Annotated in this window: 46 protein-coding genes (1 of these 46 running past the window's edge); 13 read left to right on the top strand and 33 right to left on the bottom strand. The window is 70.1% G+C overall.

All coding sequences use genetic code 11. The features are described from left to right. The 16 genes from AB0C75_RS32965 to fabG form a co-directional block, all read right to left on the bottom strand. Window positions 1-9,919 carry the 5' portion of an amino acid adenylation domain-containing protein gene (locus tag AB0C75_RS32965; RefSeq protein WP_362895735.1) on the bottom strand. 1,013 nt of this gene lie to the left of the window's left edge, so only the first 9,919 of its 10,932 coding nucleotides appear in the window; its start codon is at window positions 9,917-9,919; its stop codon lies beyond the left edge, outside the window. A gap of 77 nt (window positions 9,920-9,996) precedes the next feature. After that, entirely contained in the window at window positions 9,997-10,212 is a 216-nt protein-coding gene (locus tag AB0C75_RS32960) for an MbtH family NRPS accessory protein (protein WP_362895734.1), read from the bottom strand. 181 nt (window positions 10,213-10,393) lie between these two features. Next, complete coding sequence (locus AB0C75_RS32955) at window positions 10,394-12,883, bottom strand: ABC transporter permease (RefSeq protein WP_362895732.1); 2,490 nt, start codon at window positions 12,881-12,883, stop codon at window positions 10,394-10,396. Next, window positions 12,880-13,659 carry an ABC transporter ATP-binding protein gene (locus AB0C75_RS32950; protein ID WP_362895730.1) on the bottom strand — a complete coding sequence of 260 codons (780 nt, stop codon included), beginning with the start codon at window positions 13,657-13,659 and terminating at the stop codon, window positions 12,880-12,882. The genes AB0C75_RS32955 and AB0C75_RS32950 overlap by 4 nt, the downstream gene beginning before the upstream one ends. Continuing rightward, complete coding sequence (locus tag AB0C75_RS32945; RefSeq protein WP_362895728.1) at window positions 13,652-15,016, bottom strand: MFS transporter; 1,365 nt, start codon at window positions 15,014-15,016, stop codon at window positions 13,652-13,654. Before AB0C75_RS32945 ends, AB0C75_RS32950 begins: the two co-directional genes overlap by 8 nt. Then, a complete protein-coding gene (locus tag AB0C75_RS32940) occupies window positions 15,013-15,930 on the bottom strand; it encodes an ornithine carbamoyltransferase (RefSeq protein ID WP_362895726.1) in 918 nt (305 codons plus the stop codon). Before AB0C75_RS32940 ends, AB0C75_RS32945 begins: the two co-directional genes overlap by 4 nt. Before the next feature lie 25 nt (window positions 15,931-15,955). Continuing rightward, window positions 15,956-20,833, bottom strand: coding sequence for an amino acid adenylation domain-containing protein (locus AB0C75_RS32935; RefSeq protein WP_362895724.1), 4,878 nt, complete (start codon window positions 20,831-20,833; stop codon window positions 15,956-15,958). 72 nt (window positions 20,834-20,905) lie between these two features. Next, on the bottom strand, window positions 20,906-21,907 hold the full coding sequence (sbnB, locus tag AB0C75_RS32930) for a 2,3-diaminopropionate biosynthesis protein SbnB (RefSeq protein ID WP_362895722.1): 1,002 nt from the start codon (window positions 21,905-21,907) through the stop codon (window positions 20,906-20,908). Then, window positions 21,901-22,914 carry a 2,3-diaminopropionate biosynthesis protein SbnA gene (gene sbnA / locus AB0C75_RS32925; protein WP_362895720.1) on the bottom strand — a complete coding sequence of 338 codons (1,014 nt, stop codon included), beginning with the start codon at window positions 22,912-22,914 and terminating at the stop codon, window positions 21,901-21,903. The genes sbnB and sbnA overlap by 7 nt, the downstream gene beginning before the upstream one ends. Next, window positions 22,911-24,308: a condensation domain-containing protein gene (locus AB0C75_RS32920; protein WP_362895718.1), complete on the bottom strand. Its 1,398-nt coding sequence runs from the start codon at window positions 24,306-24,308 to the stop codon at window positions 22,911-22,913. Before AB0C75_RS32920 ends, sbnA begins: the two co-directional genes overlap by 4 nt. Window positions 24,309-24,311: 3 nt before the next feature. After that, window positions 24,312-24,557: a phosphopantetheine-binding protein gene (locus tag AB0C75_RS32915; RefSeq protein ID WP_362895716.1), complete on the bottom strand. Its 246-nt coding sequence runs from the start codon at window positions 24,555-24,557 to the stop codon at window positions 24,312-24,314. A gap of 101 nt (window positions 24,558-24,658) precedes the next feature. Continuing rightward, the gene (locus AB0C75_RS32910) at window positions 24,659-25,615 is read right to left on the bottom strand and encodes a beta-ketoacyl-ACP synthase III (RefSeq protein ID WP_362895715.1); all 957 of its coding nucleotides are present in this window, start codon (window positions 25,613-25,615) and stop codon (window positions 24,659-24,661) included. A gap of 33 nt (window positions 25,616-25,648) precedes the next feature. Continuing rightward, window positions 25,649-26,563 (bottom strand): TauD/TfdA family dioxygenase, encoded by a 915-nt coding sequence (locus AB0C75_RS32905; RefSeq protein WP_362895755.1) that lies wholly within the window; start codon window positions 26,561-26,563, stop codon window positions 25,649-25,651. Window positions 26,564-26,676: 113 nt separating this feature from the next. Beyond that, window positions 26,677-27,612 (bottom strand): TauD/TfdA family dioxygenase, encoded by a 936-nt coding sequence (locus AB0C75_RS32900; RefSeq protein ID WP_362895713.1) that lies wholly within the window; start codon window positions 27,610-27,612, stop codon window positions 26,677-26,679. Window positions 27,613-27,649: 37 nt separating this feature from the next. After that, on the bottom strand, window positions 27,650-28,417 hold the full coding sequence (locus tag AB0C75_RS32895; RefSeq protein WP_362895711.1) for an alpha/beta fold hydrolase: 768 nt from the start codon (window positions 28,415-28,417) through the stop codon (window positions 27,650-27,652). Next, window positions 28,414-29,160, bottom strand: a complete 747-nt coding sequence (fabG, locus tag AB0C75_RS32890) for a 3-oxoacyl-[acyl-carrier-protein] reductase (RefSeq protein WP_362895709.1) — start codon at window positions 29,158-29,160, stop codon at window positions 28,414-28,416. Before fabG ends, AB0C75_RS32895 begins: the two co-directional genes overlap by 4 nt. Window positions 29,161-29,311: 151 nt before the next feature. Here fabG and AB0C75_RS32885 point away from each other — a divergent pair, with 151 nt between their 5' ends. Continuing rightward, window positions 29,312-30,052 (top strand): 4'-phosphopantetheinyl transferase superfamily protein, encoded by a 741-nt coding sequence (locus AB0C75_RS32885; protein ID WP_362895754.1) that lies wholly within the window; start codon window positions 29,312-29,314, stop codon window positions 30,050-30,052. Here the strand turns inward: AB0C75_RS32885 and AB0C75_RS32880 are convergent. Next, the gene (locus AB0C75_RS32880; RefSeq protein ID WP_362895707.1) at window positions 29,985-31,445 is read right to left on the bottom strand and encodes a helix-turn-helix domain-containing protein; all 1,461 of its coding nucleotides are present in this window, start codon (window positions 31,443-31,445) and stop codon (window positions 29,985-29,987) included. The genes AB0C75_RS32885 and AB0C75_RS32880 overlap by 68 nt on opposite strands. Before the next feature lie 402 nt (window positions 31,446-31,847). Here AB0C75_RS32880 and AB0C75_RS32875 point away from each other — a divergent pair, with 402 nt between their 5' ends. Further along, window positions 31,848-32,582 (top strand): DUF4232 domain-containing protein, encoded by a 735-nt coding sequence (locus AB0C75_RS32875; RefSeq protein WP_362895705.1) that lies wholly within the window; start codon window positions 31,848-31,850, stop codon window positions 32,580-32,582. Window positions 32,583-32,658: 76 nt separating this feature from the next. Here AB0C75_RS32875 and AB0C75_RS32870 read toward each other — a convergent pair whose 3' ends face one another. Beyond that, window positions 32,659-33,918 carry a lipase gene (locus AB0C75_RS32870; protein WP_362895704.1) on the bottom strand — a complete coding sequence of 420 codons (1,260 nt, stop codon included), beginning with the start codon at window positions 33,916-33,918 and terminating at the stop codon, window positions 32,659-32,661. 228 nt (window positions 33,919-34,146) lie between these two features. Here AB0C75_RS32870 and AB0C75_RS32865 point away from each other — a divergent pair, with 228 nt between their 5' ends. Further along, window positions 34,147-34,497 carry a hypothetical protein gene (locus AB0C75_RS32865; protein WP_362895702.1) on the top strand — a complete coding sequence of 117 codons (351 nt, stop codon included), beginning with the start codon at window positions 34,147-34,149 and terminating at the stop codon, window positions 34,495-34,497. 41 nt (window positions 34,498-34,538) lie between these two features. Beyond that, on the top strand, window positions 34,539-34,946 hold the full coding sequence (locus AB0C75_RS32860; RefSeq protein ID WP_362895700.1) for an SRPBCC family protein: 408 nt from the start codon (window positions 34,539-34,541) through the stop codon (window positions 34,944-34,946). Window positions 34,947-35,064: 118 nt separating this feature from the next. Here the strand turns inward: AB0C75_RS32860 and AB0C75_RS32855 are convergent, their stop codons facing one another. Further along, window positions 35,065-35,220 carry a hypothetical protein gene (locus tag AB0C75_RS32855; protein ID WP_362895698.1) on the bottom strand — a complete coding sequence of 52 codons (156 nt, stop codon included), beginning with the start codon at window positions 35,218-35,220 and terminating at the stop codon, window positions 35,065-35,067. 403 nt (window positions 35,221-35,623) lie between these two features. Between AB0C75_RS32855 and AB0C75_RS32850 the strand changes: the two genes are divergently transcribed. The 5 genes from AB0C75_RS32850 (at window position 35,624) to AB0C75_RS32830 (ending at window position 39,516) form a co-directional block, all read left to right on the top strand. Next, a complete protein-coding gene (locus AB0C75_RS32850) occupies window positions 35,624-36,055 on the top strand; it encodes a sigma-70 family RNA polymerase sigma factor (protein WP_362895752.1) in 432 nt (143 codons plus the stop codon). Beyond that, complete coding sequence (locus AB0C75_RS32845; RefSeq protein ID WP_362895696.1) at window positions 36,045-36,638, top strand: hypothetical protein; 594 nt, start codon at window positions 36,045-36,047, stop codon at window positions 36,636-36,638. Before AB0C75_RS32850 ends, AB0C75_RS32845 begins: the two co-directional genes overlap by 11 nt. Before the next feature lie 234 nt (window positions 36,639-36,872). Beyond that, window positions 36,873-37,709 (top strand): type II CAAX endopeptidase family protein, encoded by an 837-nt coding sequence (locus tag AB0C75_RS32840; RefSeq protein ID WP_362895694.1) that lies wholly within the window; start codon window positions 36,873-36,875, stop codon window positions 37,707-37,709. After that, on the top strand, window positions 37,706-38,860 hold the full coding sequence (locus AB0C75_RS32835) for a histidine kinase (RefSeq protein WP_362895692.1): 1,155 nt from the start codon (window positions 37,706-37,708) through the stop codon (window positions 38,858-38,860). The genes AB0C75_RS32840 and AB0C75_RS32835 overlap by 4 nt, the downstream gene beginning before the upstream one ends. Then, entirely contained in the window at window positions 38,857-39,516 is a 660-nt protein-coding gene (locus tag AB0C75_RS32830; RefSeq protein ID WP_362895690.1) for a response regulator transcription factor, read from the top strand. Before AB0C75_RS32835 ends, AB0C75_RS32830 begins: the two co-directional genes overlap by 4 nt. Before the next feature lie 72 nt (window positions 39,517-39,588). Here AB0C75_RS32830 and hemB read toward each other — a convergent pair whose 3' ends face one another. Further along, window positions 39,589-40,584 carry a porphobilinogen synthase gene (hemB, locus tag AB0C75_RS32825; protein WP_362895688.1) on the bottom strand — a complete coding sequence of 332 codons (996 nt, stop codon included), beginning with the start codon at window positions 40,582-40,584 and terminating at the stop codon, window positions 39,589-39,591. A gap of 130 nt (window positions 40,585-40,714) precedes the next feature. Here hemB and AB0C75_RS32820 point away from each other — a divergent pair, with 130 nt between their 5' ends. After that, window positions 40,715-41,452, top strand: coding sequence for a class I SAM-dependent methyltransferase (locus tag AB0C75_RS32820; protein WP_362895687.1), 738 nt, complete (start codon window positions 40,715-40,717; stop codon window positions 41,450-41,452). 86 nt (window positions 41,453-41,538) lie between these two features. Here the strand turns inward: AB0C75_RS32820 and AB0C75_RS32815 are convergent, their stop codons facing one another. From AB0C75_RS32815 to AB0C75_RS32795, 5 genes are all read right to left on the bottom strand, one after another. Then, window positions 41,539-43,206 carry a bifunctional uroporphyrinogen-III C-methyltransferase/uroporphyrinogen-III synthase gene (locus AB0C75_RS32815; RefSeq protein WP_362895685.1) on the bottom strand — a complete coding sequence of 556 codons (1,668 nt, stop codon included), beginning with the start codon at window positions 43,204-43,206 and terminating at the stop codon, window positions 41,539-41,541. Continuing rightward, the gene (hemC, locus tag AB0C75_RS32810) at window positions 43,203-44,189 is read right to left on the bottom strand and encodes a hydroxymethylbilane synthase (RefSeq protein WP_362895683.1); all 987 of its coding nucleotides are present in this window, start codon (window positions 44,187-44,189) and stop codon (window positions 43,203-43,205) included. The genes AB0C75_RS32815 and hemC overlap by 4 nt, the downstream gene beginning before the upstream one ends. Beyond that, a complete protein-coding gene (locus tag AB0C75_RS32805; RefSeq protein ID WP_362895681.1) occupies window positions 44,186-45,679 on the bottom strand; it encodes a glutamyl-tRNA reductase in 1,494 nt (497 codons plus the stop codon). Before AB0C75_RS32805 ends, hemC begins: the two co-directional genes overlap by 4 nt. After that, on the bottom strand, window positions 45,676-46,461 hold the full coding sequence (locus AB0C75_RS32800; protein ID WP_362895679.1) for a redox-sensing transcriptional repressor Rex: 786 nt from the start codon (window positions 46,459-46,461) through the stop codon (window positions 45,676-45,678). The genes AB0C75_RS32805 and AB0C75_RS32800 overlap by 4 nt, the downstream gene beginning before the upstream one ends. A gap of 285 nt (window positions 46,462-46,746) precedes the next feature. Next, entirely contained in the window at window positions 46,747-47,022 is a 276-nt protein-coding gene (locus tag AB0C75_RS32795; RefSeq protein WP_362895677.1) for a glutaredoxin family protein, read from the bottom strand. 145 nt (window positions 47,023-47,167) lie between these two features. Between AB0C75_RS32795 and AB0C75_RS32790 the strand changes: the two genes are divergently transcribed. The 3 genes from AB0C75_RS32790 (at window position 47,168) to AB0C75_RS32780 (ending at window position 50,632) form a co-directional block, all read left to right on the top strand. Continuing rightward, window positions 47,168-48,109, top strand: coding sequence for an HAD-IB family hydrolase (locus AB0C75_RS32790; RefSeq protein WP_362895675.1), 942 nt, complete (start codon window positions 47,168-47,170; stop codon window positions 48,107-48,109). Window positions 48,110-48,449: 340 nt separating this feature from the next. After that, entirely contained in the window at window positions 48,450-49,226 is a 777-nt protein-coding gene (locus AB0C75_RS32785) for an ECF subfamily RNA polymerase sigma factor, BldN family (protein ID WP_362895673.1), read from the top strand. A gap of 209 nt (window positions 49,227-49,435) precedes the next feature. Further along, a complete protein-coding gene (locus AB0C75_RS32780) occupies window positions 49,436-50,632 on the top strand; it encodes a DUF5667 domain-containing protein (protein WP_362895671.1) in 1,197 nt (398 codons plus the stop codon). An 83-nt stretch (window positions 50,633-50,715) separates the two neighbouring features. On the opposite strand, the gene AB0C75_RS32775 is transcribed toward AB0C75_RS32780, so the two are convergent. From AB0C75_RS32775 to AB0C75_RS32740, 8 genes are all read right to left on the bottom strand, one after another. Then, window positions 50,716-51,783, bottom strand: coding sequence for a lysophospholipid acyltransferase family protein (locus tag AB0C75_RS32775; RefSeq protein WP_362895669.1), 1,068 nt, complete (start codon window positions 51,781-51,783; stop codon window positions 50,716-50,718). 16 nt (window positions 51,784-51,799) lie between these two features. Then, window positions 51,800-52,870, bottom strand: coding sequence for an NAD-dependent epimerase/dehydratase family protein (locus AB0C75_RS32770; RefSeq protein ID WP_362895750.1), 1,071 nt, complete (start codon window positions 52,868-52,870; stop codon window positions 51,800-51,802). A gap of 181 nt (window positions 52,871-53,051) precedes the next feature. After that, the gene (locus AB0C75_RS32765) at window positions 53,052-53,150 is read right to left on the bottom strand and encodes an AURKAIP1/COX24 domain-containing protein (protein WP_003948845.1); all 99 of its coding nucleotides are present in this window, start codon (window positions 53,148-53,150) and stop codon (window positions 53,052-53,054) included. Between the two features lie 110 nt (window positions 53,151-53,260). Next, on the bottom strand, window positions 53,261-53,473 hold the full coding sequence (locus AB0C75_RS32760) for a helix-turn-helix domain-containing protein (protein ID WP_014046653.1): 213 nt from the start codon (window positions 53,471-53,473) through the stop codon (window positions 53,261-53,263). 128 nt (window positions 53,474-53,601) lie between these two features. Next, window positions 53,602-54,417 carry a phosphatase gene (locus AB0C75_RS32755; protein ID WP_362895667.1) on the bottom strand — a complete coding sequence of 272 codons (816 nt, stop codon included), beginning with the start codon at window positions 54,415-54,417 and terminating at the stop codon, window positions 53,602-53,604. 100 nt (window positions 54,418-54,517) lie between these two features. Then, window positions 54,518-55,693, bottom strand: a complete 1,176-nt coding sequence (locus AB0C75_RS32750; RefSeq protein ID WP_362895665.1) for an acetoin utilization protein AcuC — start codon at window positions 55,691-55,693, stop codon at window positions 54,518-54,520. Beyond that, on the bottom strand, window positions 55,662-56,867 hold the full coding sequence (locus tag AB0C75_RS32745; protein ID WP_362895663.1) for an MFS transporter: 1,206 nt from the start codon (window positions 56,865-56,867) through the stop codon (window positions 55,662-55,664). The genes AB0C75_RS32750 and AB0C75_RS32745 overlap by 32 nt, the downstream gene beginning before the upstream one ends. 42 nt (window positions 56,868-56,909) lie before the next feature. Beyond that, window positions 56,910-57,557 (bottom strand): HAD family hydrolase, encoded by a 648-nt coding sequence (locus AB0C75_RS32740; RefSeq protein WP_362895661.1) that lies wholly within the window; start codon window positions 57,555-57,557, stop codon window positions 56,910-56,912. Window positions 57,558-57,671: the final 114 nt, after the last annotated feature.

Here is a 57,671-nt window from a genome sequence, read left to right as displayed (position 1 = left end):
GTTCCGCAGCGATGTGCGCCCGGCGGGCTTCCGTGAACTGCTCGGCGTCCAGGCTCCGCAGATCCTGCACGACCACCGGAATGACGGCGTCCGCACGGACCAGCTGGAGGGGGATGTCGAACTCCTCGATGGAGAACGACGTACGCAGCATCTCGTGGCGCTCCACGATCGTCTGCCCCGCACGGCGCAGGGCGTCGGCGTCGAAGGGCCTGCCGTCCTTGATCCGGAACGTGGACGTGTTGTGGTACTTGTTCAGCCCGTCATCGGCGAGCATCTCGACCAGCATGCCGAGCTGCACCTTGGATATCGGGTACGCGTCGACGAGACCGTCCGGCAGCGCCGCGCGGATCTCGTCCGACACCAGGGCGAACGGTGCGACCGCGACATCCTCCTGACCGGGCTCCGTTCCGGCGAGCTCGGTGGCGAGTCCGGCGACCGTACGGTGCTGGAACACGTCCCGTACGCCGGCTTCGAAGCCTTCTGCGCGCAGGGCGCCGACCAGGGCGATGGCCTTGATCGAGTGACCGCCCAGATCGAAGAAGTTGTCCTCGACCCCGACCTTCTCCACGCCCAGGACCCGGCTCCAGACGGCCGCGATGCGTTCCTCGGTGGGGTTGCGGGGCGCGACGTAGGTGTCCTCGGCCGATCCTTCAGGGTCGGGGAGAGCGCGTCGGTCGATCTTGCCGTTGGCCGTCAGCGGAAGCGCGTCGAGTGCGACGAAGACGGACGGGACCATGTACTCGGGCAGCGACGCCCCGAGCTCATCGGCCAGCTCCTCGGTGCCCGTACCGACGACGTAGGCGATCAGCCGCTGGTCCTCCGACACCACCACCGTCGCGTCGGTGACCTGCGGGCGAGCGATCAGCGCGGCACGGATCTCGCCGAGCTCGATCCGGTAACCACGCACCTTGACCTGGTCATCGATACGCCCAAGGAACTCAACCGCACCATCACCACGCCAACGGACCAAGTCACCCGTGCGGTAGAGACGCGCACCGGCCGGCCCGAACGGGTCAGGCACGAAACGCTCAGCCGTCGCACCCGGACGGAACGCGTAACCGCGTGCCACACCCGTACCGCCGACGAACAGCTCACCCACCGCGCCCACCGGCACCGGCTGAAGACCCGCGTCCAGCACCCGCATCACCATGTTCGGCAGCGGACGCCCGATCGGGACCACGCCCTCGAACGCCTCGACCAGCGGGAACACACACGTACCCACCGTCGCCTCGGTCGGCCCGTACTCATTGAGCACCCGACCCTCGCCCAGGAGGACGCGCCAGCGTTCGACGAGACCACCGGGCAGGGCCTCACCGGCCACCACCACACGCGAGGCAAGCTCGCTGATCTGGTCGTCGGACAGCTGACCCGACAACACCTCCAAGTGCCCGGGCGTCAGCTTCATGAACGAGAACGGACCCGCCGCCACCAGGCTTTCACCCAGCTCCGTCAGCTCACCGTCCCACAACCACGCACGCTGACCAGCCGCAAGCGGCGCCCAGACATTCGGCACCACCAGGTCGAAAGCCACCGACGAGAACACCGGCGCACCACCCGAACCCGACGACACCAACTCCCGCACCGCCCAGTCAACATGATTGACCAGACTCCGATGCGAAACCTGCACACCCTTCGGCCGCCCCGTCGAACCCGACGTGAACACCGTGTACGCCACCGAATCCAGATCCAGCACACCCGAAGGCACCGAACCCGGGAAGGACGACACGTCATCCTCGGCGAGCACCGTCTCCACACCCGGGAAACGATCGGCATAGGCACCCGACGTCAGGGCCACACTCACCCGCGCGTCCTCGACCATCCCCGCGATACGGCCCGCCGGCAGCACCGGGTCCATCGGAACGAACCCACCACCCGCACGCCACACCGCCAGCAACGACACCACCAGATCGACCGAACGATCCAACAGCACCGCGACCGTCGACTCAGGACCCACACCCGCCCCACGCAACCTGTGCGCCAACCGGTTCGCCCGCACATCCAACTCAGCGAACGACAACGAACGGTCCCCGGCCTCCACAGCCACCGCATCCGGCGCCGCGACGGCCCACTGACCGACGAGTTCAGGCACCGCGATCTCGGGCACCACCACCGCAGAGTCGTTCCACCCGGTCAGCAGCTGTTCGCGCTCGCCTTCGGGCAGGAACACCTCACGGGCGTCACCCTCGACATCCGCGGCCATCGACTCCAGCACCGACCGGTACATCGCCGCGACCCGCTCTGCACCGGTGGCACCGAGCACCTGAGGGTTGACCGTGAGCAGCAGCCCGCTGCCTCGGGCGGCGACGGCGAGACCGAACTCCGTGGCACCCTCGCCGTCCCCGGATTCGGTGTCGACGACGTCGGTCTCCGCCTGGGCGTCCGCCAGGTCGAGGTAGCTGAAGCGCACATCGAGCAGCCGCGTACCGTCACTCAGCTCGCGCTGCATCACCGGCATCGGGAAGCGCCGGTGCGGCCAGAGCGTGCCCTCCTGGTCGAAGACCTGGCGGATCAGCTCCCGCCAGGTGCGTGCGCCGCGCTCGTAGGCGAACGGCACGGTGTTCAGGTACATGCCGTAGACCTGCTCGGCGCCCACGACCTCGGGCCGGCCGCTGGATACCAGGCCGGTGCAGAAGGAGTCCTCTGCCGTCAGCTGGCTCATCACCTTCAGGTGCGCCGCGTGCAGCACAGCCTTGAGAGAGGTTTCTGTGCCGCTCGCGGCGGCTCGGAGCCCCGGTGTGAGGTCGGTGAGCGGCACGTGCACGGTGTTCGCACGGTGGCCGGGCTCGGCGTCGCCCCAGCCGGCGGGCAGCTCGAACTTGGCGTGCGAGCCGAGAACGTCCCGCCAGTAGTTCCTGTCCTCGTCCGAGGCCAGCGACTCCAGTTCGGCCGCGACGAAGTCCGCGTACCGCACGGCGGGTGCCGCCACCTCGGGCAGGGTTTCGCCGCCACGCACCCGCAGGTAGCCCTCGACGATGTCGCTGAGCAGGGTGCGGTGGCTCCAGCCCTCGGTGATCGGGTGGCAGACACTGACCGACAGCCACCAGGCCTCGTCGGACTCGACGAGCGCGGAGATGCGGATCAGCGGGGCGCGGGACAGGTCGAACGTCTCGGCGCGCTCCGCCGCGGTGTGCTCCCGGCGCGCTGCTGCCTGCTGATCGGCGTCAAGTCCGCGCAGGTCCTGAACGGTCACCGGGATGACGGCGCTCGCGTGGATGAGCTGGAGCGGCACGGCGAAGCCTTCGAGGTCGAAGGACGCGCGGAGCATCTCGTGGCGCTCCACCACGGTCTGCCCGGAACTGCGCAGGGCCTCGACGTCGAACGGACGGCCGTCCTTGATCCGGAACGCAGTCGTGTTGTGGTACTTGTTCAGGCCCTCGTCGGCCAGCATCTCGACCAGCATGCCGAGCTGCACCTGCGCCAGCGGGAAGGCGTCCACGAGGCCCGTGGGCAGCTTCGCCCGGTCCTCGTCCCCGATCAGTGCGAACGGTGCGACGACTGCGGACTCGGTGACCGGTTCCGTACCCGTGAGCTCGGTGGCGAGTCCGGCGACCGTACGGTGCTGGAACACGTCCCGTACGCCCGCTTCGAAGCCTTCTGCGCGCAGGGCGCCGACCAGGGCGATGGCCTTGATCGAGTGACCGCCCAGATCGAAGAAGTTGTCCTCGACCCCGACCCTCTCCACGCCCAGGACCCGGCTCCAGACGGCCGCGATGCGCTCCTCGGTGGGAGTTCGCGGTGCGACGTACGTGTCCTCGGCCGATCCCTCGGGGTCGGGGAGAGCACGCCGGTCGATCTTGCCGTTGGCCGTCAGCGGAAGAGCGTCGAGCCCGACGAAGACGGACGGGACCATGTACTCCGGCAGTGAGCCGGCCAGCCAGGCCGACAGGTCGTCCGTGCTGCCGACGACGTAGGCGATCAGCCGCTGGTCCTCCGACACCACGACGGTCGCGTCGGTGACCTGCGGATGAGCGATCAGCGCGGCACGGATCTCGCCGAGCTCGATGCGGTAACCACGCACCTTGGCCTGATCATCGATACGGCCCAGGAACTCGACCGCACCATCACCACGCCACCGCACCAGGTCGCCTGTGCGATACAGGCGTGCGCCGGCCGGCCCGTACGGGTCGGGCACGAAACGCTCAGCCGTCGCACCCGGACGGAACGCGTAACCCCGTGCCACACCGGCACCGCCGACGAACAGTTCACCAACCGCGCCCACCGGTACCGGCTGAAGACCCGCGTCCAGCACCCGCATCACCATGTTCGGCAGCGGACGCCCGATCGGGACCACGCCCTCGAACGCCTCGACCAGCGGGAACACACACGTACCCACCGTCGCCTCGGTCGGCCCGTACTCATTGAGCACCCGACCCTCACCGAGCAGCACACGCCAACGCTCGACGAGACCACCGGGCAGAGCCTCACCAGCCACCACCACACGCGAGGCAAGCTCGCTGATCTGGTCGTCGGACAGCTGACCCGACAACACCTCCAAGTGCCCGGGCGTCAGCTTCATGAACGAGAACGGACCCGCCGCCACCAGGCTTTCACCCAGCTCCGTCAGCTCACCGTCCCACAACCACGCACGCTGCCCCGCGGCCAACGGCGCCCACACATTCGGCACCACCAGGTCGAAAGCCACCGACGAGAACACCGGCGCACCACCCGAACCCGACGACACCAACTCCCGCACCGCCCAGTCCACATGATTGACCAGACTCCGATGCGAAACCTGCACACCCTTCGGCCGCCCCGTCGACCCCGACGTGAACACCGTGTACGCCACCGAATCCAGATCCAGCACCAACTCCGGAGCCGAGTCCGGGAAGGACGACGGATCATCCTCGTCGACCCGCACCACGGCCACATCGAACCGGTCCGCGTACTCGCTCGACGTCAACGCGACCGTCACCCGCGCGTCGGCCACCATGCCCGCGATACGCCCGGCCGGCAGCACCGGGTCCATCGGAACGAACCCACCACCCGCACGCCACACCGCCAGCAACGACACCACCAGATCGACCGAACGATCCAACAGCACCGCGACCGTCGACTCAGGACCCACACCCGCCGCACGCAGCCTGTGCGCCAACCGGTTCGCCCGAACGTCCAGTTCCTCGAAGGTCAGGGACCGCCCGCCGGCCTCCACAGCCACCGCGCTCGGCGACTCCGCGATCCGACGCGCCACCAGCTCCGGCACCGCGATCTCCGGCACCGCCACCGCCGAGTCGTTCCACCCGGTCAGCACGCGTTCGCGCTCACCGCCGGGCAGGAACACCTCACGGGCGTCACCCTCGACATCCGCGGCCATCGACTCCAGCACCGACCGGTACATCGCCGCGAGGCGGTCCGTGCCCTCCCTGCCGATGAGGTGCCGGTTTGCCGTGATCACCATGAACCCGGCGCGGGTGGAGACACCCAGCGGGAACTCGGTGGGGCTGTCGTCGAGCGTGGCCGGGTAGTCGACGAGGTCCTGGTCGACCTGTCGGAAGTTCTGGTAGCTGAAGCGGACGTTGACCAGTCGGTCGCTCGTGCTGAGCTCACGCTGCATCACGCCCAGCGGGTAACGGCGGTGCGGCCAGACCTCGATCTCCTGGTCGAAGACCTGGCGCACCAGATCGCGCCAGGTCTCGGCGCCACGGGTGAAGGCGAAGGGCAGCGGGTTCAGGTAGACCCCGTACACACGCTCGGCGCCCACGGCCTCCGGCCTGGCGTTGGTCACGAGGCCGGTGAAGAAGGACTCCTCCGGCGTGAGCTGGCTCATCACCTTGAGGTGCGCCGCGTGCAGGACGCTCTTGATCGGCACCTTCGCCTTGCTGGCCAGGGTCCGCAGCCCCGCGTCCAGGTCGTGGTACGGCACCCAGGCGCGGTGCAGCCCGCGCGGAGTCTCCTCGGGGTCGTCGCCCCAGCCGGCGGGCAGCTCGAAGGTGGCGTTGTTCTCCAGGACCGTCCGCCAGTAGTCGCGGTCGTCGTCCCCGGCCAGGGAGACCAGCTCGGCGGCGATGAAGTCCGCGTACCGTACGGCGGCGGGTTCGGGCTCCTCGACCGGCGTACCGTCGCGCAGTGCGCGGTAGGTCGTGGCCAGTTCCATCAGGAGCGAGTGGTGGCTCCAGCCCTCGAGTACGGCGTGGCACTCGGTCAGGGTCAGCCACCAGGAGCCGTCGTCGCAGGTGTGTCCGGTGAAGCGGACGAGCGGGGCCCGGGTCAGGTCGAAGAGCTGGGTGCGCTCCTCCGTCATGAAGGCGCGCAGCGACGCCTCGACGGCTGCGCCGTCGAGCCCGCGCAGGTCCCGTCCGCCGACGGTCGAGGTGACCTCGGACGCGGCGTGGACGAGCTGGAGCGGTACGGAGTAGCCCTCGACCGCGAAGGAGGTACGCAGGATCTCGTGCCGTGCCAGCACCGTGTCCACGGCCTGCTGAAGCCGCTCGCGGTCGAAGAGCTGGTCGTCGAGTATCCGGAAGCTGGTCGAGTTGTGGTAGTGGTTGCGGCCGTCGTCGGCGAGCATCTCGACGACCATGCCGAGCTGTACCTGTGCCAGCGGGTAGGCGTCGACGAGGCCCGTCGGCAGCCGGTCGAGGTCCTCCTGCGCGAGCAGGGCGAAGGGCTCGACGGCCGGGTCGGCCTTGGCGGGAGCGGGGCGTCCGGTGATGAACTGGACGAGCTCGGCGGGGGTCCTGTGCTCGAACACATCGCGGACGGTCACGTCGTACTCGCTGTCGCGCAGTGCGCCGACGAGCGCGACGGCGCGCAGCGAGTCGCCGCCCAGGTCGAAGAAGTTGTCCTCGACGCCGACCTGTTCGACCCCGAGCACCTCGCGCCAGACGGCGCTCATCTCCTCCTCGGCCGCGGTGCGCGGTGCGACGTGGGCGGCCTCGACGCCGAGTGCGCTGCGGTCGGGGGCCGGCAGTGCGGCCTGGTCCAGCTTGCCGTTGACGGTCAGCGGGATCCTCCCGACGACGAGGAAGGCCGTCGGGATCATGTAGTCGGGGAGTGACCTGGCCAGCAGGGTGCGCAGTTCGCTGGGCGCTGCGACGGCCTCGCTGGTGGGTACGACGTACGCGACGAGCCTGCGGTCGCCCGGGGTGTCCTCCCGGGCGACGACGACCGCGTCCCGCACGCGCGGGTGCGCGGTCAACGCGGCCTTGATCTCGCCGAGTTCGATGCGGTGGCCGCGGATCTTCACCTGGTGGTCGATGCGTCCCAGGTAGTCGAGGCTGCCGTCGCTCCGCCTGCTCGCGAGGTCGCCGCTGCGGTACAGCCGGGAGCCGGGCTTTCCGTACGGGTCGGGTACGAAGCGTTCGGCTGTCAGGGCCGGCCGGTTGAGGTACATGCGGGCGACGCCGGGACCGCCGACGTGGATCTCGCCCGGCACGCCGGCGGGGACCAATTCGCCGTGCGGGCCGAGCAGGTGGACCTGGAGGTCACGCAGCGGTACGCCGATCGCGTTCCCGGTGTCGGACTCCAGGTCGGTGTCGGTGAGCCGGTGGTACGTGGTGTGGACGCAGGTCTCGGTGATGCCGTACAGGTTGACCAGCGCGGTCTGTTCAAGGCCGCGGCGGGCGACCCAGGGCTTGAGGCCCGGGATGTCCAGGCGTTCCCCGCCGAACGTCACGGCTCGCAGCGCGAGTTCGTCGAGCAGCCGGTGCCCGTCGGCGGCGAGGGAGACCAGGCTGCGGAAGGCGGACGGGGTCTGGTTGAGGAGGGTGACCTGCTGCTCGGTGAGGAGGCGGAGGAATTCCTCGGGCGCGCGGGCCACGTCCGGTGGTACGACCACGAGCCGGCTGCCGTGGATGAGCGCTCCCCAGATCTCCCAGACCGACATGTCGAAGGCGTAGGAGTGGAAGAGGGCCCACACGTCGTTCTCGTCGAAACCGAGGTGTGCGTCGGTCGCGGTGAACAGGCGGAGGACGTTGGTGTGGCTGAGGCCGACACCCTTGGGGCGCCCGGTGGATCCGGAGGTGTAGATGGTGTAGATCAGGTCGTCGGGCACCGCGCCGGACTCGGGGTTGCTGTCCGGTGCCGCGGCCAGGGCGGCGGTCTCCGCCTCACCGTCCAGCACGACGAGCAGCCCGTCGACGACGTCGGCCAGGTGCGCGGCGTGCGCACCGGCGGTGACGACGATCCGGGCTCCCGCGTCCTTGAGCGTGTAGCCGATGCGGTCGGCCGGGTGTTCCGGGTCCAGGGGCAGGTAGCCGGCTCCCGTCTTGAGCACGGCGAGGAGGGTCGGCACCAGGTCGAGGTTGCGGTCCAGGCTGACACCGACGAGCCCGCCGGGGCGTGCGCCGTGGGCCCGCAGGTGGTGGGCGAGCCGGTTGGCCCGGGCGTTGAGCTCGGCGTAGCTGAGGTGCTGGTTGCCGAAGACGACGGCCGTGGCGTCGGGGGTGGCCGCGGCGCGGTCCTCGACGAGCTCGTGGACGCAGCGGTCGGGCTCTTCGAAGAAGGCAGGCTCGGGCAGCAGGACCGCGAGGTCGGACTCGTCCAGCATGTCGAGGCGGGAGAGCCGCAGGTCGGGTTCGGCGACGGCCGACTCGACCAGCCGCACGAGGTGCCGGGCCATGCGCTCGACGGTGGTCCGGTCGTAGAGGGCGGTGCTGTACTCCAGTGTGCCGCGGACGCCGCCGTCCGCGGCTTCGCTCAGCTGGAGGGTGAGGTCGAAGCGCGAGACACGTGAGGTCGCGTGCAGGGTCTCGGCCTCGACACCGGGCAGCTGGAAGTCGCGGGTGCGCTCCTGGTGCATGGTGAAGGCCACCTGGCACAGGGGGGTGCGGGACAGGTCCCGTACCGGCACGAGTTCGTCCGCGATCCGCGCGAACGGGAACTCCTGGTTGTCGAAGGCGTCGAGCACGGTCTCCCGGGCGCCGACGAGCAGGTCCCTGAACGTCGGGTCGCCCTGCCACTGCCCGCGCAGGACCAGGGTGTTGATGCCGTAGCCGATCAGCTGTTCCAGCTCGGGGCGGCTGCGGCCCGACACCACGGTGCCGACCGCGATGTCGTCGCGGCCCGTGTACCGGGAGAGGAGCGCCTGGTAGCCGGCGAGGAGGGTCTGGAACGGGGTGGCGCCGTGTGCGGATCCGAGCGCACGCAGCTTCTCGGCCAGCGGGGCCGGTATCTCGACGGGCACCGCGTCGCCGTCGTAGCTGCGCGAGGCCGGCCTGCGCCGGTCGGTGGGCACTTCGAGCGGGGTGCTGCCGGCCAGCCGACCGCGCCAGTGGTCGAACTGCTTGGTCAGGTCGTCGCCGGCGAGGCGGGTGTGCTGCCAGGCGGCGTAGTCGGCGTACTGGACGGCCATCGGCGCCAGCGGTGACGGCTTGCCCTCGCCGAACGCCCCGTACACGGCTGAGAGTTCGGACATGAACAGGCCGACGGACCATTCGTCACAGGCGACGTGGTGGAAGACCACGACCAGCAGGTGGTCGTCCTCGGCGATCCGGATGAGCCGGGCCCGCAGCGGCGAGCCGTTCTCCAGGTCGAAGGGGCGGCCGGGCTCGGCCTCGGCCAGGGCGAAGGCGCGCTGTTCCCGCTCGGCGGGGTCGGTCGTGTCGGTGAGGTCGTCGACGGGGAGGCCGAACGGGGCGGGAGGGTCGATCAGCTGGACCGGCTCGGCACCTTCGAGGCGGTACCGGGTGCGGAGGATCTCGTGCCGCGCCACCAGTTCCTCGAAGCTGCGGCGCAGCACCGAGATGTCGAGCGGTCCGCGCAGCCGCAGGGCGACCGGGACGCTGTACTCCCAGCTGTCCGGGTCGAGCCTGCTCAGGAACCACATCTGCTGCTGACCGTGGGAGAGCGCCAGCGGGCCGCCCCGCTCGACCGGCACCACTGCGGCACGCCGGCCGCTGCGGCCTCCGGCGAGTCGGGCGCGCACCAGTTCCTCGCGCCTCTCCTCGGCCTGTCCGCCCGTGCGGACTTCGCCAGTACTCATGCTGAGCGCCCCTCCCGACCTTCGTTCCGTACGTCTCACTGGGTGTGGTGCGTGGTGCTTCTTCCGGCGGTTCCCGCTCAGACGCCGGACGTCTCCATGCGGCGGCGCAGGCTCGCGGGGCGCATGTCCGTCCAGACCTCTTCGATCCGGTCGAGGCAGACCTGCCGGACACCCTCGGTGCCCTCGGCGTGCCAGCCGGCCGGCAGCTCACGGTCCGCGTCCCAGATCGAGTACTGCTCCTCGTCGTTCAGGACGACTCGGTAGACGCGGTTGTCGGTCTGCTCGTCAGCCATGTCGGTTTCCCTTCGGTGGTCGGATTCCCACCCAGCTTCGGACGCGCGCCTATATCGGCCCTCTACTCGACACATCCGTACACACACGGCCACAACGCAGCACGCGGCCCGGTCCCGTCGGGGGAGGCGGGACCGGACCGCGTGGTCTCGGGGTGGTACGGGTGGGGCGTCCTTGAAGGGGTTACTCGCGTGAGCCGAGGAACTGGACGGTCCGTGCGCGCAGTGCGGCGCCGACGGGCAGCACCGTGCCGATCACCGCGAGCAGGGTGGACACGACGGCGACAGCGATCACGATCACGTACGGCACGACGATCGGTGTCGAGCCGAACAGCTGGAGCAGCGCGCTCCACAGACCGCCGAGGTTGACCGCTGTGGCGACCAGGGCCAGCACCACACCGATGGCGGAGACCAGCAGGGCCTCGGCGAGGAAGAACCGGACGACCTGCCTCGGGGTGGCACCCGCCATCCTCAGCACCGCCAGGTCGCGGCGCCGGTCGGCCGTCGCCATGAGGAGCGTGTTGAGGATCGCGATGAAGCAGAAGATCATGATGATCACCGCGGTGGAGCGCTGCCGCACCTCCGTGAGATGACGTGCGTACGCGCTCTCGGAGGCGACCAGCTGGTCCCTCGTCATGAACTCGGCTCCGCCGCCGGCCACCGCCTCGCGGATCTGCGCGGTCACCGCCGCGTGATCGGCGCCGGAGTCCAGGGTGATGTAGGCACGCCGGGCGAGGCCGTCCCGGGCGTAACCGGCGGACTTGGCGAACTTTGGCGTCAGGTAGGCCACGTCCTCGCCCCGCAGCGCCTTGTAGGTCGCCGCGACGCGCAGCTGGACGTGCTCTCCGTCGGCCATCTCCACGTCGAGCTTCTCGCCGACGTCCTTGTGCCACAGATCGGCCACGACCGTGCTGGAGTCGTCGAGATCGTCCAGGGACCCGTCGATGATCTTCAGGTCCGTCGTCTTCTTCAGCGCGACGGGGTCGACGATGAGCCCGTCGTCCTCGTCGTACCGGTTCTCGTCCTTGGTGTAGACGGTGGTGAGGATGGGCGCGGCGATGTGTACGCCGTCGATCTCCGCGACGCGGTCGATCACCTTCGGGCTGATGCCGGGGGTGCCGTCGGGCGCCAGCGCGTACTGCGAACTGACCTGGTTCTGAAGCCCGTTGTCGCGAGCGGCGCCGAGCGAGTCGGTGGCGGCGAGAAGCGAGAAGGTGAGCCCGACGGTGAGCAGGACGGGCGCCGCGGTCGCGGCGGTACGCCGCCGTGAGGTCAGCGCGCTCTCGCGCACCAGCATCGCGGTGGGGCCCGAAGCTCCCCGGAAGGGCAGCATCAGCAGCTTGGTGAGCGGTCCGACGACCAGCGGTGCGAGCACCGCGGCGGCCAGGACCGGCACCGTCAGCGAGATGACGTAGACCGTGGGCGAGAGCACGCTCGTCGGTGAGCCGATGGCGATCCACGCCGTCCACCCGACACCGCCGACCAGGGCGATGACACCGAGCAGCGCCCGGCTGGGCGTCACCTCCGTGTCGTCGACCGACGCCTCACGCAGCGCCTCGACCGGACGGATACCGCCGGCCCTGCGCGCCGCGCTCGCCGCACCGCCGACCGCCACCAGGAGACCGACCAGGAAGGCGGCGGCCAGGGGCGCGAGTACGGTCCAGTGCAGTGAGGGTTCCACCGTGAACCACTCGGGCGAGACGTCCATCGACTTGAGCATGTCGGCGAGCAGCTGCGCGCCGAACAGCCCGAGGACGGCACCCACGGCGGAGGCCAGGGTGCCCACGAGCAGCGCCTCGTTGCGGACCATCTTGCGCACCTGCTTGGGGGTGGCGCCGACGGTACGCAGCAGGGCGACCTCCCGGCGCCGCTGGACCACAGCGAAGGCGAAGGTGGAGGCCACCACGAAGATCGCGGTCACGCCCGCCACACCGGCCATCACCGGGACCAGCGTGACGGTGTTGTCCAGGGTCTCGCGGTCACTGGCCTCGCTGGCGTCCACCTTGTGTCGGTCCTGGCCGGTGAGCACCGAGGCGCTGTCACCGACGGCGGCCCGCACATCGGCCACCGGGCCGAGCGCCACCAGGGACTCGATGCGAGGGGAGAGCCGCGCGGCCTCCTTGTCGGTGAAGAAGACAGCGTCCTCCCAGCCGACCGGGTCGACGGTGCCGCTGACCGTGTACTGCTCGACTCCGGAGGCGGTCAGGACCGTCACCTTGTCGCCGGTGTGCGCCTGGTCGGACGCGACCACGACGTCCTTGGCGTCGGACGGCTCCTTGCCGTCGACGAGCTTGTAGCCGCCGAAGCGTGCCACCGGCCAGGGGTGGCCCACCTGATCCTCGGGGCCGCCCTCCAGCTGGGCGTAGAAGGCACGGTCGACCACGGTGTCGCCGGTGGCGGCGACCTTCTCGCTCAGCTCGGCCGAGATTCCGTGGGCATCAGCGAGCGAGCGGACGCCGAGGTCGTGATGGGCGGGGTTCCACTCCGGGTCGGACGCCTGCACCACGGCGGGCGCGTCGGCGAACCGTTCCACCGGCCGGTCCGGCAGGTCGAGCATGGTCATGAGGAGTACGCCCATGGCCGCGACCTGCGCGACCCCGAGCACCAGCGCCACGATGGTGCCGAGGAACGACACCCACCGTGCCCGCAGGGTCTGGAAAGCAACCCTGATCACCGGGACACCGCCAGGTCCGTCATCCGAGCGGCTACCGCCTCGGCGGTGGGCGAACGCAGCTCGCCGACCAGGCTGCCGTCGGCGAGGAAGAGCACCGTGTCCGCGTACGCCGCCACGTTCGGGTCGTGCGTGACCATCACGATCGTCGTGGTCACCCGCTCCCCGTGGCCCGGCGCGGGCACGACACCGGGATTCTGCAGGGGCGCACCGGCCAACTGACGTAACGTGTCAAGCAGTTCGCGGCCCGTGGTGAGGTCGAGCGCACCGGTGGGTTCGTCGGCGAAGAGCACGGCCGGCCTGGCCACCAGCGCGCGGGCGATGGCCACACGCTGCTGCTGACCGCCGGATAGCTGACTCGGCCTGCTGCCCGCCTTGTTCTCGAGACCCACCTGGGCGAGTGCCTGCTGCACGAGCCGGCGCTTGGGCTTGCGCCCGGCCAGCCGCATCGGCAGCGCGACGTTCTGCTCGGCGGTGAGGGACGGCAGCAGGTTGAAGGCCTGGAAGATGAACCCCGTGGTGTCGCGGCGGAGTTCGGTGAGCTGCGTCTCGTTCAGCCCGACGATGTCCGTGCCGTCGATGAACACCCGGCCCGAAGTAGGTCTGTCGAGTCCGGCGGCACACTGCAGAAGAGTCGACTTACCGGAGCCCGAAGGGCCCATGATCGCGGTGAAGCTACCGCGGGGAAAGGACAGACCGATCTCGCGCAGCGCTGTCACCGCGCTGTCACCGGATCCGTACGTCTTGGTCAGCGACTCGAGCCGCACTGCGTCATCCATCGATTCTCCGCAATTCCAGGGTGGTGAAGGGATCGGCCGTCGACCCGTCCGCGATGACAACCGGCTCGGGCTGTGGGGGCGGTGCGCTGTCCTGTCTGTCCTCGAGTGCCGCCCCCCGTCTGGTGAAGACCACGGCGGCGATCAGAGCGAGCAGCACCATCACGCCCGACACGACCATCAGCGTGTGCCGGCTGCCGACCGCTTCCAGCAGGTACCCGGTACCCAGCGCTCCGAGTGAACTCGCCCCCGACACAATGAGCATGACGACACTGCCGACACGCCCCTGCATGTTGTTGGGGGTGATGCGCACCTGGTAGGACATGCCGGAGACAGTAACAGCGGCTCCTATATGAGACGTTATGAAGAAGAGAACACCTAGTGCTACAGGTTGTCTGAAAAATACCGCTGCGGGCATGACCAGCGCCCAGACCACATGCGCGATGATCATGATCTGGCGCATCGCGAGCCGCTTGTTGAGCCAGCCGCCGACCAACGCCCCGAACAGCCCTCCCGCCCCGCCTGATGCCATGATCAGACCGACGTTTCCGGCGGCGCCGCCGTCCTCCCTGACCACCACGGCCACGGTGAGGATGAGCCCCTGGAAGACCAGATTGCTCCCCGCGATGATCAGCAGTGCCGTCCGGAAATAGGCGCGATCCCATACCCACCGCAGCCCGGCGCCGATGTCCGCCCGCATCTTGCGGCGCTTGTTGCCCGGCCTGGCGGGCGGCTCCTTCTCCCCCCGCAGCCGCACGAGCGTGATCAGGGAGAGCAGATACAGACCGACGCTCGACATGAACGGCATCCACGCCGACAGCCCGAACATGGCGCCGCTCACCGGGTGTCCGACGAAGTTGACCCCACGCGAGCGGGCCTCGTTCGTCGCCATCGCCGCCCCCAGCTGCTTGGGCGGCACCACACCGCGGACCATGGCCCGCTCGGACAGCTGGTAGAAGACCGTCATGCTGCTCTGGATGAACGCCACGATCGCGATGTGCCAGACCCAGACGGTGTCCCCGAGGAGCGTCGCGGCCACCGTCGCGACCGCGATCATGCGCACGATGACGCACGTCATCATCACCCGGCGCCGGTTCAGCCGGTCCACCATCACCCCGGCAGGCAACTGGACCAGCAGCGCGGGCAGCAGCCCCGCGAAGCCGACAAGCCCGGCAGCGCTCTCCGAGCGGGTGTGCCACAGCACGAGCAGGGTGAACGCCATGCCCGAGCACCGCTCCGCCATGACCGACATGGCGGAGCCCGTCCACAGCAACCGGAAATCCCGGTAGCTGCGCAGCGTCGGCAGCGCGTGCTTGCTTCTCTTCTTCCCTACGACTCGGTATTCCCCCTCGTCGCTCATGGACGTTCGGCCCAGCACCATTCCAGGACAGCCATCGCGCTGTGCAGCTTGTGCGTGGCCTGGGTGAAGGCGATGCTCGCCGGCCCGTCCAGCACCTCGGCGGTGACCTCCTGGCCGCGGTGGGCGGGAAGATCGTGCAGGAAGACCGCGTCCGGGCTCTGCTCCCACAGCTCGCCTGTGACCTGGAACGGCGCGAAGACCTCCCGCCAGTCGGCGGTCGGCTTACTGGTTCCGGTGGTCTGCCAGCGTGTGGTGTAGACGGCGTCGAGCCCCGAGGGCCTGGCAGCCATGTCGTGCTGCTCGGACACCTTCGATCCGCTGCGCGCCGCCTGTTCGGTGGCGGCGGCGAGGATCTCCGGCGCCAGCCCGTAACCGGGCGGTGTCCGCAGCTCGAGCTCGGTCCCGGGAAACCGGGTCAGGGCGAGGGCCAGGGCAGCGGCGCTGTTGTTGCCCTCGCCGACGTACATGACCCGCAGGCCGTCGACGCGGCCGAAGTGGTGGTGGAGCGTGGTGAGATCCGTGAGCCCCTGGGTGGGGTGCTCCTCCGCACTCATCGCGTTGACGACGGACATCTGCCCGCCGGCCGCCCAGGTCCGCAGCTCCTCGGTGGCGTCCGCCGTACGGGCCACCAGCAGGTCCAGCATCCCGGAGAGCACCCGGCCGGTGTCCTCGGTGGTCTCCCCCGTGTTCAGTTGCAGATCGTCGGGACCGTACGTCACGGTCCTCGCGCCCAGCCGCAGCGCGCCGCTGGTGAAGGCGGTACGCGTACGGGTGGAGGTCCGCCGGAAGTAGATACCGACGATCGCGTCCTCCAGTGAGGTCGCCCGCGCCCCGGCGGCGAATTCCGCCCCTCGCTCGACGAGGCCCCGCAGGTCGTCGTCGGTCAGGTCGCTGATGGAGATGAGATGTCGCATGGGCAGGCCTTTCGTCTCGACGGGATCAGAGGGACTCGGTGAGTACGGCGTCGATCTCGGCCCTGATCCGGTCCTCGATCTCGACCGCGAGCTGCGCGATCGTCGGACTCTCGAAGGCGACGCGCATCGGCAGGTCCAGGTCGAACTCGTTCTGCAGGCGCGAGACCAGCCGGACGGCCAGGATCGAGTGGCCTCCCAGGTCGAAGAAGCTGTCCTGGGCGCTCGCTTCCTTGCCCAGCAGATCGCGCCAGATGGACGCGATGCGTTCCTCGGTGGGCGTGCGGGGCGCGATGAACGCGTCCGCAGCCGTGGCCTCGGGGTCGGGGAGAGCACGCCGGTCGATCTTGCCGTTGGCCGTCAGCGGGAGAGCGTCGAGTGCGACGAAGACGGACGGGACCATGTACTCGGGCAGCGACGCCCCGAGCTCATCGGCCAGCTCCTCGGTGCCCGTACCGACGACGTAGGCGATCAGCCGCTGGTCCTCCGACACCACGACGGTCGCGTCGGTGACCTGCGGATGAGCGATCAGCGCGGCACGGATCTCGCCGAGCTCGATGCGGTAACCACGCACCTTGACCTGATCATCGATACGGCCCAGGAACTCGACCGCACCATCACCACGCCACCGCACCAGGTCGCCTGTGCGATACAGGCGTGCGCCGGCCGGCCCGTACGGGTCGGGCACGAAACGCTCAGCCGTCGCACCCGGACGGTAGGCGTAACCGCGTGCCACACCGGTACCGCCGACGAACAGTTCGCCGACCGCGCCTACCGGAACCGGCTGGAGACCCGCGTCCAGCACCCGCATGACCATGTTCGGCAGGGGCCGCCCGATGGGCACGACACCCTCGAACGCCTCGACCAGCGGGAACACACACGTACCGACAGTCGCCTCGGTCGGCCCGTACTCATTGAGCACCCGACCCTCGCCCAGGAGGACGCGCCAGCGTTCGACGAGACCACCGGGCAGGGCCTCACCGGCCACCACCACACGCGAGGCAAGCTCGCTGATCTGGTCGTCGGACAGCTGACCCGACAACACCTCCAAGTGCCCGGGCGTCAGCTTCATGAACGAGAACGGGCCCGCCGCCACCAGGCTTTCACCCAGCTCCGTCAGCTCACCGTCCCACAGCCACGCACGCTGCCCCGCGGCCAACGGCGCCCACACATTCGGCACCACCAGGTCGAAAGCCACCGACGAGAACACCGGCGCACCACCCGAACCCGACGACACCAACTCCCGCACCGCCCAGTCCACATGATTGACCAGACTCCGATGCGAAACCTGCACACCCTTCGGCCGCCCCGTCGACCCCGACGTGAACACCGTGTACGCCACCGAATCCAGATCCAGCACCAACTCCGGGGTCCAGTCCGGCAACGAGGACAGATCGTCCTCGGCCAGCACCGTCTCCACACCCGGGAACCGGTCCACGTACTCGCTCGACGTCAACGCGACCGTCACCCGCGCGTCCTCGACCATCCCCGCGATACGCCCGGCCGGCAGCACCGGGTCCATCGGAACGAACCCACCACCCGCACGCCACACCGCCAGCAACGACACCACCAGATCGACCGAACGATCCAACAGCACCGCAACCGTCGACTCAGGACCCACACCCGCCGCACGCAGCAGATGCGCCAACCGGTTCGCCCGAACGTCCAGTTCCTCGAAGGTCAGGGACCGCCCGCCGGCCTCCACAGCCACCGCGCTCGGCGACTCCGCGGCCCGACGCGCCACCAGCTCCGGCACCGCGATCTCCGGCACCGCCACCGCCGAGTCGTTCCAGACCCGCAGGAGCCGGTGCTCGTGGACCGAGGTGATGTCGATGGCCGACAGCGATGACTCCGGCGCCGCGACGACGCCCTCCACCAGCCGTACGAAGTGGTCGGCCAGCCGCTCCACCGTGGTCCGGTCGAACAGCGAGGTCGCGTACTCCAGCGCACCGTTCAGCGAGCCGTCGGCCTGGCGCCACACGAACATCGTCAGGTCGGTCTTGGCCACCCGCCAGGCGCCCTGGAAGGCGTCCATCAGCACGCCGTCGGCGGCCACCGAAGTTGCTCCCTCGTCCTGCAGGTCGAACGCCACCTGGTACAGCGGGGTACGGGACAGGTCGCGGACCGGCTGCAGTTCGTCCACCAGCCGCTCGAACGGCAGCTCCTGGTGCGCGAAGCCGGCCATGGCCGTGTCCTTGGTGCGTCCCAGCAGCTCACCGAAGCTGGGGTCGCCGGTGAGGTCGCAGCGCATGACCAGCGAGTTGAGGAAGAAGCCGACCGTGCCCTCCGTCTCCGGCCTCAGACGCCCGGTGACCGGGCTCCCGATGCCGAAGTCGTCCTGGCCGCTGTGCCGCGAGAGCAGCGCGGCGAAGACGGCCAGCAGGGTCGCATACTGGGTCGCTCCGTGCTTCCGTCCGATGCCGCTGAGCGCGTCGGCGAGACCGGCCGGCACCGAGAAGCGCACGCCCTCGCCCCGGCCGTCGCGCCTGGCGGGGCGTACGCGGTCCGTGTGGAGCTGGAGCTCCGGCATGCCGCGCAGCGCGTTCTTCCAATAGTCGAGTTCGCGGTCGAGGATCGCGTCGTCGGACCGGGTGGCCTGCCAGGCCGCGTAGTCCGCGTACTGCACCGCGGGGTCGGCGAGTTCCGCCGTGCGGCCCTCGGCCGCGGCTGCGCACAGCTCGCGGATCTCGCGGTCCAGCAGGACCGTCGACCAGCCGTCGCCGGCGATGTGGTGGGTCGTGACCAGGAGCACGGGGCCGCCGACGGGGACCCGTACCAGCAGGGCGCGCCACAGCGGCCCGTCGCTCAGGTCGAAGCCGCGGGCGAACTGCTCACCGAAGAGCCCTTCGAGCTCCGCCTCGCTCGCGTCCACCACGCGCAGCTCGACCGGCTGCGGCTCGGCCACCACCTGGCGGGGCTCCTCGCCCTCCAGGACGTAGCGGGTGCGCAGGGACTCGTGGCGGGTCTCCAGCGTGTCCAGTGCGGACTGCACGGTGTCGGCGCCGGTGCCGGACGGAAGGCGCAGGAACATCGGCGCCACCCACTCCGCGCTGCCGGGGTGCATGCGGTCCAGGAACCACAGCCGGTGCTGTCCGAAGGAGAGCGGCAGCGGGGTGTCGCGTCCCACCGGCACCACCTCGGGTACGGCGGGCCGTGCCTCCTCCAGGAGCTTGGCCTGGGCCTCGACCGTGGAGGCCGAGAAGAGACCGCGCAGCTGGATGCTGTCGCCGGAGGCCCTGCCCAGGGCGTCGGCCAGCCGGGTCAGCACGAGGGAGGAGCCGCCGAGTGCGAAGAAGTCGTCGTGCACACCGACCCGTTCGACCTGGAGCAGCTGCTCCCACACCTCGGCCACGAGGCGCTCGGCGACGGTGCGGGGCGCGGTGTACCGGGGGCCCTCCCCCGCGGTCCGCGTGTCCGGCTGCTCGGGGTCGGGCAGGGCCTTGCGGTCGATCTTGCCGTTGCTGGTCAGTGGGAAGGAGTCCACCGGCACGAAGAGGGCGGGGACCATCGGCTCGGGGAGCCGCTTGCGCAGGAAGCTGCGCAGCTCGTCCCGGGGTATGCGGCGGGCGGCCACCAGGTGGGCGACGAGCCGCTTCCCGCCCGCGACGGTGTACGCACCGACCGCGGCACCCCGGACGTCGGGGTGCGCGTTGAGCGCGGCCTCCACCTCGGCGGGCTCGATCCGGACGCCGTTCACCTTGACCTGGTGGTCCACGCGGCCGAGATAGGCGAGTGCGCCGTCGGAACGCCAGCGGGCGAGGTCGCCGGTGCGGTAGATGCGGCTGCCGGCCGGACCGTGCGGGTCGGGGACGAACCGCTCCGCGGTCTGCGCGGCGTTGCCGACGTAGCCGCGTGCCACGCCGATGCCTCCGGCGTACAGCTCGCCGACGACGCCGATCGGCACCGGGTCCAGCTCGTCGTCGAGCACGTACACCCGCATGTTGTCGATCGGCCGGCCGATCGGCACCGCCTCGGTGTGCAGCTCGGGGTCGAACTCCTGGCCCGTGACGTCGATGGAGCACTCGGTGGGGCCGTAGGTGTTCCACACCTTGGCGCCGGTGGGCTCGCCGAGCCTGCGGCACAGCTCGGCGTCGAGCGCCTCGCCCGCGGACAGGACGAGCCGCAGCCCGGTGCACTCGGACCAGGCGGGCTCCTCGGCCAGCAGCCGCAGCACGGAGGGCACACCCTGAAGGACGGTGATCCGCCGGTCGGCGACCGTCCGTACGAGGAGCGCGGGGTTCGATTCGGCGCCCTCGGGTGCCATCACGACGGTGCCGCCCGCGACCAGGGGCGCGAAGAGCTCCAGGGCCGCCGCGTCGAAGGTGAGAACGGTCTTCTGCAACACCCGGTCGTCCGGAGTGAGTTCCTGGCGGGCGACGGACCAGGCCACCCGGTTGGCGATGCCGCCGTGCTCGACGAGCACACCCTTGGGGCGGCCCGTCGAGCCCGAGGTGTAGGTGATGTACGCGGCGTGCTGCGGGCTCGTCACGACGGGGTCGGGGTCGGCGTCGGCCTCGCCGCCTGCGGCGTCCAGCAGCACGACACCGTCGGGTACGACACCGTCCAGCGCCTCGGCCGAAGCGCCGACGGTCAGCACGGTCCGCACACCGCTGTCCTCGACCATCCAGGCGATCCGCTCGGCCGGGTGGCCCGCGTCCAGCGGCACGTAGGCCGCGCCGGCCTTCCAGACGCCCAGGAGCGCCGCGACGAGCTCACGCCCGCGGGGCAGGCAGACGGCCACCCGCGCCTCGGGGAGGACGCCGCGCCCGCGCAGGAGCCGGGCGATGCCGTTCGCGCGGCGGTCCAGCTGCGCGTACGTCATCGACCCTTGTGCGTCGTCGACCGCGATGGCGTGTGGGGTACGGACGGTCTGCTGGGCGATCAGTTCGTGCAGCGGGACAGACATCTCTTCTCCAGAGGTGTTGATCAGTGCAGCGTTCAGTGGCGGCGACCCGGGCGGGACAGCCCGATACAGGCCCTAAAGGGTCGGCGCGGGTACGAAGCCGTCGATACGGGTTCCGATGCCGCTCCTTCGTGCCTGGTCCCGGACGAAGCCGGCCAGCGCCAGGTCCAGGACGCCCAGACCGAACGGCGAGTAGACGAGCGGCTTACCGGCTTCCGGCTCCAGCCGGGCGGTGCCGCGCAGCAGCGCGCCGATCGAGGCGTCGACGAAGTCGCGCCCGCCGGTGTGCTGTTCGGCGAGGTGCAGTGAGGTCTGCTCACGGCACACGTGGTCGGTGTCGTCGACGACGTTGTGCGCCCCGAGTACGGCGGGCACGGTCAGGTCGCGCAGGGAGATGTGGAGGACGACGGTGCCGGGCGGGCAGGCGTCCAGGCCGGTGTGCGGCGAGGCGGCCGTCGTCGCGAAGGACACCAGGTCGTGCGCGGCGAGCGCCTCTTCGAGCGTGGCGCAGTGACGGATCTTCGCGCCGGGCAGCAGCCTGGCGTGGTCCGCGGTGAAGTGCTTGGCGCGCTCCAGGTCCGTGTCGTACACGGCGAGCGAGTCCAGTTCGGGTCGCTCGGCGGCCAGGAAGCGCAGCACCTCACGGTTGATGATCCCGGTACCGATGAGAGTGAGCCCGGACGGCCTGCGGTCGCCGAGCAGCATCCGCGCGCCGAGCGCGGCCGAGGCCGCGGTGCGCCGGGCCGAGATCAGCGAGCCCTCGATGAGCGCCTCGGGGTGTCCGTTGTCCAGGCTGTTCAGCAGGACGGCGGCGCTGGCGCGCTGCAGCCCGGAGGCGACGTTGCCGGGGAAGGAGGAGATCCACTTCATTCCGGCGACTTCGCTCTCGCCCCCGAGGTAGCCGGGAAGACCGATGATCCGGTCCCTGGGACGCTCGGGGAACCGCAGGAATACGGAGTGCGGCAGGACCGTACGGCCCTCGTCGTGACGCCGGTAGGCCTCGGCGACGAGGTCGATGACCTCCTTCTCGCGTCCGGCCAGCAGCCCGGCCACTTCACCGTGCTTGAGGATCAGCATGCGCCCACCGCCAAAGTGTGTTCGGGTTCGTTCCACAGATGTGAGACCTCTCCGAAGTGGGCGCGCACCCAGTCGTCGGAGTAGATGGTGTCGAGATAGCGGTCGCCGCGGTCGGGGAAGATCATCACGCAGTTGCTGCCGGCCGGGATGCGATCGGCCATCTTCCCGAGTGCGGCGGTCACCGCGCCCGACGAGCCGCCCGCGAGGATCGCCTCACGGTGGGTCAGGGTCCGGCAGCCGACCACACAGTCGAGGTCGGAGACGAGCACGACCTCGTCGGCCAGCGTCGCGTCGAACAGCGGCGGCTTGATCGCGGCCCCGTGTCCCGGCAGCAGCCGAGGACCGGAGGGGCCGCCGAACAGCACGCTGCCCAGCGCGTCGACCCCCACCAGCGTGGTGTCGAGCCCGTTCTCGCGGATGTACTGGGCACAGCCGGTCATGGTGCCGCCGGTGCCTGTCGAACAGAACAGGTAGTCCACCCGGTCGTCCAGCGCCTCGGCGATCTCCCGCATGGTCTGCACATGGGCCAGGGGGTTGAGCGGGTTGGCGTACTGGTTGGGCCAGTACGCGCCGGGTATGGAGGCCACCAGTTCGCGTACCCGGGCCAGCCGTGTGGGCAGATAGGCGCGGGTCTCCGGGTCGGTCTCGGTCACCATCTCGACCGTGACCCGGTAGGCGCGCAGGATCGCCAGGTTCTGCTGGGTGGTCTTGGGGTCCACGACGCAGATGAAGTCGATCCCGAAGTACCGGCAGATCTGTGCGATGCCGATCGCCAGGTTCCCGGAGCTCGATTCCACGACCGTGGACCGGCCGGGCACCAGTTCCCCGTTACGGATCCTGCCGAGCAGCATCGACAGCGCCGACCTGTCCTTGACGCTGCCGCCGGGGTTGAACGCCTCCAGTTTCGCGAAGACGCGGGACCCGAAGCGGGGCAGCAGCCCGCCGAGTTCGACGAGGTGCGTGTTGCCCACGCCGTCGAGAATGCCGTGGAGCACGGGTTGCTTCATGATCCGGCGCCGGCGTTGCTGCCCAGGGCCAGCAGCGAACGCTTCTGGGCGGCGTCCGTCAGCGGGACCCGCGAGACCGGGCGCTCGGGGGTGTCCCCGGCGGCGGCCATGAAGCGGATGAGCTGGTCGAACAGCCGGTCCATGGTGGCCCGCTCGAAGAGCGCGGTGTCGTAGCGCAGGGCGATGGTGAGCCCTTGAGCGTCACGGGTGACCTCGAAGCTGATGTCGCACTGGCCCTCGAGGTGCGGGATCTCCAGGTACGTGGTGGTCAGGCCGGCCACATCGAGCGGTACGCCGGCGACCGCGCCGGCCAGCTCGGCGCCGAAGCGATCCGTGGTGACCATGGTCATGGAGACCCGGAACAGCGGTCCGTCCGCGGCCGCGTTCTGCGCGACCAGCGGGAACGGGTAGGTGGCCCGCGCGGTCGCCTGCCTGAGACGGTCGTTGGCGGCGGCCGTCACCTCGCCCAGCGGGGTGTTCCTGTCGAACACGGCCCGCACGAGCACCGGGTTGACGTAGTAGCCGACGACGTCCTTGGCGGCGGAGCGGCGTACCGACGCCGGGCAGGCGATGAGGAAGTCGGTCTGTCCGGTCCAGCGGTTCAGCAGGGCCTGCAGGGAGCCGAGCGCCAGGGCGAACTGCGAGATCTCCTGGGCGGCGGCGGCGCGCTTCAGCCGCTCCGCGAGTTCGTCGGGCAGCCGGCGTACGAGGCTGGCACCGGTGAACGAGGACACGGGCGGCCGTGGCCTGTCGGTCAGCAGCTCGGCGGGCATGGAACCCGCGACCTGTTCCTGCCAGAACTCCGCCTGCCGCACACCGCGTGAGGATTCGAGCAGATCACGCTCGGCCTGGACGAAGTGGCCGTAGTCGACGGCGATGGGCGCCCAGTCGGGCTCCTCGCCCTCGGCGAAGGACGCGTAGGCGGCGAGCAGATCGCGCCACAGCATCCACTGCGAGACGGCGTCCGTGGCGATGTGATGGGTGAGCGCCAGCAGCACGGCGTCCGTGCGGCGGCGCCACAGCACCACTCGGAACGGTCCCTCGTCCGAGAGCCTGAACGGGGCGCCGGCCTCGGCCTTGACGAGCCGGTCGAGCTCCGCGTCGTCGGCGTCGGGCACATCGCGGACGACGAGTTCACCGATCTCGCCCGCCTCCCGCACCACGCGTCGCGGTTCACCGTCGGCCTCGACGTACACCGAACGCAGCATCGGATGCCGTTCGGTGAGCGCCCGGGCCGCCCGCGCCAGGACCTCCGGGTCCGGCGCGGGCTCCATCCGGACACCACCGGCGAGGTTGTAGGTCGCACTGTCGGGGGCCAGTTTGTGGAGCAGCCAGAGCCCCTCCTGGCCCACCGACAGGGGCAGAGCCCCGCTTATGGGGTCCGTGTGGCCCATGGGTCAGACTCCTGCCTTGTTTGCCGTCAGGAAGTCGGCCACGTCGGACACGCGCAGCAGGTCACCGACCTTCTCGTCGGGAACTGTTTGGTCGAAGGCCTTCTCCACCGCGGCCAGCAGGTCGATACGGGTGAGGGAGTCCATGCCGAGCTCGTCGAAGCTGGAGTCGGCGGTGACCTCGCCGTCCAGGTCCGGCGCCGTACGCAGCGTGAGGTTGATGATCTCGACAATCAGTTCGTCTCTGGTCATGGCCTTCGTCTCCATAGGTGTGTCGCGGGGATGTGTGCGGAATGTGCGTGCGGGGGGATCCGTGTGCAAGGGGGGTCTTGGGGGGGGGCGCCGGAGCCCTGTTACGGCATCCGGACGACCTGGCCGGCGTACGTCAGGCCGGCGCCGAAGCCGAGCAGCAGGACGTTGTCACCGGGGGTGGCGCGGCCGCTGTCCTTGAGCCGGCTCAGCGCCAGCGGCACCGAAGCCGCGGAGGTGTTACCGGTGTCGACGACGTCGTTGACGACGCGCTCCGGCGGGAGGTCCAGGTTCGCGGCCAGCGTCCTGATGATCCGGTTGTTGGCCTGGTGCGGCACGAACCAGTCGATGTCCTTCATGGTGACCCCGGCGGCGGCGCACGCCCGGTGGGCGACGTCCGGCATGGTGGCCGTGGACCACTTGTAGACGAGCGGGCCGTTCATCGTGACGTACTCACGGCCGTCGGCCTTCTCGGTGATGCCGAGCACGTCGTGCCGGGCGCCGTCGCTGCCCCAGACAGCGGGACCGATGGCGGGCTGGTCCGAGCGGGACACCACCGCGGCTCCTGCACCGTCGCCGAAGATGACGAAGGTGTCGGGGTCGTTGGGGTCGATCCACTCGCTGGTCCGCTCGGCGCCGACGACCAGGACATTGCGTGCCTCGCCGAGCCGCACGGCGTTGGACGCCATGGCCAGCGAGTAGGTGAAGCCGGCGCACACCGCGTTGAGGTCGTACGCACCCGAGTTGGGCAGGCCGATACGGCTGGCCACCTCGGGGGCGATGCCGGGCATACGCCGGCGACGGGTGGCGCTCGCGACGATCGTGAGGTCGACCTCGCCCGGGTCGATGTCGGCCGAGACGACAGCCTTCTCGCCCGCGGCCGCCGACATCGTGACCAGGTCCTCCTCGTCGGAGGCGTGGTGGCGGGTCTTGATGCCGGTCCTGCCCTCGATCCACTGCGGCGAGACCGTCGTCAGCGGTGCCAGCTCCTCGTTGGACACGAGCCTGGTCGGCCGGTACACGGCCAGCCCGGCGATCCGTGATCCATACGTCTCGAACATGTCTGACTCAACTCCCCATAGTTCCGTCGGCCGTCAGGCGTCGGACGGCTCTGCCATGGCCACGGCGATCCGCCGCGGTCCGGTGAACGGCTCGCGCGCGTGCGCGGCCAGCATGTTGTCGACGACCAGGACGTCGTCGCGCTGCCAGTCGAAACGGACCGAGGCCGACCTGTAGGCCGCGCGCAGGTGGTCCGTCACCTCGTCGGGGATGACCCCGCCGTCGCCGTAGAAGGTGTTCGTCGGCAGCTCGTCATCGGCGAAGATGGCGCGCAGACCGGCACCGACCTCCGGTGCCAGGGTGCTGACGTGGAAGAACGTGGCGTGGTTGAACCACACCTCATCGCCGGTGACCGGATGGCGGTGCACCGCCTGCCGCACGGCGGTGGTGCGCAGACCGCCGTCAGGACGCCACTCCGCCTCGATCCCGCGCTCCTTGCAGTACCCCACGACGGCGTCCTTGTCCGAGGTGTTGAAGGCCTCCTGCCAGGGCACTCCGAACCCGGCGTGGAAGTTGCGCACGACCTGCCAGCCACGTGCCTCGAACTCCGCGCGCACCTGGGGGTCGACGGCCTTGAGCACCTGCCGGATGTCGGCGAGCGGGGTGGCCCCCTGCGTGACGGGCGGCTCGACGCAGAAGAAGTACAGCGTCCGCGGCCAGACCGCCTGGTAGGAGTTCTCGTTGTGGAGGAAGATCTCCTCGTTCTGCGGGTAGTCCGTCGAGGTGTAGACCTGGCCCTTGATGGTGCTGCGGGGCGAGGAACGCTCGGCGTACGCCAGCGGCGGCGTGCCGGAGAACGCCCGGACGGTGCCGTCGAAGCCGTCGACACCGCCGACCTCGAATCCGCGCAGCAGCAGGGCGCCGCGCTGGGTGAGCAGCTCGCGCAGCTCCGCCTTGTTCTCGGTGATGTAGTCGTGGATGCCGGTACCGGGGGCCGCGGGACGTCGCATCCCGGGCACGGTTCCGCTCCCCACCCAGCCGGCGGGTGTCTCTTCCGAGGTGATGGTGGTCATGGTCAAGCTCGCTCCGTGGTCGAAGAGGTCGGGCGGCCCTGGGGGCTGCGTCAGTCGGACATCGCCACGAGGACACGGCGGTCCCCGGTGAACGGCCGCCGGCCGTGGGCCAGCAGGACGTTGTCGATGAGCAGCAGGTCGCCCGTGCGCCAGTCGACGTTCACGGCTGCCTCAAGACCGCGGTCGCGGACCTGGGCGACGTACTCGGGAGGGATCGGGCTGCCGTCGGCGAACCGCACGGACTGCGGCAGCTCCTCCTCGGAGAGGATCTGCGCGAGCTCGGCCGCGGTGTCGTCACCGAGACCGGCCGGGTGCCACTGGTCGGCCTGGTTGAACCACACCTCGGCGCCGGTGACCGGGTGCTTGGTCGTGGACGGCCGGTGGGACTCCACCCGCAGGCTCCCGTCACGCCGCCAGTCCCACTCGGCGCCGGCCTCCTTCAGGAAGGCCTCCACGTCCGCACGCTCGTCGGTCTCGAAGGTGTCCTGCCAGCTCTTGCCGAGGCCGTAGCCGTCGTGCAGATTCTGGACGTAACGCACCCCGCCGGCGAAGGCGTCGCGCACCTCCGGGTCCAGGACGGCCAGCCAGCGCTCGGCGTCCAGCACCGGGGTGGCACCGCCGGATCCCGGCTGGACCTGGCAGAAGAAGGCCAGACGGGACGGCCACGCGTGGGCGTAGCTCATCTCGTTGTGCATCGAGATGGTGAATTCCTGCGGGTACTCGGTCGAGGTGTAAACGTTCCCGCCGACCTTGGTGCGCGGCGAGTTGCCGTGCACGTACGCCAGCCGATTCGGCAGCAGCCGGTCCAGGGCCGTGTCCAGCGTCTCCGGCGTGATCCCGAAGCCGCGGAAGACCAGGGCCTTCTCCTTGACCAGGGTCCCGGACAGGCCGAGCTCCAGTTCCTCCAGGCGGCTCAGCAGTTCGCCGGTACCGCCCTCGCCCTTCGCTTCGATCTCCAGTGGTGCCCAGGACGTCGAACTCGTCACGGCGCCGCTCCTCTCGCTGTTGTGGTGAAGCCTTCGGCTATCCGGCCCGCAGGCCGGACGGGATCCGAGCCAGCCGCCCCGCGATGTCCGCGGTCAGCTCCGCCTCCCGGGGGGCGAGGTAGAAGTGGTCCCCGGGGAACGACCGCACCACGAAGGCGCCGGTCGTCAGCTCCCCCCAGGCCAGCAACTGTTCGTAGGAGATGCCCGGATCCCGGTCGCCCTGGTAGGCGACGATCGGAGCGCGCAGCGCCACCGGACTGTGCGGGTGGTAGGTCTCGATGAGCTTGTAGTCGGAGCGCAGCACAGGCAGCAGCAGCTCGCGCAGTTCAGGCACCGCGTACGGGTCGCCGCCCAGGCTGCCCAGCCGGGAGACCCCGGCGACCAGTACGTCGTCGGCGGCTCTGTGCAGGGTCGTGGGAGACGTCCGGTGCGGGGCGTTGCGCCCCGAGAGCAGGACCTGCGCCGGGCCTTCGCCCGCACCGGCCTCCTGCCGCACCGCCACCTCGTAGGCCACCGAGGCGCCCATGCTGTGCCCGAAGAGGGCCGTCGGGAGGTCGTCGTACGGGTCGAGCGCCTCGGAGATCAGGCCGGCCAGCTCGTCCATCGACTCGATGCACGGCTCGTCCATCCGCTCCTGCCTGCCCGGGTACCGGACGGCAAGTACCTCGATATCGGCGGGGAGCCGCGAGGGCCAGCCGTGGAACAGCTGGGCGTTACCACCGGCGTGCGGGAAGCAGACCAGCCGCAGCCGCGGCGTGTCCGTCCGCGCATACCTGCGGAACCAGGTCTCCGAGGGGGCACTCACAGCGCCATGCCCCCGTCGATGCGGACCACCTGGCCGGTGATGTACTCGGCCTGCGGAGAGGCCAGGAAGGAGACCAGGGAGGCCACTTGCTCAGGGGTGCCGAAACGCCCCATCGGGATGCGGGTCAGGGCGTCCTTGGCGACGGCCTCCGGCACACCGGCGACCATCTCCGTGTCGATGAACCCCGGCGCGACCGCGTTGGCGCGCACTCCGTAGCGGCCGAACTCCTTGGCCAGCGCCTGCGTCAGTCCGATGATCCCGGCCTTGGACGCCGAGTAGTTCGTCTGGCCCGCGTTGCCGACGACTCCGGCCACGGACGAGAGGGTGACGACCGTGCCGGCGCGACGCCGGATCATGGAACGGACCACCGAGCGCAGCAGGTTGTACGTACCGTCGAGGTTGGTGCGTATCACCGAGTCCCACTCGTCGTCCGACATCAGCGCGAGCGGCCTGTCGCGGGTGATCCCCGCGGAGGTCACGACCGCCGACACCGGCCCGAGCCCCGCCTCGACGTCCGCGACGAACGACCGGACCCCGACACGGTCGGCCACGTCGACCCGGCGGATCAGCGCACGCTGCCCCGTCGCCAGGATCTCCTTCTCCACCTGCTCCGCCGCCGCGTCGTCGGAGCGGTAGCAGATGGCAACGTCGAACCCGTCCTGTGCGAGCCGGGTGGCGACCGCCCGCCCGATTCCACGCGACCCCCCGGTCACCATTGCCACCTGTGCCTCTTGGTCCGGCATGCTGCCCCCATCCGTTCGAATGAGTCGAGCGTGCGTTCAGCGGCTATATCTGGCCTATACGGCATCCAGCACCGCTGGAGGGCAGGCGAGGGCCCCGGTACCGTGACCGTTCATGACCTTGCTTCCGACCGGTGAAACCGCGCTCGCGGGCCTGCTGCACCCGCTGCTCCCGCCGCCGGTCACAGCCGTCGACACGTTCCACGACGGCGCTGTCCCCTTCCTCTTCCCCGAGGAGGAGGCCCTGGTCGCCGGCGCCGTGGCCAAGCGCAGGCAGGAATTCGCCACGGTCCGCCACTGCGCCCGCACCGCACTGGCCGGTTACGCCTGGCCGCCCGCTCCGATCCTCCCGGGCACCGCGGGCGCGCCCCGCTGGCCCGACGGCATGGTCGGCAGCCTCACGCACTGCGACGGTTACCGGGCGGCGGCCGTCGCCCGGGACACGACGGCGGCCTCCATCGGCATCGACGCCGAGCCGGCCGAGCCCCTGCGCGACGAGGGCACGCTGAACCTCGTCACGCTCCCCGCCGAACGCACCGCCCTGCGCGAACTCGCCGCAGGCCGGCCCGATATCCCCTGGGACAGGCTGCTGTTCAGCGCCAAGGAGTCCGTCTACAAGGCCTGGTCCCCGCTCACCGGCCGCTGGCTCGGCTTCCACGACGCCCACATCACGCTGCACCCCGGCGGCACCTTCACCGCCGCCCTGCTCGTCCCGGACACCACCACGGCCGACGGCGGCCCCCCGCTCACCGGCTTCGACGGCCGCTGGCAGGCACGCGACGGCCTGCTGCTCACCGCCGTCACCGTGCCCCCGCGCGCCGGCACCGTCAGTACTTCTCCTCAGGCACCCACTGAGCGGTATCCGAACGGTAGGAGTAACTCGGCCGGGCGGTGAGACTGCTCGTACGGAACGGCTCGCCCCCGTCATCGATGCGCAGGGTCCCGCTCCGGCCACCGCTGGACCACTCCAGCTCCAGGTACCAGGTCACGTCGTGCCCCTCCACATGCGCGTCGAGGTCGAACACCTCGACATCCGAGGAACTCACCCGGAACGGGAAGTCCTTCGCCGGCACGGCCTTGCCGGCCTGCTCCCCCGGCACGGGCTTCGACTGCGGCCGGCTGTCGTCCAGGTCGATGTCGAAGCTCTGCGGCGTGATCCCGCTGCCGCAGCCGTTCCCCATCGAGTACGCGGATCGGGCGAGCGCCGCGTTGCGCCCCAACACCCGCACATGCAGCCCGTTCAGCACGACCGCCTCGTCCGACTTCCCCTGGACGGTGATTTCGACCTTCATGGCTCCCCCGTCCACCCCGCCCAGGACCTTGGCCCAGCCACGGGTGTCCTGCGGGACGGGCGGCGGCGGCACGTCGTCGGGCTCGTCCTCGAGCAGGTAGTACTGCCCGCAGGGCTCCTCCCAGTTGTACGAACTGATGGAGGCGCTCACGGGCACCCCGCCCTCCGGCTGCCCGCCCGCGGCCGGCGAGGGCTTGGTACTGCTCCCGCCCGCCGCCGAAGCGGAGGCCGACGCGCTGGGCTTCTTGGACGCGTCGGCGCTCCTGCTCGGCTTCGCGCTCACGCTCGCCTTGCCGGTGGGCACGACCGGCGACTGACTGACCGCAGTGTCCACCCGCCCGTCCTCGCTGGGCTTGTCGCCCCCGAGGCCCTGGATAGCGAGCGCGGCGGGAACGGTGAGGGCGACGACGGCCACGGCGGTGAGCAGGACACGCAGTCTCCTGCTGGGACGACGAGGAGCGACCCCGACACCGCCCCGCGCCCCGTCCGGCGTCACGTCTTCGGAGGCGGGCACCTCGGAGTCGGTGGGCCCGGAAGCGGTGGGCCCGGAAGCAACAGGCTCCGCGACAGCAGGCGCAGGCTCCGAGACCGCGGAGTCGGGCGCCGGCTCAGGCTCCGAGACCGCAGGCTCCGAGGCGACAACGCCGACAGCCGGCGACGCCGCTGCCGATGCCGACGATGACGATGACGACGCCGACGGCCCGGAAGTGACGGCTCCGTCCGCCGCCGCCTCTCCCTTCCGCGCGCCCCTCCGCTTCGCCTCGTCGGCCAGAATCCACTTCCGGTGCAGGGCCATCAGCTCGTCGGATGACGCCTTGCACACCCGCGCGAAGCGCTCCACGGGCGCGTAGTCATGAGGAACGGCCTCACCGTTGCAGTAACGGTGAACGGTCGACGTACTCATGTGCAGCTTCTGCGCGAGCGCGCCGTAGCTGAGACCGGACCGCTCCTTCAGCTCCCCGAGCAGCGCCGCGAAGTCCTGGATCTCTGTGGCCACCCCGACCGTTCCCTTCCGTTCCTTCCCGGAACGGCGTCCCAGGCAGGTTATGTTCGTGCAGGTCAGAGGCCATTCGGGCATTCCAGCGTCCCGTATGCCGCGCCGGTCGTTGCCACCGGATTCCCAGTACGGAAAGGATGTGGACATGCCGCGGCGCTCTCCGCGACCCGCACATCCCACCCTTACCTGTCCCGGGAGACGCCGTGCCTACCAGACCTGGCATCAGCCTGACCGACGCGGTGGCCGTGCAGGTGCTGATCGTCTGCATCGCAGTCATCATCACGCTCCTCAACCGCCTCTGAGCACACATCAACGACCAGTAGACCCGCCTGCACCGCAGGGAGCCAAACGGCGCCCCGGAGCATCCGTCTGTCACCACCATCGAACGGGGAGAACTTTCTCATGCGCAACCTTCGCTTCCGCCGCGCCGCCCGCACCTCCGCCCTCGGCACCGCCGCGCTGATCGCCGCGCTGTCCCTCACGGCCTGCGAGGGCGGCGCCGACCCGTCCCCCAAGAACGGCGCCGCCGACTCGACGTCCCAGGAGTCGGCCGACACCACCTCGGCGGCCACGGACACGACCGCGACCACGACCACGAAGGGGGCCGGTGAGAAGGCCGCCGCCGGTTCCGGTTCGGACGCCGCCAAGGGTTCCGGTTCCGACGCCGCCAAGACCTCCACGAAGCAGTCGCAGGCGGAGAACGACAGCGACCAGCCCCTCCCCACCTGCACCGGCGAGAACACCAAGCTCACGATCTCGAGCGTCAAGCGCCCGGTCAACCACATGCTGCTCACGGTGACCAACTCCGGCTCGAAGGCATGCAACGCCTTCTACTACCCCTCCCTGCGCTTCACCGACGCGCAGGCCGTCCCCCCGGTCATCGAGGACAGCCAGCCGCAGGCCGTCGTCACCATCTCCCCCGGTGAGTCGGCCTACGCCGGCATCACGACCTCGTCGGCCGACGGCAGCGGCTCGGGCGGCTACGACGCCGAGGACCTGGCGGTCGGCTTCCAGAACAAGAAGGGCGGCTTCACGGGCGACATGGTGGACGTCCCGCTGTCCAAGCCCGTGCACATCGACAGCACCCTCACGGTCACCTACTGGCAGTCGGAGATGGACGACGCCCTCCAGTACTGACCGCTCCGCGCGGTGATGGGGAGTTACGGACAGCATTCGGCCCGAAAACGGGCCCCGGGCTGTCCGTAACTCCCCATCAGCGCGTCCCGAACCACCGTACGATCGCCGAGGTGGCGGCGACGTTGGAGCCCAGGTGGCGGGAGTCCTGGTGGTCGACCGCGCCGAGGTCGACGACCGGGGCGTCCACGCCGTTGCGGTGCAGAGCCGCCCGGCAGAAGTCGGTGTTGGCGGTGACGGCCTGCTCGTCACCTGCCGCCATGTACAGCCGGACCGGCGCCTCCGGTACCCAGTCGGTGCACACCGCGTCCGTCTTGCCGAGCGCCTTGGCCATCGCGCCCGTCGGATGCGCCAGCACCTCACGGCCCCGGTCGGTCAGCAGTTCGTCCACGCTCGCCGGGATGCGCGCCATCAGCTGCTGCCCCGTGTGCACGCCGTCGAACAGCGCCTCGATCTCGGCGGCGTCCTCGCCTTCGCCTTCGGCGAAGACCTCGCGGGGGCTGTCGTAGATGTGGTGCAGGCGGTTGAAGGCCACCAGCGTGTACGCCGCGTAGACCGCACCCGACTTCGCGTCCACGTCGCCCCTGAGCAGCGCGGGCAGCTCCGTACCGCCGAAGTCGTACGCACCGCTGACCGGCGCCAGCGCGCCCAGCCTGAACCACCGGTCATCGCCCGCCTCCAGGGCCCTGCCGAGCCCCAGCGCCGCCGACGCGCCCTGCGAGAAGCCCGTGACCATGACGTCGCGTTCCAGCGCGTGCCCGGTACGCGGTGCGAAGGCACGGGCCGCGCGGAGCATGTCCAGCGAAGCCGTGGTCTCCGAGCCGATGTCCATCCACGGGTGCAGGCCGGGCCCCTTGCCCATGCCCAGATAGTCGGGCGCGACCGCTGCCGCGCCTGCCGCCGCGTGCGCGATGACCGGGGCTGACACGAAATCGGCGCGCCGCATGGACGGGGAGTCGTTCTTGTTGCTGCCCGTGCCGTGCGCGAAGGAGACCGCTCGTAACCGTCGCTCGCCCGTGAGCGGCAGCGCGAACAGCCCGCTCGCCGTGGTGGGCCGGCCGTGTACGTCGACGGTCCGGTAGACGAGCCGGTACGCGACCACGCCGTGCCGGACGGTGTCCCCCGCGAACCCGGCCCCTGCCAGCTCCGCGACCACGGCCTCCTGGGTGGTGAGCGTGTACAGCTTCTCGGCGGAGACCAGCGTGCCGCGCCCCTGGACCTGCCGCTGGGCCTGCGTATGGGCAGGAGGCGGCGCGGCCACGGCCGCCGCCGCTGCCGGCCCGCTGAGCAGGAGCGCGCAACAGGCGGCTGCCAGCGGCGCTCTCAGTCTGCGGGACATGGAAGTGGACGAATGGCGCGAGGACCTTGCTGCTGAGGCGGTCATGGTTCTCCCGGTCGCGTGCGGATAGCGGGTGTGGACACCTGCCTGTTCAGCCTCACAGGGGGCGAGGAACAGCGCACTGCGGCAGACCCCCTGATGTACCTGGGGGATCCACCCCCGACGCTCAGCCGGGTCTGAGTACGACCACTCATGTGCCGCCGCGGCCGGCCGCGTTGACTCGTACGCATGCCGGAAGACCTCCTCGACCCCCGCACCCCGCGCGCCTGGATCGGGCCTCTGATCTCCACGCTCGTCACCCTGCCCGCAGCGGGCTTCGCCCTGCTCGTCGGTGGCCTGTCGCCCATGGCGTGCGACTCCTGCAACGGCGCACGGGCCGCCCACTTCGACGATTCGTTCAGCCCGGCCTGGGCCCTCCTCCGCGTGGGCCTCGTCCTGTCGCTGATCGTCCTCGTGGCGAGCTGGGCCCTGCCCTGGCGTCAGCGGCAGGCCGCCACCCGGGTGCTGCTCTCCCTGGCCGCGCCCGCCGTCGTCGGTGTCTCCCTCGTGGCGTTCATGGCCCTCGTCGACTGGCCCTGACACGCTGTTGGTCCCGATTCCGGTCCGCTAGCCTCACGGCCATGACTACCCCCGGTGCCGAATCCCGTCACGTCAGCATCCACATCGACCGCCCCGTCGGCGAGGTCTACGCCTACGCGTCGGACCCGTCCCGTCTGCCCGAGTGGGCGGCGGGGCTGAGCGCCTCGATCGAGGAGACGGACGGGCGGTGGGTCGCCGACTCGCCCATGGGCCAGGTCGTGGTCGACTTCGCGCCCAGGAACGAATTCGGCGTGCTCGACCACCACGTGACACTGCCGACGGGCGAGAGCGTCTACAACCCGGTGCGGGTGATCGCCGACGGCGACGGCTGCGAGGTCGTGTTCACCCTGCGGCGCCGGCCCGACATGAGCGCCGACGCGTTCCGGCGCGACGCGGAGGCCGTGTCGGCCGACCTCGCGACGCTCAAGCGCCTCACGGAACGCGTCTGAAGTCCCGCGCCCTTCGCGCGGGACTTCAGTGCCGTATCAGGCAACCGTCTGTCTGTTGTGATGTGACGCGCCGTCCGGGATCCTTCGTCGGACACCAGCCAGTAGCAGGAGAGGCCGATCAGCCCTTCTGCGCGTGATACGCCGCGACCGCCTTCATCTTCAGGACGCGCACCGCTTCATCGTCCATCACGGAGTGAGAAGCCGCCTCGTCGGCTGCGGCGTCGACCGCCTTGGCCTTCTGCTTCTGCGCGCGCGCCGCATCGTCGGCCGTCACGGAGTGAGAGTCGGCCGCGGACGCGTGGACCTGCGCCCCCGCTGCCACCGCCATACTGCCAAGCGCCAATGCGCTGACTGCCGCGGTCCTGAACGTCGTACCCAACCTGCTCGACTTGCGGGGGGCTGCATGGCGCATGGGAGTTCCTCTGCTGTCGGTTCGACTTGGACAGCTGGACTACGCAGCGCGGAGGTCCGGACGCGACACCCAGATGCGGTGATACAGATCACAGAGAACCGCTGTAGCGGGGGATCAGCGCTCGTGCGTATTCCCGGACAGAGGACCCCTGGCCGTTCTGCGGACGGATACGAATGGCGGAAGAGTGGCGAGAGGCGCGACCGAAGAGGAGTTCGATGAATTCTACGCACTGGCCTACCCCAGGCTCGTTCGGCAGCTCTACGCGATGACCGGCGATCTGCCGGAGGCCCAGGATGTCGTCCAAGAGGCGTTCGTAAGGGCTTGGAGTCGGCGTGGGATATTCACGAGCGACGGTTCCCAGGAGGCGTGGATCCGCACCACGGCCCGGCGGCTCGCCGTGTCGCGCTTCCGGCGCCTGCGGCGCGGTGTGCAGCTCATTCAGCGCCATCATGATCAGCGCCACATCGAAGGTCCATCGCCCGAGCGCATCGCTCTCGTCGAGGCACTTCGCACTCTTCCGGAAAAACACAGAAGTGTCGTCGTCCTCCATCACCTGTGCGACCTCAGCGTCGAGCAGATAAGTGCCGAGACTGGCTGGCCGGCCGGCAGCATCAGGGTCTGGCTGGTCCGCGGGCGCATGTCCCTCGCCCGCCATCTCTCCCCCCTGCGGGACCAGGAGGTGGACCATGTCCGGTGAGTGCGAGCGCCCTGCCTGGCTCACCGAGAGCGTCGCCGAGTTGGAGAGTGTCCGGGTGGATCGCCCGGTGGCCGCACAGGAGTTGCGTCGCCGAGGCGTCCGACGCCGTCAACGTCGCACCCGTTCTTCCGCCCTTGCGGCGATTGTCGTGGTGGCACTCGGTGCGGGCACCTACTGGAATTCCGTGGACGCGGACCGATCGGCGGCAGATCCAGCCCGCCCCGGTGAGGATTCCCGAGTATCAGCGGCCCAGGAGAAAATGCGGGCCTACTACTCGGTTCTGCCGGATGCCTTCGCCACCCGGCATTCGACGTCGGAGCTGCGGAAGCTGATGGCCGTGTATTTCACGGATGCGGCATTGAAGCGAGAAACCATTCTGGAGGGCCGCGGAGCCGACGACCTTGCAGCCACGTGTGGGGATGCGGAGGCCACCACCACCTTCACCGTCGGCGCCCCCCGTAGAGTGGGTGCCAATACCGTCAGTGCACGCGTGACGAGTAATAGTGCGCCGGAATCGATCGAGGTCGATTTCGATCTCCGCACCATGAAAATCTCGAAATGGTCCTGCCCCGACGCGCCCTGACTTCTGCCGACCGTCACGGGCCGTAGCGCCCCGGGCCCGTCAGTCGGTCAGATCGGCCGCCTCGACCAGCAGCACCGCGAACGTTGCCTGATGCGGCACCAGCCAGTCCGGTGGCCCGTCCCCCATGTGAGCTACGCGCAGGTGTCCACCGTGAGGTGACGCTTCGTGAACGCCCGGTCCGTAGCGTTCGAGGCGCCGCGGCACCCTGGTCGCGGAACCGGCGAAGGAGTGCTCATGAGGATCGTCTGGCAACTGTTGACCGTCGTACTGGTCGCCATGATCGGCGGCCAGGTCGTCGGCGCCGTGGAGGACAACCCGTGGCTGCAACTCGTCCTCGGACTCCTGACTTCCGTACTCGCCGTGCTCGCCTACGGATGGGTGGTGCGCAGGACCGAGCACCGCCCGTCCACCGAAGTGGCCCGCGAGGGTGCGGTGCCCGCCTTCGCCCGGGGGCTGCTGATCGGCCTCGCACTGTTCAGCGCGGTCATCACGAACATCTTCTTCAACGCGCACTACGAGGTCCACGGACTGGGCTCCCCGAGCGGTGCGGTTGGACTGATCGGCTTCATGGCCGCCGCCGCCGTGACGGAGGAACTGATGATCCGCGGCGTCCTGTTCCGGATCGTCGAGGAGTTCACCGGCACCTGGATCGCGATGGTGCTGACCGCTGTGCTGTTCGGCGCCATGCACCTGCTCAACCCCAACGCCAGCCTGTGGGGCGCCGTCGCCATCACGATCGAGGCCGGGGGCATGCTCGCCGCCGCCTATGTCGCGACCCGCAACCTGTGGCTGCCCATAGGTCTGCACTTCGGCTGGAACTTCGCGGCGGGCGGGATCTTCAGCACCGAGGTCTCCGGCAACAACACCCCGCAGGGGCTGCTGGACAGCACGACGTCCGGCGCCGAGTGGGTCACCGGTGGCGAATTCGGACCTGAAGGAAGCCTGTACTCGGTGGTGTTCGGAGTGCTGCTGACGGCCGCGTTCATGTGGCTGGCCCACCGGCGCGGCAACCTCGTCCCCATGCGGCGCGCCGACCGCGTCGCCGCCACCACTACTACACTTCCCCGATGATCGGACTCCCGCGGATCCTCGAACTGTGGCGCCGGTCAGGCGCCACAGTCTGGTACTGGCCGCTCGCGCTGTTGATCTTCGCCGGGTCGTTCCTGCCGTCCATGCAGAACCACGGCACCATGGTCGGGAACCTGCCGGACCGCCCCTTCGACGTCCTGGCCGTCGTCGCCATCTCCCTGCAGTGCCTCCCGCTGGCGGGCCGCAAGCGGTGGCCGCTCATCTGCTTCACCCTGGTGTCGCTCGGCTTCGCCCTCGACCAGCTCCGCGGCTACCACACGCTCGCGGGCACCGCGTTGCCCATCGCACTGATCAGCCTGGCGTCCCAGCTGGAACACCACAGGCGCGCCACCGCCCTCGCCTTCTCCGCGGCGTACATCCCGCTGGTCGTCGCGCTCAACCAGCTCGGTCCCGGCGAGGCGACGAGCGAGTACGTGATGTTCTACCTGGCCGTGGCGCTCGCCTGGGGCGTCGGGGCATGGCTCCGCACCACCCGGGCCGCCGAGGCCGAGCGGCGCCGCCGCGTCGCCGAGGACACCCGTACCGCCGAGCGCACCCGCATCGCCCGTGAACTCCACGACGTCGTGACCCACCATGTGACGGCGATGGTCGTGCAGGCGGAGGCCGCACGCTATCTGACCGCCGCACCCGAGCGCCTCGACCAGAGCCTCACGGCCGTCACGGACACCGGCCGGCGGGCCATCACCGACCTGCGGCACCTGCTCAACCTCCTCAACCCCGACCACGGCACCGAGGCCACACCGCCGCCCGTCGGCAGGCTCCTCACCCTCGTCGAGCAGACACGGCGGGCCGGGCAGCCGGTCGAGTTCACGGAGGAGGGCACCCCCGCCGAGTCGACCGGCAGCGCCGACCTCGTCGCCTACCGGGTGGTGCAGGAGTCCCTCACGAACGCCCTCAAGTACGCTCATGGCAGCGCCACTTCGGTCCGGGTGCACCATTGCGAGAGGGAGATCACCGTGGAGGTGAGCACGGACAGCTCCACCTCGAAGGTCTCCCTCACCGGCGGAAGCGGACGAGGCCTCGCCGGGCTCCGCGAGCGCGTCGACGTACTGGGCGGCGACTTCAACGCGGGCCGACAGCCGGACGGCGGCTTCGTCGTCCGGGTCCGTATACCTGCCGGGAGCACTGCGTGACCGAACCGATCCGGGTCCTGATCTGCGACGACCAGGTGCTGATCCGCACCGGTCTTGCGACGATCATCGACGCTCAGCCCGATCTGGAGATCGCGGGCGAGTGCGGCGACGGACAGACCGCGGTCGACCTCGTCGGCGAACTGCGTCCGGATGTCGTCGTGATGGACATCCGCATGCCGGTGCTCGACGGCATCGCGGCCACCCGCCTGCTGGCGGGCGCCGGAGTCCAGCACCCGGTCAAGGTGCTGGTGGTGACGACGTTCAACCTGGACGAGTACGTCTACGAGGCGCTGCGCGCGGGCGCCAGCGGGTTCCTCCTGAAGGACGCACCGCCGGACCGGCTGTTGCAGGGCATCAGAACCGTGGCGGCCGGGGCGGCCCTGCTGGACCCCGAGGTCACCCGCCAGCTGGTGGGCCGGTACGCCGCCCGGATCCGGCCCACCGACGGGGCGGGGCAGGACATCCCGCTGACCCCGCGCGAGCAGGAGGTCCTGCGCCTCATCGCGGACGGCCTCTCCAACACCGAGATCGCGGCGGCCCTCGTGATCAGCCGCGAGACCGTCAAGACGTTCGTCTCACGCATCCTCACCAAGCTCGGCCTCCGCGACCGCGTCCAGGCGGTCGTCTACGCCTACCGCCACGGCCTGGTCACCTAAGGGATTGCAGATCATCAACACGTTGTTCTGATCTGCGATCCCTTAGGGTCTTTCGTTCGGACCAGGCCGGTCTCAGCGGCCCAGCCGCTGCGCGACCTCCGTCGCCCAGTACGTGAGGATCATCCGCGCACCCGCCCGCCGGATGCCCAGCAGGCTCTCCAGGATCGCCGCGTCCCGGTCGATCCAGCCCTTCTCCGCCGCGGCCTCGATCATCGCGTACTCGCCACTGATCTGGTACGCCGCGACCGGCACGTCCACCGCGTCGGCGACCTGGGCGAGGATGTCCAGGTAGGGGCCGGCCGGCTTGACCATGACCATGTCGGCGCCCTCCTCCAGGTCGAGCGACAGCTCGCGCAGCGACTCGCGGATGTTCGCCGGGTCCTGCTGATACGTCTTGCGGTCGCCCTTGAGCGAGGAGCCCACCGCCTCCCGGAACGGGCCGTAGAAGGCCGAGGAGTACTTCACGGTGTACGCGAGGATCGACACGTCCTCGTGGCCCGTCTGGTCCAGCGCGTCCCGGACGACACCGACCTGGCCGTCCATCATCCCGCTCGGGCCCACCACATGCGCGCCCGCGTCCGCCTGGACCTGGGCCATCTCGGCGTACCGCTCCAGCGTCGCGTCGTTGTCGACGCGGCCGTCCGCCGTCAGCACACCGCAGTGGCCGTGGTCGGTGTACTCGTCCAGACACAGGTCGGACATGATCACGAGATCGTCCCCGACCTCTTCCCGCACCGCGCGCAGACCGGCCTGGAGAATGCCCTCCGGGTCCGTCCCCGCCGTGCCCCGCGCGTCCTTCTTCTCGTCCAGCGGGACACCGAAGAGCATGATCCCCGAGACCCCCGCGGCGACCGCGTCGACGGCGGCCTTCCGCAGCGTGTCCAGGGTGTGCTGCTGCACACCGGGCATCGCCGAGATGGCGACAGGCGCGTCGACGCCTTCGCGTACGAAGGCCGGCAGGATCAGATTCGCCGGGTCGAGCCGGGTCTCGGCGACCATGCGGCGCATGACGGGGGTCGTCCGCAGTCGGCGGGGCCGCGAACCGGGGAAGTTTCCGTAATCGGTCATCCTTCGAGACTAGACCCGCACACATCACCGGTTTACCGACAGCCGAGCCGGAAAAAGCGGGCGGGCCGACACCACGGGGAGCCGACAAATACGTCGACAGCCCCCTTGTGACCCGGCAGACTACTCGCCCATGACGAGCAGCGACCTGTGGGACAACGCGACCGCCGACCGCTACGACGCCGAGGAGGCACCGAGATCCACCGCCACCTTCCTCGGACCGACCCTCGACTTCCTCTCCGGCCTCGCCGGGGACGGCCGGGCCCTGGAGTTCGCCATCGGCACCGGACGCGTCGGCGTCCCGCTGCGGGAACGCGGCGTACCGGTGGCGGGAATCGAACTGTCCGCACCCATGGCAGCCGTACTGCGAAGCAAGATCGACGAGGACAGGCTCCCGGTGACCATCGGGGACATGGCCACCACCACCGTCCCCGGTGAGTTCTCCCTGGTCTATCTCGTCTACAACACCATCGGAAACCTGCTCACCCAGGATGAGCAGGTCGAATGCTTCCGCAACGCCGCGCGCCACCTGGAGCCCGGTGGCCGGTTCGTCATCGAGCTCGGCCTGCCGCCGCTACGGCTTCTGCCCCCGACGCAGGCCGCGGTGCCCTTCGACGTCTCCGAGCGGCATCTCGGCTTCGACACCTTCGACCTCGTCGAGCAGACCCTCGTCTCGCACCACTTCACCCGCGAGGACGACGGCCGCTACAACCGGGGCGCGAGCCGACAGCGCTACGTCTGGCCGGCCGAGCTCGACCTGATGGCCCGGATCGCCGGACTCCGGCTGGAACGCCGGGTCGCCGACTGGGACGGTGAACCGTTCACGCAGGACTCCACCGGGCACATCTCCGTCTGGCGCAAGCCGGACTGATCCCCAAAAGCCCACGGGCACACGCGAGGGCCGGCCGTCTCCCTCAGGAAACGGCCGGCCCTCGCACGTCCTCACGGCAACACCGCTCAGGTGGTCGACCTGCGGCGGCGCGCACCCGGGCGGCGTTCGCTCGGCCGGGTCACCGGGTCGCCGGCCTCCTTGGCCGCGTCCCGGCGCTGCGCACCGAAGTCCGCCAGCGCCTGGGCCAGCTTGTGGACCGACGGCTCGGGGGACAGCACGTCGACCCGCAGACCGTGCTCCTCCGCCGTCTTCGCCGTGGCGGGACCGATACACGCGATCACCGTCACGTTGTGCGGCTTGCCCGCGATACCGACCAGGTTGCGGACGGTCGAGGACGAGGTGAAGAGCACCGCGTCGAAACCGCCGCCCTTGATCGCCTCCCGGGTCTCGGCCGGCGGCGGCGAGGCGCGCACCGTGCGGTACGCGGTGACGTCGTCGACCTCCCAGCCCAGCTCGATCAGCCCGGCCACCAGGGTCTCGGTGGCGATGTCGGCACGCGGCAGGAACACCCGGTCGATCGGGTCGAAGACCGGGTCGTACGGCGGCCAGTCGTCCAGCAGACCCGCGGCCGACTGCTCGCCGGACGGCATCAGATCCGGCTTCACACCGAAGTCCACCAGCGCGGCGCCGGTCTGCTCGCCCACGGCCGCGACCTTGATCCCGGCGAAGGCACGGGCGTCGAGCCCGTACTCCTCGAACTTCTCGCGTACGGCCTTCACCGCGTTGACCGAGGTGAAGGCGATCCACTCGTAGCGGCCCGTGACCAGACCCTTGACCGCGCGCTCCATCTGCTGGGGCGTGCGCGGCGGCTCGACGGCGATCGTCGGCACCTCGTGCGGAACGGCGCCGTACGAACGCAGTTGGTCGGAGAGCGACGCCGCCTGCTCCTTCGTCCGCGGCACGAGCACCTTCCAGCCGAACAGCGGCTTGGACTCGAACCACGCGAGCTGGTCGCGCTGGGCGGCGGAGCTGCGTTCCCCGACCACGGCTATGACGGGCAGATGCCCGTCGGGCGACGGGAGGACCTTGGCCTGCTTCAGGACCTGGGCGATCGTCCCGAGGGTCGCCGTCCAGGTGCGCTGGCGCGTCGTCGTCCCGGCGATCGTGACCGTGAGCGGGGTGTCGGGCTTGCGCCCGGCCGAGACCAGCTCACCGGCGGCCGCCGCCACCGAGTCGAGCGAGGCGGAGACGACGGCCGTCGCGTCGCTCGCACCGACCTCGGACCAGCAGCGGTCCGATGCCGTACGCGCGTCGACGAAGCGCACATCGGCGCCCTGCGCGTCACGCAGCGGTACACCGGCGTACGCGGGCACACCGACCACGTTCGCGATGCCGGGCACGACCTCGAAGGGCACACCCGCGGCAGCACAGGCGAGCATCTCGGCGCCCGTGTTGCCGTCCAGGCCCGGGTCTCCCGTAACAGCGCGGACCACCCGCCTCCCGCCCTTCGCTGCCTCCATGACAAGATTGGCGGCATCCCTGAGGACAGGGACCCCGGCGGCTGTTGACGCCTTGTCAACAACCGTCACCTCAGGCGTGCTTACCCCTGCCCGCGCATGGCAGCGGACGACGTCGAGAACGTCCGGTTCGGCGACAAGGACGTCCGCGCTCGCAAGCGCCTCGACAGCGCGCAGGGTCAGCAGTCCCGGGTCGCCGGGACCGGCGCCGAGGAAGGTGACATGCCCTGAGGACGTGACAGGGAAGTCGGATACGACAGGGCCGGTGGGGCTCAAAGTGCTCGCTCCCCCATAAGACCGGCCGCACCCTTGGCAAGCATCTCGGCCGCGAGCTCGCGACCGAGGGCCGCCGCGTCGTCGTGCGACGTGGGGACGGGACCGGTGATGGACAGCTGCACCAGGGAAGTGCCGTCGGTTGAACCGACGACACCGCGCAGGCGCAGTTCGTTGACAACCTGCCCATCCACCATGAGGTCGGCCAGCGCACCCACAGGTGCGGAACAGCCGGCTTCCAGGGCGTTGAGCAGGGCGCGCTCGGCGGTCACGGCGATCCGGGTGTACGGGTCGTCGAGCTCGGCGAGCGCTGCGGCGAGGTCCGCGCTGCTTTCAGCGCATTCGACCGCCAGTGCTCCCTGGCCGGGAGCGGGCAGGACGACATCGACCGGCAGGAAGCCGGTGACCTCGTCCGTGCGTCCGAGGCGGCTGAGCCCGGCGGCGGCGAGTACCACCGCGTCCAGCTCCCCGCTTCGTACAAAACCGATACGCGTATCGACGTTGCCACGGATCGCCACGGTCTCTATCTCGAGGCCGTGCGAGCGGGCGTACGCGTTGAGCTGCGCCATGCGGCGCGGCGAGCCGGTGCCGATGCGGGCACCGGACGGCAGCTGGTCGAAGGTCAGTCCGTCCCGCGCCACCAGTGCGTCGCGCGGGTCCTCGCGCTGCGGCACCGCGGCCAGGACGAGCCCCTCGGGCTGCGTGGTCGGCAGGTCCTTGAGCGAGTGGACGGCGAAGTCCACCTCGCCGCTCAGCAGCGCCTCGCGCAGGGCGGCGACGAACACGCCCGTCCCGCCGATCTGCGCCAAGTGCTCCCGGGAGATGTCCCCGTACGTGGTGACCTCGACGAGCTCGACGGCGCGCCCGGTCACCTCGCGGACCGCATCAGCGACCATGCCGGACTGCGCCATGGCGAGCTTGCTCCGCCGGGTGCCCAGCCGGAGCGGTGTAGTGGTCTCCCCACCCAGGGGTGAGTTGTCGGTCATGACCGCCCTCTATTCGGGTCGTTCAGGTCTGCCCGGGAGACGGCGGCCACCGTCTGCGGGTCGAGGTCGAAGAGTTCACGCAGCGCATCGGCGTACCCGGCGCCGCCGGGCTCACTGGCGAGCTGCTTGACCCGCACGGTGGGCGCGTGCAGGAGTTTGTCGACGACGCGGCGCACGGTCTGTGTGATCTCGGCGCGCTGCTTCTCGTCCAGGTCGGGAAGGCGTCCGTCGAGCCGCGCGATCTCGCCGGCCACCACATCGGCGGCCATGGTGCGCAGGGCGACGACGGTCGGGGTGATGTGGGCGGCGCGCTGGGCGGCTCCGAAGGCGGCGACCTCGTCGGCGACGATGGTGCGCACCTGGTCCACATCGGCGGCCATCGGGGCGTCCGCGGACGCCTCGGCGAGCGACTCGATGTCGACGAGGCGCACACCGGCGACGCGGTGGGCCGCTCCGTCGATGTCACGCGGCATCGCGAGGTCGAGCAGATGGAGCCTGGCGGGTCCGGTGACGGCCGGCCGGACGGGCACCCGGCGCACGGCCCGGTCCTGCGCGGCGGCTGTGGCGGAACCGTTCTCCACCCACGCGGCGTGCTGGTCGAGCTCGCCCGGCGCGGCTGCGGCCGGGGCCTCGGTCACCCACGCGGCGGCGTCGAAGTCGACGCCGAGCGCGTCGGCGACGGCCTCCGCCGTGAGGACGAGCCCGGTCGCGCCCGTACAGGAGACGACGACGTCGGCACGTGTCAGTTCGTCCGCGACGCCGCTCATCTCCACGGCGCGCGCCTCGGTCACACCGGCCTGGCCGAGGATCTCGACGAGCCGGTCGGCACGCGCCCGGGTCCGGTTGGCGACGACGATCCGGCCGACGCCCGCCCTGGCCAGCGTGGCTGCGGCGAGCGAGGACATCGAGCCCGCGCCGATCACCAGGGCGCTCTTGCCGGCCGCCCACCCGGTGACCTCGGCGCCGCCCGCGAGCTGTTCGAGACCGAAGGTGACGAGCGACTGCCCGGCCCGGTCGATCCCTGTCTCGCTGTGGGCGCGCTTGCCGACCCGCAGGGCCTGCTGGAAGAGGTCGTTCAGCAGCCGGCCCGCGGTGTGGAGCTCCTGCCCCAGCGCGAGCCCGTCCTTGATCTGGCCGAGGATCTGGCCCTCGCCGACGACCATCGAGTCCAGCCCGCACGCCACCGAGAAGAGGTGGTGGACGGCACGGTCCTCGTAGTGCACATAAAGATAAGGAGTGAGCTCGTCCAGACCGACCCCGCTGTGCTGCGCGAGGAGGGTCGACAGCTCGGCGACACCCGCGTGGAACTTGTCGACGTCCGCGTACAGCTCGATGCGGTTACAGGTGGCCAGGACGGCGGCCTCGGTCGCGGGCTCCGCGGCGAGGGTGTCCTGAAGCAGCTTCGTCCGGGCCTCGACAGCCAGCGACGCCCGCTCCAGCACGGAGACGGGAGCGCTGCGGTGGCTCAGACCTACGACCAGGAGACTCATGCGGGCATCACCGCGGGCATGTCCCCGTCAGGTCCCTTCCGGCCGGCGGGGTTGGCGCGCATAGGCGGCGCCTCGTTCTCGTCGGCGTCACTGACGGCCCTGCCGTCGGCAGCGGCCTCCTCACCGGCCTTGCGCTGCTCGTGGAAGGCGAGGATCTGCAGCTCGATCGAGAGATCGACCTTGCGCACGTCGACGCCGTCGGGCACGGAGAGCACCGTCGGCGCGAAGTTCAGGATGGAGGTCACACCCGCGGCGACGAGCCGGTCGCAGACCTGCTGGGCCGCGCCGGGCGGGGTGGTGATGACACCGATGGACACACCGTTCTCGCTGATGATCCGGTCCAGGTCATCGGTGTGCTGGACGGCGATCCCGGCCACGGGCGTACCCGCCATGGCGGGGTCGGCGTCGATCAGCGCGGCGACCCGGAAGCCACGGGAGGCGAACCCGCCGTAGTTGGCGAGGGCCGCGCCGAGATTACCGATGCCGACGATCGCGACGGGCCAGTCCTGGGTGAGGCCGAGTTCACGGGAGATCTGATAGACGAGATACTCGACGTCATATCCGACACCGCGCGTTCCGTAGGAGCCCAGGTAGCTGAAGTCCTTGCGCAGCTTGGCGGAATTGACCCCCGCCGCCGCTGCGAGCTCCTCGGACGAAACCGTGGGAACCGAGCGCTCGGAGAGCGCCGTCAGTGCGCGGAGATACAGCGGAAGCCTGGCGACGGTGGCCTCGGGAATTCCTCGGCTACGGGTCGCCGGTCGGTGAGTTCGGCCAGTTGCCACGGTGCTCCTGCGGGATGAGCGGGGCTGCAGGCGGCCGTATGTCCTATGACCGCCCCGTCGACAGCAGGCTATGTCTTTGTGAACGCGTGCACAAAGATAGTGTCCGTTTTGTCTGGTCAAAGTGACCGGGGTCACGCATATTCCCTGCGTGCTCCCGGAACCCGGGACGCCATCGGCCCGCTGCAGGTCCGAAGGGGGCAAGACGGTACACACTCCTCATGTCCACGCCCCCGAGACCACTCAAAACGCCCATGATGTTAACCGGGTTTCGCCGGAGAAGCCCCCTCACGTACGCAGCGCCGTGCGCAGCCGAGCCGGGTCCACCCGCCAGAAGGTGTGCTGTTCCTCATCGATCAGGACCACCGGGATCTGCTCCCAGTACTCCTTGTACAGCGCCTCGTCCCGCGTGATGTCCTTCTCCACCCAGGACGCACCGGTCTCCTCGCACACCGCGCTCACCACGAGTCGAGCGTCGTCACAGAGATGACACCCGGGCTTTCCCACCAGGGTCACCACCCGGTCCGCGGGCTTCTTCTTCGTACGACGCAGCAGAGCACTCATACCCTCCATTCTGCCCCTCCCGGGGAGACGGACGCGGTTCACCAAGTGCGCGAGATCACCCGTTTAACGCCCCGGTCCCGGAGAGTTCACACCACCGCATCCCGCCGGTTCGGGAACAGCCGAACAGAATGGCTATGCTCACGACATGGCCGCTCTTGGATGGCTCACCCCCCGCAGGCGCCCCGCCACGGCACGCAGCGTGCTCGCAGGCGAGGCCGCAGCAGAGGCCGCTCGGAAGTCCGCGCTTCCGGAGGAGGCCGAGGAGTCGGCGGCCGCCCCCGAGGAAGCCGGGGAGCCCGCCTTCCCGGTGGCAGGGGACACCAGGGCCGCGGCCTTCTTCGACCTCGACAACACCGTGATGCAGGGCGCCGCGATCTTCCACTTCGGCCGCGGCCTGTACAAGCGGAAGTTCTTCCAGCGGCGCGAACTCACCAGGTTCGCCTGGCAGCAGGCCTGGTTCAGGCTGGCCGGGGTCGAGGACCCCGAGCACATGCAGGACGCCCGCGACAGCGCCCTGTCCATCGTCAAGGGCCACCGCGTCTCCGAGCTGATGTCCATCGGCGAGGAGATCTACGACGAGTACATGGCCGACCGCATCTGGCCCGGCACCCGCGCCCTGGCCCAGGCGCACCTCGACGCCGGCCAGAAGGTCTGGCTGGTCACCGCCGCCCCGGTGGAGACCGCCACGATCATCGCCCGCCGCCTGGGCCTCACCGGCGCGCTGGGCACCGTCGCGGAGTCCGTCGACGGCGTCTACACCGGCCGGCTGGTGGGCGAACCCCTGCACGGCCCGGCGAAGGCCGAAGCGGTACGCGCACTGGCGGCGGCCGAGGGCCTGGACCTCGAACGCTGCGCCGCCTACAGCGACTCGCACAACGACATCCCCATGCTGTCCTTGGTCGGCCACCCGTACGCGGTCAACCCGGACGCCAAGCTCCGCAAGCACGCCCGCTCCCTGGACTGGCGGCTGCGCGACTACCGCACCGGCCGCAAGGCGGCCAAGGTCGGCATCCCGGCCGCGGCCGGCGTCGGCGCGCTGGCCGGAGGCACGGCCGCCGCCGTGGCGCTCCACCGCCGCCGCCGCTGACACGAAAGCGGCACGCCCGGCTGCGTACGCCCAATCGAGAGCGGAACAGTCGGCATATACACCCATCGCCCCGGCCAGTCGCGTTACATGCGGGCGACCACAACCCGTCGCCACCAGAGGCAGATTCCGAAGCTATTCGATCAATAACCGGTCACGATGTGCTACTTGATTCGTCACTTAGAGGTTACGGAAGCGACGGAACCGGTGATTTGAGCAACTGGGTGTAGCACCGCCTGTACGAAGCGTTATTCTCCTCAGACGCATAAGAAGCCCGTCACCCACTACCACGCGTGATGGTCTTTCCACTGCACGTGATGGAAGCTCTGCCTCTGGGAGTCCCGTGTACCCACACGTCGGGGTTGACACCTCGGGCCTGGCTACGCTGCGCGCAACGGTCCTCGACCACTTGCGCGGCTTCGTCCCCACCGCGTACGCCGTCCCACAATTTGCCACCCCTGTACCTACCGGCCCTTGCTACGCGCTGGCCGAACGCAGCGCGGCCGTCGGAAGACGCAGCAACCGCGGCGCTGCGACCACACCTGCCGTCAAGCGGCCGACGGCCGACAGCGACAGCGCGCGCATGATGGATCTCGTCGAGCGCGCGCAGGCCGGTGAGGCCGATGCCTTCGGCCGCCTGTACGACCAGTACAGCGACACCGTGTACCGGTACATCTACTACCGCGTGGGAGGCAAGGCGACAGCGGAGGACCTCACGAGCGAGACGTTCCTGCGCGCACTCCGCCGCATCTCCACCTTCACCTGGCAGGGCCGCGATTTCGGCGCCTGGCTGGTCACGATCGCTCGGAACCTGGTCGCCGACCACTTCAAATCCAGTCGTTTCCGACTGGAAGTGACCACCGGCGAGATGCTCGACGCCAACGAGGTCGCGCGGAGCCCGGAGGACTCCGTCCTGGAATCCCTCTCCAACGCCGCACTGCTGCAAGCCGTACGCCGGCTGAACCCACAGCAGCAGGAGTGCGTGACCCTGAGATTCCTGCAAGGTCTCTCGGTCGCCGAGACCGCCCGGGTCATGGGAAAGAACGAGGGCGCGATCAAAACCTTGCAGTACCGAGCCGTGCGAACACTCGCGCGACTTCTACCGGACGACGCCCGCTGACGTCACCATCCGTGACGTGTCCGTGACACACCGATCGGATCATCCTCAGTCCGTAACCCAACTGCCGCGCCACTCGTTGTGCCGGATGCAGGCCCCCTGTCGCCACACCTGACCGTTTCCACTCGCTCGATCGTGTGGAAACGTCTCCGGTGGGCAACCTTCCGGACCCTCAGGGGAGTCGACCGTCATGACGAGAGGAGGTGCCGCCAGTGATCGCAAACGTTTCGGCACACCGGCGGGCGAACGCCTTCGCCCAGGCCCTGGAGGAGCAGTCCCCCCAGGGTGCGGCGGCCGTACAGCCCGAGGACCCGGCCCAACCGGCCGACCACGGAACGCTGTTGGCCCTGGCGAACGGCCTCGGTGAGCTACCGGAGCCGGAATTCGATCCCGAGGTCAAAGTGGTGCAGCGAGCCCAGCTCGTCGCGGCCATGGAGACCATGTTCGCCGAAGGCGGTGCGTCCACGGGCCCTACCGTGCCCGAACAGCGGGGCAAGGGCACCCACCGGGCGTCCCCGATCCGGAGGCTGCGTCCCCGCTCCCGCTGGGCGAAAGGCCTCACCGCGGGCGGGCTCACGGTCGGTGTGGCCGCGGGAGCGTTCGGCGGAGTGGCCGCTGCCAGTTCCGACGCCCTGCCCGGTGATTCCCTCTACCCGCTCAAGCGCGGCATGGAGGACATCAGCCTCGGCATGGCCAGCGGCGACGCCGACCGGGGCAAGGTCTATCTCGACCAGGCCTCGACCCGTCTGAGCGAAGCCCGCCGACTCATGGAGCGGGGCCGCTCGGGCGAAATGGACCACGAATCGATCGGTGAGGTCAGACGCGCCCTCGACGGCATGACGCACGACGCCACCGAGGGCCACCGCCTGCTCCACACCGCCTACGAGCGCGACGGCGCCATCGGCCCCATCCAGGAGCTGGACTCCTTCTCCCGCTCGCACCGAGGGAGCTGGAGCAGCCTCAGCAGCCGGCTGCCTGTCCAGCTGACGGACGTCCGCGACGAGGTCAGCTCCGTCTTCGAGGCCATGGACCAGGAAGTCGCACCGCTGAAGTCCCTGCTGCCCCGCACCCCGGGGGCCGAAGGGGACGCACGGCCCGCAGGACCCAACCAGGAGGACCGCGGCTCCGCGGCCCCGGAGCACAAGGCTCCGTCCTCCTCCGCAGCGCCGGACGACAGCGCCTCGGGCGACAGCACCACGCCGAAGCCCTCCGGCTCCGAGGGCCCCGCCGACGGCCTCATCGGCGGCGGCACGGACGGCCTGCTGGACGGACTCCCCACGGACGGCACCACCTCGTCGTCCCCGGGGGACTCATCCGGCTCGTCCCCCGCACCCGACGTCACCCTGCCGCCGCTGCTCCCGGGCCTGCTGCCCGGACTTGGCATCGACGGCGAGGACGTGGAGCGGTAGGGGGATCACCACACGAGGGAGGGGGCTGCCCGGACCGGACGGCCCCCTTCGTCAGGCAGTCAGGTCGTCAGGCAGTCAGGTCGTCAGAAGAAGACCGACCTGCGCTGGACCAGCAGCTTGTACAGCGTGTGCTGGATCTGTTCCCGCACCTGGTCAGTCAGGTTGAACATCAGCATCGGGTCCTCCGCCGCCTCCGCCGGATATCCGTCCGTGGGGATGGGCTCCCCGAACTGGATGGTCCACTTCGTCGGCAGCGGGAGCGCGCCCAGCGGACCCAGCCACGGGAAGGTCGGCGTGATCGGGAAGTACGGCACCCCGAGGACCCGTGCCAGCGTCTTCGAGTTGCCGATCATCGGGTAGATCTCCTCCGCGCCCACGATCGAGCACGGCACGATCGGCACCCCGGCCCGCAGCGCCGTCGACACGAAGCCGCCCCGCCCGAAGCGCTGGAGCTTGTACCGCTCGCCGAACGGCTTCCCGATGCCCTTGAAGCCCTCCGGCATCACCCCGACGACCTCGCCGCCCTGGAGCAGCCGCTCCGCGTCCTCCGCGCACGCGAGCGTGTGCCCGGCCTTCCGCGCCAGCTCGTTGACCACCGGGAGCATGAAGACGAGATCGGCCGCGAGCAGCCGTAGATGCCGCTCGGCCGGGTGGTTGTCGTGCACAGCGACCTGAAGCATCAGCCCGTCCAGCGGGAGCGTCCCCGAGTGGTTGGCCACGATGAGCGCCCCGCCGTCGGACGGGATGTTCTCGATGCCCTTCACCTCGACGCGGAAGTACTTGTCCGCGAGCGGCCGCAGCATCGACATGAGGACCTGGTCGGTCAGTTCCTTGTCGTAGCCGAACTCGTCGACCTCGTAGTCGCCCGTGAGCCGGCGCCTGAGAAACGCGAGCCCGCCCGCGACCCGCCGGTCCCAGCCGCTCCCGGTACCGTCCCTGGCGTCCCTGGCGTCCCTGTCGCCCTCGGAGACGGCTTCGGCGGCCTCGGTGGCCCCTTCCGGCACCTGGCCGCCCGGCAGGGCGCTCACGGGCGCGGGACCGGCCGACGCGGGCGTACGGTCCCGGCCCGCACCCGGAAGCGTGCCTCTGCGCCGTCCCGCGCCTGAGCGCGAACGGTCGTCGTCGAAGGGAATGACCTTGGCGTCCGCCATCGTCGGTCGCGCTCCTCTACCTGGCGCCGTGCGTCGAATGTGTCCTGCCGGACGGTCCCGCGCCGCGCGGTGACCCGGCCAGCCTCCCGACCGCCCTGCCCACCCGCTCGGGCGGCAGCAGCCCCGGTCCCCGGCCCCGGGCGAACTCCGCGAACGTCTCGGCCGTCGTGAACTTCGGCCGGAAGCCCAGCGTCTCGCGCATCTGCACGGTGGAGACCACCCTGCCGTGGGTGAGCAGCCGGATCTGCTCCGGCGAGAAATCCGTCATACCGATCGTACGGAGCGCCGACCCGACCCAGGTGACGGCCGGCAGCAGCACCGGCACGGTCGGCCGTCCCAGCCGGCGCGAGCACTGCGAGAGCAGCAGCACGCCGTCACCCGCGATGTTGAACGTGCCGCTGTTCAGCGTGGAGCGCCGGGCCTCGCGGGCGGCGATCTCCAGTACGTCGACGACGTCGTCCTCATGGACGAACTGCAGCCGGGGGTCGTACCCGAGGACCGTCGGCAGGACGGGCAGCGCCAGATAGTCGGCGAGCGGCGAATCCGGCTCGGGGCCCAGGATGTTCGCGAACCTCAGCACGCACACGGCCACGTCCGGCCGGCGGCGGGCGAAGCCGCGTACGTATCCCTCGACCTCCACCGCGTCCTTGGCGAAGCCCCCGCTGGGCAGGGACTTGGGGGGCGTCGTCTCGGTGAAGACGGCGGGGTCGCGGGGGGCGGAGCCGTACACGTTCGTGCTGGACTTGACCACGAGCCGCTGCACGGTCGGGGACTTCTGGCAGGCACCGAGCAGCTGCATCGTGCCGATGACGTTGGTCTCCTTGACCGTCGTCCGGCCGCCCGCGCCGAGTGCCTTCGCCGACACGCCCAGGTGGACGACCGTGTCGACGGAGTGCTCTGCCAGGACCCTGGCGATCGCCGACTGCCGGATGTCCGCCTGGACGAACGTGGCGTCGCCCAGCTGATGCCCGGGCGCGACCGCGTCCACGGCGATCACCCGGTCCACTCCCGGGTCCCGCTGGATGCGCCGCACGAAACGGCCTCCCAGCTGCCGGGCCGCGCCTGTGACGAGCACGATCTTCCCCAAGATCAGCGCCTTCCGTCGTTCGTTCACCGAGCGGGGTCTTCCCCTGGCCGTCACCGTAGTCGCTGGATGTTGCCCTGTGATGACCCCGGGCGGGCCCGGTCGGAGGAACACCCGCCAGGAATGCACCGAGGCCCTCCCGCCAGTACGGCGAAAGGGCCTCGGACTCACGAACTGCGTTCGCCTACTTCTTGTTGCGACGCTGAACGCGCGTGCGCTTGAGCAGCTTGCGGTGCTTCTTCTTGGCCATCCGCTTACGCCGCTTCTTGATAACAGAGCCCACGACTACCCTCGCTCACTTCTTCTTCACTGGTGCGGGGCGTCTGGGCCCACACGACCTACGTCGGCCTAGCCTACCCGCCACCGGGTGAGGGGCGTAATCCGAGGGCGACGTCAGGCCGACTCCACCCCCACGAAGGACTCTCGGAGATACTCGTGAACCGCTTGCTCCGGGACCCGGAAGGACCTTCCCACCCTGATCGCCGGCAGATGACCACTGTGCACCAATCGGTACACGGTCATCTTCGACACCCTCATGACCGAGGCGACTTCCGCCACGGTCAGAAACTTGACCTCGTTGAGAGGCCTCTCGCTGCCAGCAGCCATGACCCACCTGTACCTTCCGCACGAGACGCGCACCGGCTTCCCCTCCGGTGACTCTTCGTCGTTGTGCGCTCACTCCCCAGATTAGGGGCGGGTGATGCGAGTGGGGAAGAGGTGAGACGATCGGCCGCCTACTGTGACAGACACGCCCGATTGAGTACATACCGAGTAAGAGGGCGGTAGTAGTCCGGACGCACTCCGTCATCAAGCGGAACGGCGACGGACACCCGCCCCTCCGCCTCACCGACGAACAGCGCGGGGTCATCCGTATCCGCCAGACCGATGGCCTCGATGCCCAGCTGACCTGCCCCGCAGACCCATCCGTGGTCCCCGACCACCAGCTCGGGCAGCGCCCCGCGACTGTTCACCGCCTCCTCCAGCACGGCCCGAACCGGGAGCGGCGAGTGGGTGTGTGCGCCGGTGGCACTCCCGGGAGCCCACGCGCCCGGTTCGCGCACCAGAGCGACGCCTTGTACGTAGTCGAGGTTGTACGTGCGTACGCCGAACCGGGTCGTTATGTCGACACATCGGCCCTGCGCGGGGGTGAGCACCGCGCACCCCGCCGCCGACAAAGCGTCTGCCAGCCCGGCGTAGAACCCCAGCAGCCGGTGCGGATGCCCGGTGCCGAACAGCACCGGAGCCCGTCTTTCGACAGCCCCCGCGAGCCGTTCGGCGAACGCGTCCAGCGCGGTCAGCGTCCGCTCCGGGTCGATGACGTCCGGGCCCGACACATGATCGGGATCGCCCGAGACCCCGCACTTGTCGGCCATCAGCCGCAGCAGGTCACGCTCGCCCCAGACCCGGTCAGGATCGAGCCCCAGCAGCACACGGGGGTCCCTCGCCGCGAACAGCCGATAACTCCGCAGACTCGTCTCCCGCGGTGTGGCCACGGGCCCGGCGAGCCGGGCCGCCAGCAGATGAGCGCGCAGCGCTCCGGTGCTCAACACCCTCCCGATGCTGCCGCACCGCGGGCACCCACGGGCCGGAACCCCGTCACCACCCCACCGTTGGCGTAACGACCGCGCGTCCGGGGGCCCGTGCCCCCTCTCAGGCCAGCAGCCCCCGCAGCGGGAACACCGACCGCCGGGTCGCCAGCACCGCCTGGTCCAGCCGGTCCGCGGGGTCGTACCCGTCCTCCCACGGCTTCCACGACGGCGTACGGCCGTCCGTCATCCTGGCTGGCCCCAACTGCCGCGTACGCGCGAAGACCTCGTCCCGCCACGACGACGGAATGACCGACTCCGGGTCCACCGGCGCATGCGCGGCGATACCCACGAGATGGGTCCAGGACCGCGGCACCACATCCACCACCGCGTAACCGCCCCCACCAAGCGCCACCCAGCGCCCCTCATCGGCGAAGCTGTGCGCGAGATCGTGGCAGGCCTCCATGACGGCCCGCTGAGCGTCCAGCGACACCGCGAGATGGGCCAGCGGGTCCTCGAAATGCGTGTCCGCGCCGTGCTGGGTCACCAGCACCTGCGGCCGGAAGTCCGCCAGTAGCTCAGGCACCACCGCGTGGAACGCGCGCAGCCACCCGGCGTCACCCGTACCCGCCGGCAGCGCCACGTTCACCGCACCGCCCTCACCCGCCCCGGAGGCACCCGTCTCCTCCGGCCAGCCCGTCTGCGGGAACAGCGTGCGGGGATGCTCGTGCAGCGACACGGTCAGCACCCTGGGGTCCTCCCAGAACGCCGCCTGGACCCCGTCCCCGTGGTGGACGTCCACATCGACGTACGCCACCCGCTCCGCGCCCAGCTCCAGCAGCCGGGCGATGGCGAGCGCGGGATCGTTGTACACACAGAAGCCCGAAGCCGCCCCCGGCATCGCGTGGTGCAGCCCACCCGTGAAATTCACGGCGTGCGTGCTCTCCCCCCGCCACACCGCCTCGGCAGCCCCCACCGAGAGCCCGGCGATGAGCGCGGACGCCTCGTGCATCCCCCCGAAGGCCGGATCGTCGACCGTCCCGATCCCGTACGCCTGGTCGGCGGCCCTCGGATCCGCGGAGGCCGCCCTCACGGCCTCCACATAGTCCTCGCGGTGCACGAGCCGCAGCGTGGAGTCCCCGGCGGACCTGGCCGCCCTGACATCCACCGACGCGTCGAGCCCGAACGCCCGCACCAGGCCCATCGTCAGAGCGAGTCTGACCGGATCCATGGGGTGGTCGGCCCCGAAGTCGTACTCCGCTACTGCCTCATCCCACATCAGCCGCGTTCGCCCGCTCATGCCCGCCACCGTATCGGGCGGGCTCCGATCCGAACGAGCGGGCGTACACGAGCGTCGCGAGGACCAGCACCATCGGCACCAGCATCGCGCCCCGGTAGCTCCAGGCGTCCCCGAGCGCCCCCACGAGCGGCGAGCCGACGAGGAAACCCACGTAGTTGAAGACATTCAGCCGGGCCACCGCCACATCGCTCGCCCCGGGGAACATCCGCCCCGCGGCAGCGAACGTCTGTGGCACGATCACGCAGAGCCCCAGCCCCAGCAGCGTGAAGCCGAGCATCCCCCACCAGGCACCGGGAGCCACCGCCACCACCCCGAACCCCACAGCCGCCAGCACACTGCCGCCCCGCACCACGGCCACCGCCCCGAACCGCCGCACCCCGAGGTCCCCGACGGCCCGCCCCAGCAGCGTCGTCACCATGTAGACGTTGTACGGAACCGTCGCCAGCTGCTCCGAACTGCCGAGCACGTCCTGCAGATATTTCGCGCTCCAGTTGGAGACCGTCGAGTCCCCGATGTACGCGAACGCCATCACCAGGCACAGCGGCAGCAGCAGCCTGAACGACACGGACGGACCCCGTCCGGGCTCCTCCGCCCCCACCGGGCCCCCGCCGGACTTCCCCCCCGTGTACCACCGGCTACCGATCAGCGCGGCGGGCAACAGGACGACCACCACCGGCAGATACGACACCAGCAGCGACAGATCCCAGTGCGCCCCCGCCCAGGCCATCGACGCCCCGGCGATGCCACCCAGGCTGTACGCGGCATGGAACCCGAGCATGATGCTCCGCCCGTACGCCCGCTGAAGGCTGACGCCCATCATGTTCATCGAGGCGTCCAGCGCCCCGACCCCAAGCCCGAAGGCCCCGAGCGCGAGGGCCACCTGCCAGACCTCGCTGCCGGCACCCACACCGAGCAGGGCCAGCAGCACCAACGGCTGCGCCCACCTGAGGACGATCCCGGGCCGCACCCGTGCGACGACCTTCTCCGTCGCCACACTGGCACCCCCCGCCAGTACAGGCACCGCGGCAAGGAAGGCGGGCAGCAGCCCGTCGGATATCCCGTACCGGTCCTGGATGGCGGGGATGCGCGTCACAAGCAGGGCGAAGGTCACGCCCTGCACCAGGAAGCTGAGCGCCAGGGAGGCTCTGCCGTACCGCAACCGCGCATCTGTCATGGCCGCGAGCGTAGAGCTCCGGTCTACCGCTGGGTAGATCGATCAGGCGAGCAGTTTCAGCAGCTGCGACATGTCGGAGAAGTGCCCGGTGGCTCCGACGAGCCGGTCCGCCGGAATCATCGAGGTGAATCCGTACACGTCCATCCCGGCCGCACGGGCCGCCTCGACGCCGAGGGGGCTGTCCTCGATCACGACGCACCGGTCGGGGGCGACGCCCATCCGTTCGGCGGCGTGCAGGAACAGGTCCGGGGCCGGCTTCCCCCGCCCCACGTCCTCGGAGCTGAAGATCCACTCCTCCTCGAACCACTGGTCGAGCCCGGCCTTCCGGTGCCCGGCCGCGATCTTCTGGTGACTTCCGGACGAGGCGACGCAGTACGCCACCCCGTCGGCGACGAGCTCGCCCAGCAGTTCCTGGACTCCGTCCACCGCGGTCAGCTGCTCCGCCTCGAAGGCGGCGAGAGTGCGGCGGTGCAGCTCCTCGTCGAAGTCCGCGGGGAGCTTCTGGCTTGTCCGCTCGTCCACGAGGTCGTGCACCCGGTGGACGGCGGCCCCCATGTAGTCACGGAGGGACTCCTCGTACGAGGTGGGGTGACCGAGCTCCGTGAGGTAGCCGGCCAGGACGGTGTTGGAGATCGGCTCACTGTCGACGAGCACGCCGTCGTTGTCGAAGATGACCAGTTCGTAGCGCATGGTTCGACCCTAGACGCTCAGAACGCAGAAAAGCCCCGTGCCACAAGGGCACGGGGCTTTCCCGGAATAATTGTTCGGCGGCGTCCTACTCTCCCACAGGGTCCCCCCTGCAGT

Origin of the sequence: Streptomyces sp. NPDC048565, from assembly GCF_040650935.1 — a bacterium.
Taxonomy (GTDB): domain Bacteria; phylum Actinomycetota; class Actinomycetes; order Streptomycetales; family Streptomycetaceae; genus Streptomyces.
This window is presented reverse-complemented; position numbering and strand designations above follow the sequence as displayed.

What these genes read in the sequence shown, in the direction of transcription:
- hemB (WP_362895688.1), bottom strand. Translation starts at nt 40,584, where the DNA reads ATGACCGATTACGGAAACTTCCCCGGTTCGCGGCCCCGCCGACTGCGG.
- fabG (WP_362895709.1), bottom strand. Translation starts at nt 29,160, where the DNA reads ATGCCGGACCAAGAGGCACAGGTGGCAATGGTGACCGGGGGGTCGCGT.
- AB0C75_RS32835 (WP_362895692.1), top strand. Translation starts at nt 37,706, where the DNA reads ATGATCGGACTCCCGCGGATCCTCGAACTGTGGCGCCGGTCAGGCGCC.
- AB0C75_RS32935 (WP_362895724.1), bottom strand. Translation starts at nt 20,833, where the DNA reads ATGTCTGTCCCGCTGCACGAACTGATCGCCCAGCAGACCGTCCGTACC.
- AB0C75_RS32960 (WP_362895734.1), bottom strand. Translation starts at nt 10,212, where the DNA reads ATGGCTGACGAGCAGACCGACAACCGCGTCTACCGAGTCGTCCTGAAC.
- AB0C75_RS32875 (WP_362895705.1), top strand. Translation starts at nt 31,848, where the DNA reads ATGCGCAACCTTCGCTTCCGCCGCGCCGCCCGCACCTCCGCCCTCGGC.
- AB0C75_RS32760 (WP_014046653.1), bottom strand. Translation starts at nt 53,473, where the DNA reads ATGGCTGCTGGCAGCGAGAGGCCTCTCAACGAGGTCAAGTTTCTGACC.
- AB0C75_RS32860 (WP_362895700.1), top strand. Translation starts at nt 34,539, where the DNA reads ATGACTACCCCCGGTGCCGAATCCCGTCACGTCAGCATCCACATCGAC.
- AB0C75_RS32915 (WP_362895716.1), bottom strand. Translation starts at nt 24,557, where the DNA reads ATGACCAGAGACGAACTGATTGTCGAGATCATCAACCTCACGCTGCGT.
- hemC (WP_362895683.1), bottom strand. Translation starts at nt 44,189, where the DNA reads ATGACCGACAACTCACCCCTGGGTGGGGAGACCACTACACCGCTCCGG.
- AB0C75_RS32910 (WP_362895715.1), bottom strand. Translation starts at nt 25,615, where the DNA reads ATGTTCGAGACGTATGGATCACGGATCGCCGGGCTGGCCGTGTACCGG.
- AB0C75_RS32845 (WP_362895696.1), top strand. Translation starts at nt 36,045, where the DNA reads ATGTCCGGTGAGTGCGAGCGCCCTGCCTGGCTCACCGAGAGCGTCGCC.
- AB0C75_RS32745 (WP_362895663.1), bottom strand. Translation starts at nt 56,867, where the DNA reads ATGACAGATGCGCGGTTGCGGTACGGCAGAGCCTCCCTGGCGCTCAGC.
- AB0C75_RS32905 (WP_362895755.1), bottom strand. Translation starts at nt 26,563, where the DNA reads ATGCGACGTCCCGCGGCCCCCGGTACCGGCATCCACGACTACATCACC.
- AB0C75_RS32840 (WP_362895694.1), top strand. Translation starts at nt 36,873, where the DNA reads ATGAGGATCGTCTGGCAACTGTTGACCGTCGTACTGGTCGCCATGATC.
- AB0C75_RS32920 (WP_362895718.1), bottom strand. Translation starts at nt 24,308, where the DNA reads ATGGGCCACACGGACCCCATAAGCGGGGCTCTGCCCCTGTCGGTGGGC.
- AB0C75_RS32870 (WP_362895704.1), bottom strand. Translation starts at nt 33,918, where the DNA reads ATGTCCCGCAGACTGAGAGCGCCGCTGGCAGCCGCCTGTTGCGCGCTC.
- AB0C75_RS32750 (WP_362895665.1), bottom strand. Translation starts at nt 55,693, where the DNA reads ATGAGCGGGCGAACGCGGCTGATGTGGGATGAGGCAGTAGCGGAGTAC.
- AB0C75_RS32795 (WP_362895677.1), bottom strand. Translation starts at nt 47,022, where the DNA reads ATGAGTGCTCTGCTGCGTCGTACGAAGAAGAAGCCCGCGGACCGGGTG.
- AB0C75_RS32740 (WP_362895661.1), bottom strand. Translation starts at nt 57,557, where the DNA reads ATGCGCTACGAACTGGTCATCTTCGACAACGACGGCGTGCTCGTCGAC.
- AB0C75_RS32940 (WP_362895726.1), bottom strand. Translation starts at nt 15,930, where the DNA reads ATGCGACATCTCATCTCCATCAGCGACCTGACCGACGACGACCTGCGG.
- AB0C75_RS32805 (WP_362895681.1), bottom strand. Translation starts at nt 45,679, where the DNA reads ATGAGTCTCCTGGTCGTAGGTCTGAGCCACCGCAGCGCTCCCGTCTCC.
- AB0C75_RS32865 (WP_362895702.1), top strand. Translation starts at nt 34,147, where the DNA reads ATGCCGGAAGACCTCCTCGACCCCCGCACCCCGCGCGCCTGGATCGGG.
- AB0C75_RS32850 (WP_362895752.1), top strand. Translation starts at nt 35,624, where the DNA reads ATGACCGGCGATCTGCCGGAGGCCCAGGATGTCGTCCAAGAGGCGTTC.
- AB0C75_RS32820 (WP_362895687.1), top strand. Translation starts at nt 40,715, where the DNA reads ATGACGAGCAGCGACCTGTGGGACAACGCGACCGCCGACCGCTACGAC.
- sbnB (WP_362895722.1), bottom strand. Translation starts at nt 21,907, where the DNA reads ATGCTGATCCTCAAGCACGGTGAAGTGGCCGGGCTGCTGGCCGGACGC.
- AB0C75_RS32945 (WP_362895728.1), bottom strand. Translation starts at nt 15,016, where the DNA reads ATGAGCGACGAGGGGGAATACCGAGTCGTAGGGAAGAAGAGAAGCAAG.
- AB0C75_RS32950 (WP_362895730.1), bottom strand. Translation starts at nt 13,659, where the DNA reads ATGGATGACGCAGTGCGGCTCGAGTCGCTGACCAAGACGTACGGATCC.
- AB0C75_RS32790 (WP_362895675.1), top strand. Translation starts at nt 47,168, where the DNA reads ATGGCCGCTCTTGGATGGCTCACCCCCCGCAGGCGCCCCGCCACGGCA.
- sbnA (WP_362895720.1), bottom strand. Translation starts at nt 22,914, where the DNA reads ATGAAGCAACCCGTGCTCCACGGCATTCTCGACGGCGTGGGCAACACG.
- AB0C75_RS32775 (WP_362895669.1), bottom strand. Translation starts at nt 51,783, where the DNA reads ATGGCGGACGCCAAGGTCATTCCCTTCGACGACGACCGTTCGCGCTCA.